We start from the raw sequence: 55,980 nt of genomic DNA, 5'->3' as shown, positions 1-55,980 counted from the left end.
GTCATCCCCACGTCGCAGACGGTGCTCCAGGAAGGTGATCTGGTGCACGTGATGATGCGTACGGACGAGATCGCGAAGGTCGAGGAGGCCTTCGCCGAGGGTCCCGAGGAGGGCGGTCACTGATGCGTGTCGCTATTGCGGGCGCGGGTGCGGTGGGCCGTTCCATCGCGGGCGAGCTCCTGGAGAACGGGCACGAGGTCCTGCTCATCGACAAGGCGCCGACCGCCATCTCGGTGGAGCGGGTGCCGCAGGCGGAGTGGCTGCTCGCCGACGCCTGCGAGATCACCTCGCTCGACGAGGCGGCGCTCCAGCGCTGCAACGTGGTGATCGCGGCGACCGGCGACGACAAGGTGAACCTCGTCGTCTCGCTGCTCGCCAAGACCGAGTACGGCGTGCCGCGGGTCGTCGCCCGGGTGAACAACCCGAAGAACGAGTGGCTGTTCACCGAGGCGTGGGGCGTGGACGTCGCCGTCTCGACCCCGCGTCTGATGTCGGCCCTCGTGGAGGAGGCGGTGAGCGTCGGCGACCTCGTCCGGCTGCTCCGCTTCAGCCACGGCGACGCGAACCTGGTCGAGCTGACGCTTCCGCCGGAGTCGGCGGTCGCCGGTACGACGGTCGGGGACGTGGCCTGGCCGCAGGACACCTCGCTGGTGACGATCATCCGCGGGTCGCGGGTGCTCACGCCGAGCCCCGAGGAGACCCTGGAGGCGGGCGACGAGCTGCTGTTCGTGGCCGCGCAGGCCCGCGAGGAGCAGCTGGAGGACCTCCTCCAGGTGCGCAGGGCCGACTCCGAGGCCTGAGGCCTGACCTCGCCGCTCCCTGCGGACGACGGGCGTACGGCCGTACGGGCGTACGGAAGGGCCCGGACCTGTTCATCAGGTCCGGGCCCTTTCGCGTACGCGGATCGGTCTCTCAGCGGCTCACGCCTCGGGGTGGCTCTGCCGGGCCGCGGCGGCAGCCGCCTCGCGCTCCTTCTCGGCGCGCTCCTCGGCCTCCATCTCGGCGAAGACGTCGATCGGCGGCGGAGCCTTGGCGAGGAACATCCAGGTGAGGTAGACCGCGAGCAGGAACGGCGGGATCTTGAGCGCCACGAGGACCCAGCCGAACTTGGTCGTGTCCGCCCACCAGTACATCGGGAAGAGGATCGCGCACTTGCCGAGCAGGATCAGGCCCCAGGCCCAGCTCGCCTTCGCGTACGCCTTCTTCCGGCCGGGGTTACGGGTGCGCCAGGAGAGGTTCTCCTTGAAGACCGGGCCCAGGATCAGGCCGATCAGCGGGACCCCGGCGATCGTGGTGATGATGTAGGCGAGGGCGAGGCCCAGGGTGTACAGCATGCCGGGCAGGTAGAAGTCCTTGGCGTTGCCGGTCATCATCGCGAAGACCACGCCGAAGGCGACACCGAAGACACCGCTGAACGCGTGCTTGACGGTGTCCTTCCGGATCAGCCGGACGGCGACCAGGACCAGTGAGACCGCGAGCGCGGCGATCGCCGAGATGTGCAGGTCCTTGTTGATCGTGAAGATCGTGACGAACAGCAGGCCGGGCAGGACCGTCTCGACCATGCCCCGCAGGCCGCCGAAGGCCTCGAACAGCGCGGCCTCGGTGACCTCCTTCGAGGCCTGGGCGTCCTGGTCCGTGGTGGTCGGCTTGTCGAGGGACGTCACCGGCTACTCCTGTCCGAGCGGTCGGAGCTCGTATTTGGGATTGAAGAGGACCCGCCGGCCGTGGCTCATGGAGATCCGGCCGGAGGCGATCAGCTTGCGGCCGGGCTCGATGCCCACGATGGAACGCCTTCCGAGCCACACGACGTCGAGCGGTGCCGTGCCGTCGAAGAGTTCGGCCTCCAGCGCGGGCACTCCGGCCCGGGGGCGCAGCGTGACCGTGCGCAAGGTACCAGTCACCTTGACTATCTGGCGGTCGGAGCAGTCGCAGATACGCGTGCACCCCGAGGCCTCGGCGTCCTCCTGGAGCTCCTCCGACTCCAGGTCCTCCGGGGAGGAGGAGAGCCGGTCGAGCATCCGGCGGAACCTACCGGCCGGCTTCTCTGTACGCGGTGCAGCACTCATAGAGAAAGCGTACCGGCCACCGCTCTCACGGGAACCGGGCCCGGGACGCCCCCTCCGTTCAGCGTTCGAAGCGGTACCCCATGCCCGGCTCGGTGACGAAGTGGCGCGGGTGCGAGGGATCGCTCTCCAGCTTGCGCCGCAGCTGCGCCATGTAGACCCGGAGGTAGTTGGTCTCCGTGCCGTACGAGGGTCCCCAGACCTCCTGGAGCAGCTGCTTCTGGCTGACCAGGCGGCCGCTGTTGCGCACCAGGACTTCGAGCAGGTGCCACTCGGTGGGGGTGAGCCGGACGTCCCGGCCGTCGCGGTGGACCTTCTTCGCCGCCAGGTCGACGGTGAAGCCCTCGGTCTCGACGACCACGACCCCGTCCTCGGCGCCGCCGACCGGCTCGGCCCTGCGCACGGCCGCGCGCAGCCGGGCGAGCAGCTCGTCCATGCCGAAGGGCTTGGTGACGTAGTCGTCGGCGCCCGCGTCGAGCGCCTCGACCTTCTCGTCGGAGGTCTGCCGGGCCGAGAGGACCAGGATCGGGACGCGGGTCCAGCCGCGCAGGCCCCTGATGACCTCGACGCCGTCCATGTCGGGCAGGCCGAGGTCGAGGACGACGACGTCGGGGTGGCGTTCGGCGGCGAGCCGGAGGGCGGTGGCACCGTCGGCGGCGGCGTCGACCTCGTACTTCCGCGCCTTGAGGTTGATCACCAGGGCGCGGACGATCTGCGGCTCGTCGTCGACCACGAGAACCCGGGTCATGGAGGGGGCCTTCCTTCTGCTGGGGCTGCTGGGGCTGCTGCTGTACGGGGACGGGGCGGGCGGTGCGGGCGGAGGGGGCCGGCCTACGGGCGCGGGCGGAGGGGCGGGGCCCGACGGGACTGTCGTACGGGGGCGGGCGCGGCGGTCAGGTCACGGTGGTCAGGTCACGGCGTGTGCCGGGAACTCGGCGGCCGGAGCCGGGGGGCCGCCCCGTGCCGCCCGCAGGGTGAGCACCATGGTCAGCCCCCCGCCGGGAGTGTCCTCGGCGGCGAGCCTGCCGCCCATGGCCTCGACGAAGCCGCGGGCCACCGCGAGCCCGAGGCCGACCCCGGAGCCGCGCGGTGCGTCGCCGAACCGCTGGAAGGGCTCGAAGATGCCGTCCTTGGCCTCGTCGGGCACGCCGGGGCCCCGGTCGACGACCCGGAGCTCGACCCGGTCCCCCAGGGCGCTGGCGGCGACCGCCACGGGCGTGCCCTCGGGGCTGTACTTGACGGCGTTCTCCACGATGTTGGCGACGGCCCGCTCCAGGAGGCCCTTGTCGACCTCGACCATCGGCAGCGACTCGGGGATGTCGAGCTCGGCGCTGCCGTCGGGCACTCCGCCGAGCGCCATGGGGACGACCTCGTCGAGGTCGACGACACGGACCAGGGGGGTGACGGTGCCGGTCTGCAGGCGGGACATGTCGAGGAGGTTGCCGACGAGGTGGTCGAGGCGGTCGGCGCCGGCCTCGATGCCCTCGAGGAGCTCGGCGCGGTCCTGCTCCGACCACTCGACGTCGTCGGAGCGCAGGGAGGAGACGGAGGCCTTGATGCTCGCGAGCGGCGTCCGCAGGTCGTGGCTGACGGCGGCGAGCAGCGAGGTGCGGATCTTGTTGCCCTCGGCCAGCTTCCTGGCCTTCTCCGCCTCGCCCACAAGGCGCTGGCGGTCGAGGACGACCGCGGCCTGGGCGGCGAAGGCGCCGAGGACCCGCCGGTCCTCGGCCGGCAGCACCCGGCCGGACAGGGCGAGGGCGAGGTGGTCGCCGACCGGCATGTCCACGTCCGCCTCTTCGGGCCGGGCCGCCGGATGGGTGCCGACGCTCGCCGCCCGCGTCCAGGGCTCGACCTCGTCCGCCCTCTCCAGGAGGGCCACGGACTCCATGGAGAAGGTCTCGCGGACCCGTTCGAGCAGGGCGTCCAGGCTGGTCTCGCCGCGCAGCACGCTGCCGGCGAGGTAGGAGAGCACCTCGGACTCGGCGCGCAGCCTGGCGGCCTGATGGGTACGCCGGGCGGCCAGGTCCACCACGGAGGCGACGGCCATGGCGACGCCGAGGAAGACGGCGATGGCGACGATGTTCTTGGGGTCGGCGATGGTGAGCCGGTGGACGGGCGGGGTGAAGAACCAGTTGAGGAGGAGGGAGCCCGCGGCGGCCGAGGCCAGCGCCGGCAGGAATCCGCCGAGCAGGGCGGCGGCGACGGTCAGGGCGAGGAAGAGCAGCATGTCGTTGGCGAGACCGAGGTCGGCGTCGACATGGGTGAGGAGCAGGGCGAGGGCGGCCGGTCCCGCGACGCCGACCGCCCAGCCGCCGGTGATCCGGGAGCGCCCGAGGCGGGCCCCGCGGGCGACGGGCAGGCCACGCCCCTTGGCGACCTCGTCGTGGGTGACGATGTGGACGTCGAGGTCGGTCCCGGAGTCACGGGCCACGGTCTGGCCGACGCCGGGACCGAGCATGTACTGCCAGGTGCGGCGGCGGCTGGAGCCGAGGACGATCTGGGTGGCGTTGACCCCGCGGGCGAACTCCAGGAGCGCGGAGGGGATGTCGTCGCCGATGACGTGGTGGAACGTTCCGCCGAGGTCCTCGACGAGGGTGCGCTGGACGGCCAGCTCCTTCGGGGAGGCCGCGGTGAGCCCGTCGCTGCGGGCTATGTAGACGGCGAGGACCTCGCCGCCCGCGCCCTTCTCGGCGAGCCGGGTGGCGCGCCGTATGAGGGTGCGGCCCTCGGGGCCGCCGGTCAGACCGACGACGATGCGCTCGCGGGCCTGCCAGGTGGAGCGGATGTTGTGCTCGCCCCGGTAGCGCTGGAGGTACTCGTCGACCCGGTCGGCGGTCCAGAGCAGGGCCAGCTCGCGCAGGGCGGTGAGGTTGCCGGGGCGGAAGTAGTTGGAGAGGGCGGCGTCGACCTTGTCCGAGGTGTAGACGTTGCCGTGGGCCATCCGGCGGCGCAGGGCTTCCGGGGACATGTCGACCAGCTCGATCTGGTCCGCCCGCCGGACGACCTCGTCGGGGACGGTCTCCCGCTGCCGTACGCCCGTGATGGCCTCGACCACGTCTCCCAGCGACTCCAGGTGCTGGATGTTGACGGTCGATATGACGTCGATGCCGGCCGCGAGGAGCTCGGCGACGTCCTGCCACCGCTTGCGGTTGCGGGAGCCGGGGACGTTCGTGTGGGCGAGCTCGTCGACGAGGGCGACGGCGGGGCGGCGGGCGAGGACGGCGTCGATGTCCATCTCGGTGAAGGCCGCGCCCCGGTGCTCCAGGCTCCGGCGCGGCACCTGCTCCAGGCCGTGCAGCATGACCTCCGTACGGGGCCGCCCGTGGTGCTCCACGAACGCCACGACGCAGTCCGTGCCGCGCTCCACCCGGCGGTGCCCCTCGGAGAGCATCGCGTAGGTCTTGCCGACACCCGGCGCAGCGCCGAGGTAGATCCGAAGCTTGCCGCGTCCCATGGGACGACCATACGTCCAGCCAATCGGACATTCCGTACGCGGTGAGAGGGGCCGGGCCGGTCTTGACGTGATTCTGATATCAGCGGGCACCGGGTCCGTCGCCGTCCCGCGGTCCCGCTGCCCGACTGTCCGACTGCCCCGCTGCCCCGCTCAGTGCTCGATGATCTCGCCGTCGCTCAGTTCGAGGACCCGGTCCGCCAGGCCGAGGAGCTGGGGGTCGTGGGTGGCGACCAGGGCCGTACAGCCCTCGCTGCGCACCACCGCGCGCAGCAGCTGCATGACGGCGAGGCCGGTCTCCGCGTCCAGCTGGCCCGTCGGCTCGTCGGCTATGAGCAGCGCCGGCTTGTTGGCGAGGGCCCGGGCGATGGCGACCCGCTGCTGCTGGCCGCCGGAGAGCTCGCCGGGCCGCTGGGCCGCGTGGTCGGCGAGGCCGACCAGACCGAGGAGGAGGGCCACGCGCTCCTCGCGCTCCTTCGGGTCCGCCCTGCGCAGCCGCATGGGTACGCCCACGTTCTCGGCGGCGGAGAGGATCGGGAGCAGCCCGAAGGACTGGAAGATGAAGCCGATCCGGTCGCGGCGCAGCTCCAGGAGCCCTTCCTCGCCGAGCGTGGAGAGATCGACGCCGTCGATGACGATCGAGCCTCCGTCCGCGCTGTCGAGGCCGCCCACGAGGTTGAGCAGCGTCGTCTTGCCGGAGCCCGAGCGGCCCTTGAGTGCGACGAGCTCGCCGCGCGGGATGTCGAAGGAGACGCCGCGCAGGGCGTGGACGGCGGCTTCGCCCGTGCCGTACGAGCGGCGCAGGTTCTGGACGCGGACCATCGGCGGTCCTGCCGGGTCCTCGGCGAGGGCCGTCGCGGACCTCGTGCTGCTCTCACTCACCCTGTGCTCCCCCTCCTCGAACATGTGCGCCGTCAGTATGGTCCGCGGCCCGGCCCGAGGGCCAGGGCCGGGGCGGTGACCTGTGGAAAACGGCCGGTGGGCCGCTTCCCGTACGCGGAGGTACGGGAAGCGGCCCACCGGCCGAAGCGAATGCGGCGAGCGCGCTCAGCGGATCTCGGAGATCTCCGGGCCGCGCTGGAGCTGGCCCATGCCGCCGGAGAAGCGGGAGTTCTCCTGCTCCTCCTGCTGCACGCCGTCCGGCACCATCTGGGCGTCGTTCGGCAGCTTCAGGACGATCGGGTCACGCGGGGCCATCGGGCCGTCGCCACGGACGACCACGGTGTCCCGGACGATCTGCTCCAGGAGGCCGGCCGCCTCGGGCTGGACCGCGCCCTGCCCGGAGATCACTCCGCGCAGGAACCAGCGGGGTCCGTCGACACCGACGAAGCGGACCAGCTGCACGCCGCGGTTGCCGTCCGGCAGCTGGACGGGGACCTGCGCGCGCAGCTCCCAGCCCAGCGGGCCCTCGACCTCGTCGATGACACCGCCCTGCTCGACGATGCCCGTGGCGATCTCGTCGCGGACCTCGCCCCAGATGCCCTCGTTCTTGGGCGCCGCGAACGCCTGCAGCTGCACGGCGCTGTCGCGCAGGACGACGGTGGCCGCGACGATCGCGTCGCCCGCCACCTCCACCCGCAGCTCCATGCCCTCGACTCCGGGCACGAAGACGCCGCCCAGGTCGACACGGCCCTCGTCGGGCTTGGTGACCTCGGAGATGTCCCAGGGTCCGTCGGGCCGGGGCGCCGGCGGAAGGTTCACCCGGCGCGGGGCCGCGGCGTCCGCGTCCTCGCCGTCCACCGCGTCGACCTGCTCGACCTCGCTCGCCGCGTCCTCCGCGGCACCGCTCTTCTTGCGACGTCCGAACACGTCACTGTCCTTCCCGGTCGGATACGACCGAAGCGTATCGATTCCCACCCGATGTGCCGCCCACGGCGGCATGACCGCCGGTGGACCCGAAGCCCCCCTCGGCCCGCGCCGAACCGGGAAGCTCCGCCACCTCGTGGAAGCGCACCTTCTCGACCTGCTGGACGACAAGTTGGGCGATCCGGTCGAATCGTTCGAACCGCACGCTCTCGCGCGGGTCGAGATTGACCACGATCACCTTGATCTCTCCACGGTACCCGGCATCCACCGTCCCCGGGGCATTCACGAGCGCCACTCCGCAGCGGGCCGCGAGTCCGGAGCGCGGGTGCACGAAGGCCGCGTACCCGTCCGGGAGGGCGATGGAGACCCCGGTGGGGAGCACGGCGCGCTCCCCCGGGGCGAGTACGGCGGCCTCGGTGGTCACGAGGTCCGCCCCGGCGTCGCCGGGGTGGCCGTAGGCCGGGAGCGGCACGTCCGGGTCCACTCGCCGGATCAGTACGTCGACAGGGTTGCGCATCAGGGGTTCACCTCGAAGGCGCGGGTGCGCCGGACCTGGTCGGGGTCGGACATGGCGGCCTGGATCTCCTCCGGGCGGCCGTTGTCGATGAAGTGGTCGACCTTGACCTCGACGAAGAGGGCGTCGGCGCGCACGGCGACGGGGCCCTCGGGCCCGCCGAGCCGGCCGACGGCGGTCGAGAAGATCTTGCGGCCGTGCACGGCGGTGACGGCGGCCTCCAGGTGGAGCACGGTGCCCACCGGGACGGGCCGGACGAAGTCGGTCTCGAGTCGTCCGGTCACGGCGATGACCCGCAGCAGCCAGTTCAGGGAGCCGAGGGTCTCGTCGAGCGCGGTGGCGAGCACGCCGCCGTGCGCGAGCCCGGGGGCGCCCTGGTGGTCGGGGGTCACCGTGAACTCGGCGGTGACGGTCACGCCCTCGCCCGCGCGTGCCTCCAGGTGGAGGCCGTGGGGCTGCCCGCCGCCGCACCCGAAGCAGTGCGCGTAGTGCGAACCGAGCGGCTCGCCGGGGGCCGGCGCCTCGGGGTGGCGTACCGGCGGTATGGCGTCGGCCGGCGGGGTGAGGGCGGCAGATGTTGCAGTCACAGCCGCAGACCTTACCCGCGCGGATGGGCGCAGGTCGCGCCGTGCCAAGCTTGGACGCATGCAGCCTTCCGCACCGTCCCCCGGCCCCTCCCCCGCGGCGCCCGCCGCGCCGCGCTTCGACGAGCGGCTGACGGCGCCCCGCTCGTGGTGGTTCATCGCCGGCCTGCTCGGTCTCTCCGGGGGCCTGATCATGTTCCCGCTGGGTACGGTCCCGCTCCTCGGCGGACTGATCGTGGCGGCGGTGCTCGCCGGGGCCGCGGTCTCCTCGTACGGCTCCGCCCGGATCCGGGTGGTGGCCGGTTCGCTGGTGGCGGGCGACGCGCGGATCCCGGTCGCGGCCCTGGGGGCGGCCGAGGTGCTCGACGCGGAGGAGGCGCGCGCCTGGCGCACCCACAAGGCCGACCCGCGCGCCTTCATGCTGATGCGCAGCTATGTGCCGCGGGCGGTGCGGGTCGAGGTGACGGACCCGGCGGACCCGACCCCGTACGTGTACCTGTCCAGCCGTGAGCCGGAGGCCCTGGTGGAGGCGCTCGAAGCCGAGCGCGCGGGCGCCGAGGACTGACGGAAGCGCGGGCCACGGCCCGCTCCGGAAGCCCCGTTCCCGGTCGGCGGCCCGCTCTGGAAGAGTTCCCGGTCGGCGGCCCGCTCTAGAAGCCCAGTTCCTTCGGGTTCTCCGGCTGTTCCAGCGGGGGCAGTTCCGTGAGGCTGTCCCAGGGGACCTGGCGACGGCGCAGGTCCTTGCGGATGTGCTCGGCGAGTTTTCTGGTGTCGCGGCGGTTCATGACCGCGCCGACGGCCGCGCCCACCATGAAGGGCGTGAGCATCGGCAGGTTGCGCACCATGCGTTTCATGATCTGCTGGCGCAGCTCGCGCTTCAGCTGTCCGCCGAGCGCCGCGTTGACCGTGGTGGGCTTGGTGGGGTCGATGCCCCGCTCCTCCGCCCAGGAGGTGAGATAGGCCGCCGAGCGCTGGCCGAGCCGGCCGGGCGGCCGCACCCCGTAGACCTCGTGCAGTTCGGCGATGAGTTTGAGTTCCACGGCGGCGACGCCGGTGATCTCCGCCGCGAGCTCCGCCGGCATGGCCGGGGGTACGGGGAGCATGGCGGCGGCTCCGATGCCCGCGCCCACGGTCGAGCTCGCGTTCGCCGCTCCGGCGACGAGCTTGTCGGCGAGCGCCTCGGGGCCGAGCCCGGGGAACTGCTTGCGGAGGGTCGCCAGATCGCGGACGGGAATCCGCGGGGCGAGGTCGATCAACCGGTCGGCGAGGTGGCCGAGACCGGCTCTGGCGGTGTCTCCGCCGCGCTTGACGCCCTGCACGACGCCGCGCCGGACGGCGTCGATCCGGTCGGAGTCGATCCTGATCCTGTCGAGTCGGGCGCGCGCGGGATTGGCGAGCCGCCTGACGGCGCCGAAGCGTCCGTCCGGCGCCCCGACCGGCGCATCGCCCTCTCCCACCTCCACCGGCAGGTGCGCCGGGTCCGGTGCGGTGACCGCCTCGAGCGAGGCCGGGAGGCCTCGCTCGTCGTCACGTGCGCCGGGGGAGGGCGGGGAGGCCGTGCGACCGGCTTCAGGGGCCTCCTGGGCACCCTCTGCCGGGCGTGAGCCGCCCTGGTGCGTCCGCGGGCTCCCGGGGAGCCTCAGACGCCGCTTCCGGGACGGTGTGTCGCCTGCCACGGCCGAGCGACCTCAGTCGCAGTCGCGGCAGATCGGCTGGCCGTTCTTCTCCCTGGCCAGCTGGCTGCGGTGGTGCACGAGGAAGCAGCTCATGCAGGTGAACTCATCGGCCTGCTTGGGCAGGACCCGGACGGCCAGCTCCTCGTTCGAGAGGTCGGCGCCGGGCAGCTCCAGGCCTTCGGCGGCCTCGAACTCGTCGACGTCGACCGTCGAGGTGGACTTGTCGTTCCGGCGGGCCTTCAGTTCCTCAAGGCTGTCCGAATCGACGTCGTCATCGGTCTTGCGTGGGGTGTCGTAATCCGTTGCCATGTCGCTCTCCCCCTCTGGGTGGTTGCGGTGTCTCCAGCGCACGTAACGCGTGAGAGGTCGGACTTGTGCCCGACCTGAGGCGGAGATTTTGCCTCACATCAAGGTCTGTTACTCAATCGACACCCGTCCCGTCCTCTCACGAGTGATCGGCTTCGGGTGGCGAACCGGACCGTACACGGTCCCGCGGGCGGCTCCGGCAGGCGCCACCCCGTGTACTTCCCGTCATTCCAGGGCCCGGAAACCCGGACTTTTCCTGGTTTTCCGAGGGATTTCCCGGTCACGGAGAGTGGAGGTGCGGACACCTTCTCCTGTGATCGATCACACAGGAGCGTCTCAGAATCGAGGACCCGGAATTCCGCGCAAAGCGAACGGAACCGGTCGGCTCCTGCAGTGTGTCAGATCGGCAGAGTGACGCGCATCACGAGACCGCCACCCTCGCGAGGCTCCGCGATGATACGGCCCCCGTGGGCACGCGCCACGGACCGGGCGATCGACAGGCCGAGGCCGACACCCTTGTCGCTGCCCGTCCGCTCCTGCCGGAGTCGCCGGAACGGCTCGAACAGGTTGTCGATCTCGTACGCGGGGACGACGGGGCCCGTGTTGGAGACGACCAGGATGGCCTGACCGTCCTCGACGCCGGTGGTGACCTCCACCCAGCCGTCCTCCGGCACGTTGTACCGGACGCCGTTCTGGAGCAGGTTCAGCGCGATCCGTTCGAGCAGGACGCCGTTGCCCTGGACGACCGCCGGAGCGCGCTCGCCCCGGATCTCGACGCCCTTGGCCCTCGCCTCCGCCTGGACCTGGTCCACGCCCCGCGAGGCGACCTCGGCGAGGTCGACGGGTTTGCGCTCGATGATCTGGTTGTCGCTCCTGGCGAGCAGCAGCAGGCCCTCGACGAGCTGTTCGCTGCGCTCGTTGGTGGCGAGCAGGGTCTTGCCGAGCTGCTGGAGCTCCACCGGTGCCCCCGGGTCCGAGAGGTGGACCTCCAGGAGGGTGCGGTTGATCGCGAGCGGGGTCCGCAGCTCGTGCGAGGCGTTCGCGACGAAGCGCTGCTGGGCGGTGAAGGCCCGCTCCAGGCGGTCCAGCATCTCGTCGAAGGTGTCGGCGAGCTCCTTGAGCTCGTCGTCCGGGCCGTCCAGCTCGATCCGCCGGGACAGGTCGGAGCCGGCCACCTGGCGGGCGGTCCGGGTGATCCGGCCGAGCGGGGAGAGCACCCGTCCCGCCATGGCGTAGCCGAAGGCGAAGGCGATGATGCTCAGGCCGAGCAGGGCGAAGAGCGAGCGGCGCAGGAGGTCGTCCGTGGCCCGGTCGCTCTGCTGCCGGAGGCAGACGGACACGGCGTCGTTGAACTGTTCGCCGGTGCCCGTCGTGGGCAGGTCGCACCAGGAGGTGGTGGGCTGGACCTCGCCCTTCACGAACTTGAAGGGCAGCTCGGCGGTGCTGTCGCTGAGCGCCTGCGCGGTGAAGAGGTAGATGATCGAGAGCAGCAGGATGCCCGCGATCAGGAACATCCCGCCGTACAGCAGCGTGAGCCGTATCCGGATGGTCGGCCGCAGCAGGGGACGGACCGGGTCCCTGGGGTCCCAGGTCGGTTTCGGGGGCGCCTGGGGGTGGGGCGTGGAGGTGGGGGCCATCGGATCAGATCCGGTACCCGGAGCCGGGGACGGTGACGATGACGGGCGGCTCGCCGAGTTTGCGGCGCAGGGTCATCACGGTGACGCGCACGACGTTGGTGAACGGGTCGGTGTTCTCGTCCCAGGCCTTCTCCAGGAGCTGCTCGGCGGAGACGACGGCGCCCTCGCTGCGCATGAGGACCTCGAGGACGGCGAACTCCTTCGGCGCGAGCTGGACCTCCTTGCCCTCGCGGAAGACCTCACGGCGGTTGGGGTCGAGCTTGATGCCGGCGCGCTCGAGGACCGGCGGGAGCGGCACGCTCGTGCGGCGGCCGAGGGCCCGCACGCGCGCGGTGAGCTCGGTGAAGGCGAAGGGCTTCGGGAGGTAGTCGTCCGCGCCGAGCTCCAGGCCCTCGACGCGGTCGCTGACGTCGCCGGACGCGGTGAGCATCAGGACGCGGGTGGGCATGCCCAGCTCCACGATCTTGCGGCAGACGTCGTCACCGTGGACGAGGGGCAGGTCACGGTCGAGGACGACGACGTCGTAGTCGTTGACCCCCACGCGCTCCAGGGCGGCGGCGCCGTCGTACACGACGTCGACGGCCATGGCCTCCCGGCGCAGTCCGGTGGCCACCGCATCGGCGAGCAGCTGCTCGTCCTCGACGACGAGTACGCGCACGGGGTACATCCTTCCCGTTGGGCATCGGTCCCCGGAGGGGGGACCGGCTGGATCTGAGCACTGACTGTGCGCGTCCATCCTGCCCCGTACGCGCGTAAACCGGCTGTAAGACGGCGGTGCGGGGCCCTGGGCGGGCGGGGGCGCGGGGCGGGGGCGCGCGGCCGGGAGCCGAGAATTCACCGGATTCACGGCTCAGTTGAGGTTTCTGTGAGGAAAGGGCTGGGGAGGACGTCTGCACACCCCGTGATCACGCCCTGTATGTGGCGCGCCACCTACCGCTCTCCGCTCCCGGAGGACCGCAGTGTGTGATCCGACCACCCTCGGCACACCCCCGTGCCACCGGACCCATGACGAGGGGGCGCATGATGGACGCTTTCACCGCAGGCCTGCTGCACCGCATCAGGACCACGCAGACGGACCTCACGCGGGCTCGTGAGACGGGCGACGACTACCTGGCGGAGGTCGAGCAGGCGGAGCTGGAGGACCTGCACCGGCTGGCCGCCGAGCACGGCGTGCAGGTCGCCGTGCCGGGCGTCTGACGAGCCCTTCCGACCCGCCACGACTCGCTCGACAAGCCTGACCCGTACGACCTGACCGATGTACGACCCACCCCCGACCCGCCCGACCGTTCGACCCGCGCACCAGCAGGGCCCCGGCGCCTACCCGGCACCGGGGCCCTCGTGCGTCCGTGGACGGGCCGCTCAGTCGTGCCAGGCGCCCAGGTCCTCCAGGAGGTCCTGGAGCGGCTGGAAGAGGCCGGGAGAGGCCGCCAGGGTCAGCTCGCCGGACTCCGGCTCCCCCGGACGTCCTCCGGTCAGCGCGCCCGCCTCGCGGGCGATCAGGGCGCCCGCCGCGAGGTCCCAGGGGTTGAGGCCCCGCTCGTAGTAGGCGTCGAGGCGGCCGGCGGCGACGTCGCAGAGGTCGATGGCGGCCGAGCCGCCGCGGCGGATGTCGCGCACGAGCGGGATCACCTCCTGTGCGACCGCCGCCTGACGGGCGCGCCGGGACTGGACGTAACCGAACCCCGTACCGAGGAGCGCCTGGTCGAGGGGCGGCGAGGGGCGGACGGCGAGGGGCCGGTCCCCCACGAACGCGCCGCCGCCGAGGACCGCTCGGTACGTCTCGCCGCGCATCGGGGCGTCGACGACGCCGACGACGGTCTCGCCGTCCCGTTCGGCGGCGATCGAGACCGCCCAGGTCGGCAGGCCGTACAGGTAGTTCACGGTGCCGTCGAGCGGGTCGATGACCCAGCGGACCCCGCTGGTGCCGGGGCTCGAGGCGCCTTCCTCACCGAGGAAGCCGTCCTGCGGGCGGTGCTCGGCGAGGAAACCGGTGATCAGCTTCTCGGCGGCGATGTCCATCTCGGTGACCACGTCGATGGAGCTCGACTTGGTCATCGCCACGCCCAGGTCGTCCGGCCTGCCGTCGCGCAGCAGCGCTCCGGCCCTGTGCGCGGCCCGCAGGGCGAGGTCGAGGAGTTCGGTGAGCAGGGGGTCGGTCACGTCGGCCCTCTCGGTCGTGTCGGTCACAGGGGGGTCTCCTCAGGCGTACGGGCTGTCGGCGCCGGCCGCGGCCGGGCGCTCCGCTCTGCCGGGGCAGCAGCCGATCGGGCACAGGTCGTGGGAGGGGCCGAGCGCGCCCAGGGCGCAGCGCTCGGGTCGGATGCCGCGCTCGTGCGCGGCCCGCTCCAGGAGGAGCTCGCGGACGGCGGCGGCGAAGCGCGGGTCGGCTCCGACGGTCGCCGAGCGCCGGACGGGCAGGCCGAGTTCGGCCGCCTTGGCCGTGGCCTCGGTGTCGAGGTCGTAGAGGACCTCCATGTGGTCCGAGACGAAGCCGATCGGGACCATGACGGCCGCGGGCGCCCCGGCGCCGTGCAGGGCCTCCAGGTGGTCGCAGATGTCCGGCTCCAGCCACGGGATGTGCGGGGCGCCGCTGCGGGACTGGTAGACGAGCTCCCAGGGGTGCTCGATCCCGGTCGCCTCGCGGACCGCGTCGACGATCAGCCGTGCCACGTCGAGGTGCTGCCGGACGTAGGCCCCGCCGTCGCCGTGCTCCGGGACCGGTCCCGAGGTGTCGGCGGCGGACTCGGGGATGGAGTGGGTGGTGAAGGCGAGGTGGGCGCCGTCCCGCACGGCCGGGTCGAGCGAGGCGAGGGACGCGAGGACGCCTTCGACCATGGGCTCGACGAAGCCGGGGTGGTTGAAGTAGTGCCGGAGCTTGTCGACCCGGGGCAGCGGGAGCCCCTCCGCCTCCAGGGTGGCGAGCGCGTCGGCGAGGTTCTCGCGGTACTGGCGGCAGCCGGAGTAGGAGGCGTACGCGCTGGTGGTGAGGACGGCGATGTGGCGCCGGCCGTCGGTGATCATCTCGCGGAGGGTGTCGGTGAGATACGGAGCCCAGTTCCGGTTCCCCCAGTGGACCGGGAGGTCGAGGCCGGCCTCCGCGAAGTCCGTCCGCAGCGCTTCGAGGAGCGCGCGGTTCTGGTCGTTGATCGGGGAGACGCCGCCGAAGAGGAAGTAGTGCTGCCCCACTTCCCTGAGCCGTTCCTTCGGGATGCCACGGCCGCGGGTCACGTTCTCCAGGAACGGGACCACGTCGTCCGGGCCCTCGGGGCCGCCGAACGAGAGCAGCAGCAGGGCGTCGTACGGGGCGGGATCGTGCTGATCGGACATGGCACCGATCCTCCCACCCGCCCCTGAGGGCGGACGGCGCGGCCCGTCCGTGGGCGTTCGTCCGAAAAAGGGGGATGACCGATCGAGTTCAACGCCGTAGGCTTTAGCAGTTAATTACACGTGTTGACCAAGGACGCCTCTTGCCCAGTCCCTACCGCGCGATATTCACGGCGCCCGGCACCACCGCCTTCTCCGTCGCCGGGTTCTTCGGCCGGATGCCCCTGTCCATGATGGGCATCGGCATCGTGACCATGATTTCGCAGGTCACCGGCCGGTACGGGCTCGCGGGCGCGCTGTCGGCGACGCTCGCCATGTCCGCCGCGGTCCTCGGCCCCCTCGTCTCGCGGCTCGTCGACCGGCACGGGCAGCGCAGGGTGCTCCGCCCCGTGACCCTGGTCTCGCTCGCGGCGGCGGCCGGGCTCCTCCTCTGCGTGCAGCAGCAGGCCCCGGACTGGACGCTCTTCGTCTTCACGGCCGTGATCGGCTGCGTACCGAGCGTCGGCGCCATGACCCGGGCCCGCTGGGCGGAGATCTACCGGGGCGAGGAGCGGCGCCTGCACACGGCGTACTCCTGGGAGTCGATCATCGACGAGGTGTGCTTCATCTTCGGTCCGATCATCTCGATCGGTCTGTCGACGGCCTGGTTCCCCGAGGCCGGCCCGCTGTTCGCCGCGGTGTTCCTGGCCGTCGGTGTCTTCTGGCTGACCTCGCAGCGCGCCACCGAGCCGGCCCCCCACCCGCACAAGCGGGGCGAGAAGGGCGTCTCCGCGCTCCGCTCCCCCGGACTCCAGGTGCTCGCCCTCGCCTTCGTCGCCACCGGCGCCATCTTCGGCTCCGTGGACGTGGTGACCGTGGCCTTCGCCGAGGAGCAGGGGCACAAGGCCGCCGCGAGTCTCGTGCTGGCCGTCTACGCGCTTGGTTCGTGCCTGGCCGGCGCGGTCTTCGGCCTGCTCCATCTCAAGGGAGAGCCGTCCCGCCGCTGGCTCCTGGGCATCTGCGCGATGGCCGTGAGTATGATCCCCCTCCTACTGGCCGGGAACCTGCCGTTGCTGGCCGTGGCGCTCTTTGTCGCGGGCCTGTCCATCGCACCGACGATGGTGACCACCATGGCCCTCGTCGAAGCGCACGTACCGCGCACCAAGCTGACCGAGGGCATGACCTGGACGGGTACCGGGCTCGCGGTCGGCGTGGCGCTCGGCTCCTCGGCCGCCGGCTGGGTGGTCGACGCGTCGGGAGCGGAGGCGGGGTACGTGGTGCCCGTCGTCTCGGGCGCCGTCGCGGTCGCGGTGGGTCTCCTCGGACACCGCCGGCTCCGCAGGCCGGCGCCGAACCGGGAGGGGCAGCGTGAGCGGGACGACAGCAGCGGGATCGGGGAGCGCCAGGACGGCGGGCAGCCCGTGGCGTAACTGGGCGGGGAACGTCACCTGCCGACCCGTGCGGGAGGTGAGCCCGGCCTCCGCCGAGGAGCTCGCGGAGGCGGTGCGCCGGGCGGCCGAGGACGGGCTGCGGGTGAAGACGGTCGGCACCGGCCACTCCTTCACCTCGATCGCGGCCACCGACGGCGTCCTCGTGCGGCCGGGCCTGCTGACCGGGATCCGGCGGATCGACCGCGAGGCGATGACCGTCACGGTCGAGTCGGGCACCCCGCTCGAGCGGCTCAACGTGGCGCTGGCCCGGGAGGGCCTGTCGCTCACCAACATGGGCGACATCATGGTGCAGACCGTCGCCGGGGCCACCTCCACCGGCACGCACGGCACGGGCCGCGATTCGGCTTCGATCGCCGCGCAGATCCGTGAGCTGGAGCTCGTCACGGCCTCGGGCGACCTCCTCACCTGCTCGGAGAAGGGGACCGACGAGGAGCGCGCGGTCTTCGCGGCGGCCCGGATCGGGCTCGGCGCCCTCGGCATCGTCACGGCGCTCACCCTCGCGGTGGAGCCGCTCTTCCTGCTCACCGCGCGCGAGGAGCCGATGACCTTCGACCGGGTCACCGCGGAGTTCGACGCGCTGCACGCGGAGAACGAGCACTTCGAGTTCTACTGGTTCCCCCACACGGACAACTGCAACACCAAGCGCAACAACCGCAGCGCGGGCCCCGCCGCTCCCCCCGGCCGGGTCAGCGGCTGGATCGAGGACGAGCTCCTCTCCAACGGGCTCTTCCAGGTGGCCTGCTCGCTGGGGCGCGCGGTGCCGCCGGTCATCCCCTCGATCGCCAAGGTCTCCAGCCGGGCCCTGTCGGCCCGTACGTACACCGACATCCCGTACAAGGTCTTCACCTCGCCGCGCCGGGTGCGCTTCCTGGAGATGGAGTACGCGCTTCCGCGTGAGGCGGCGGTCGCGGCGCTGCGCGAGCTCAAGGCGATGGTCGAGCGCTCGCCGCTCAAGGTGAGCTTCCCCGTGGAGGTGCGGACGGCTCCGGCGGACGACATCGCGCTGTCCACGGCCTCGGGGCGGGAGACCGCGTACATCGCCGTCCACCTCTACAGGGGGACGCCCCACCGCGCGTACTTCACCGCGGTGGAGCGCATCATGACGGCGCACGGCGGCCGCCCCCACTGGGGCAAGATCCACACGCGCGACGCCGCGTACCTCTCCGAGGTCTACCCGCGCTTCGGCGAGTTCACGGCGCTGCGTGACCGTCTCGACCCGGACCGGCTGTTCGGCAACGACTATCTGCGCCGGGTGCTCGGCGACTGACGGTCACTCGGCTCCCTCGGTGCTCTCCCCTGCTCCGGTCCCCGGTGCGGCCGGTGTGGGGGTGGCCGGGACCTCGGGAAGGCCGGTCCCGGAAGTCGGCTCCTGGGTGGGTTCGGTCGGGTCCGTGGTCGGGCCCGACGTCGGGTCCGACGGGGCGGGGGTCGGTTCGGCGCCGGTGGAATCGGTGGGCGTCGGCTCCGGCGGAGGGGTCGCGGTGCCGGTCCCGGTGCCCGGCCCGTCCGGTGTCGGGGTGCCGCCCGCCGAGGGGCTGTCGGCGCCGTCCCCGGGGCTCACGGTGTTCCCGGTGGATCCGGACGGCGTGGGCGCGGGGTCGTTCCTCTCGGCCGGCGCCCGCCGCTCGCCGCTCCCCTGGACGACGGAGCCGAAGGTCGTGGTCCCCCGCGTACCGCTGAAGTCCTGCCCGGAGACGAGCTCGTAGGCGGTGATGCCGCCCATCGTGACGCCGAAGACCAGGGCGGCGGCGACGGCCGGGCGCCTCCAGCCCCGGACGCGGGTGCCGTGGGTGGTCGCCTCGCCGAACTCCCCGTCGAGCTCCTTGTCGTACGGGAGGGGGGCCGGGACCGTCCCGAGCATCAGGGTGCGGCCGTCCTCGGGCCGGGCGCCCACGGGCATCTGACGGGCCCTCGGCTTGGCCGCGGCGGTCGCGTCGCGCACCTGCTCGCCGGTGCGCCGGAAGAGGTGCTGGAAGAGGGGGCCGCCGCAGGTCGCGATGACGCTGATCACACCGGCGCCGAGGATCGTGCCGTACACACCGAGGGTGGAGGCGAGTTTGGCGGCGATGACCGCGGCGAGCGCACTGCCCGAGACCTGAGCCACGCTCAGGTCGATCCTTCTCCTGCCGCTCTCCTCCTCCGGTTCCTCCGTGGCGGTTTCCGGCCTCTGACGCATCTCCAACCCCTGACGGCTCTTCCGATCACCTTGCACCCAGAAGGGACATATGGGCGAAGCGAATAGTTCCGTTTCCGCTGGTTCTGTGAAGAGTGACACGTACGGGGGAAGATCGCGGAGACTCAACTCCCGTACCGCCCGAGAAGTTGGGCGGCGCGCCGGTCCACCCCGGTGGCCCGAATGGAGTACATTGACGAACCCTGGGTCCGGACGCCTTCACGGGTGCCCGGGATCAAGGGGAGGGGGCCGGACACGGCGCTCGAACCGGCGGCGCCGCGGCAGCGCACGGGAACCGACTGCACAGAGTGACCGCCTGTCACTCCGGGTAGCCAACAGGTCACCGTGTCATAACGGCGTTCCAGGGTCCACGCCCGACACGCCGGGCAACTCGGCAAGGTAGTGGCAGGCTGCACCCGGGCAGGCCACACTCGACTAGCGGAAGCAGCGACGCACGTGACGTCGGCAGGCACCACCCGGGAGGTCCCCATGCCCGAACTGCGTGTCGTGGCCGTCTCCAACGACGGCACACGACTGGTGCTGAAGGCTGCTGACAGCACGGAGTACACACTTCCGATCGACGAGCGGCTGCGCGCCGCCGTGCGCAACGACCGCGCGCGCCTCGGCCAGATCGAGATCGAGGTGGAGAGCCACCTCCGCCCCCGCGACATCCAGGCACGGATACGAGCCGGTGCCTCCGCGGAGGAGGTCGCCCAGATGGCCGGGATCCCCGTCGACCGCGTGCGCCGCTTCGAGGGCCCCGTGCTCGCCGAGCGCGCCTTCATGGCGGAGCGGGCCCGCAAGACCCCGGTCCGCAGGCCCGGCGAGAACAGCGGCCCGCAGCTCGGCGAGGCGGTGCAGGAGCGGCTGCTGCTGCGCGGCGCCGAGAAGGACACCACGCAGTGGGACTCCTGGCGGCGTGACGACGGCACCTGGGAGGTGCTGCTCGTCTACCGGGTCGCCGGCGAGGTCCACACGGCCAGCTGGACGTACGACCCGCCCCGGCGGCTCGTCCAGGCCGTCGACGACGAGGCGCGTGCCCTGATCGGCGAGACGGACGACACCATCGCCGCCGCGCCGGAGCCGAGCTTCCCCTTCGTGCCGCGCATCGCACGGCTGCCGCGGGACAGGCCGCTCGACCGCGCCCTGGACCGCCAGATCGACCGGCCGGACCGTCCCGACCGCCAGCTGGAGCGGGCCTCCGCGTCCGTCGAGCCGGAGGAGGAGCGCGACTCGCTGACCAGCCTCCTGGAGGCGGTGCCGAGCTTCCGCGGCGACATGGTCGTGCCCGAGCAGCCGGACTCGGAGCCCTCGGAAGAGGCCGAGGCGGAGGAGCCGCCGGCCCCGGCGGCCTCGGCGGGCGCGGGTTCCGCGTACGCCGACGTCCTGATGCCGCGCGCCGTCTCGGGTCACCGCGACCGGCTCACCGGGACCACGGACCGCCAGGCCGAGGCGGACGGCGTCCGTCCGGGCCGCCGGGCGGCCGTGCCCAGCTGGGACGAGATCGTCTTCGGTACGCGGAGGAAGAAGCAGGACTGACGCGGAAGCCTTGCCGTCACAGTCGTACGGGTAGGGGCCCGCACCGGATCGGTGCGGGCCCCTTCCCTTCGCTCTACTGCGGCTCGGGGCCCGTGGCCACCGGGCGGGACGGGTCGGAGGACCACTCCGACCAGGAGCCCGCGTACAGGGCTGCGGGGACGCCGGCGATCTCCAGGGCCAGGACCTCATGGGCACCGGAGACGCCCGAGCCGCAGTAGACGCCGACCGGCGTTCCCCCGGCCGCGCCCAGGGCGGCGAACCGGTCCCTCAGCGCGCCGGCCGCCAGGAAACGTCCCTCCGCGTCGACGTTCTCCGTCGTCGGGGCCGAGACCGCTCCCGGGATGTGGCCGCCCACCCGGTCGATCGGCTCCACGTCCCCGCGGTACCGCTCGGCCGCACGCGCGTCCAGGAGCAGCCCCGCGCGCGCGAGGGCGGCCGCGCCCTCGGCGTCGAGCAGACCGAGTGCGCCCGGCTCCGGCCGGAAGTCGCCGGGCTCCGGCGTGGGGATCTTCTCCGTGAGCTCCCCCTCCCAGGCCGCGAGGCCCCCGTCCAGGACCCGTACGTCCGGGTGACCCGCCCAGCGGAGCAGCCACCAGGCGCGGGCCGCGGCCCAGCCGAGGCCTCCGTCGTAGACGACGACCGGCGTGTCCGCCGAGACACCCGCCCGGCGCATGGCGGCCCCGAAGACCTCCGGGTCGGGCAGCGGGTGCCGTCCGCCGGCTCCGGCCGGGCCCGCCAGTTCCGTGTCCAGGTCGACGTAGACCGCGCCGGGGAGGTGCCCGGCCTCGTACGCCGGCCGGCCGGGCGGGCCGCCCAGCGTCCAGCGGACGTCCAGGAGGACCGGCGGCCGGGACCCGGCCGACTCGCTCAGCAGTTCGCTTGCGGAGATGATGGGCTTCATGGGTGCCATCCTCGCGCAGCCGCACGGCCGCTGAGGGCGAACCCGGCGTCCTTCACGCGTCAGCACCGCGGGATCACGCCACTCGTTGGTGGGACCGGTGCGCGCCGGGGCCCCGTCGGTGTCACCATCGGACAGGCACGGGCACGACGACGGTCCGAGGAGAGAGTCACGATGACCGAGGCGACTCGGCGCACACCCGGCACACCTTGTTGGGTGAGCCTGATGGTGCACGGGCTAGACGCCACGCTGGAGTTCTACAACGCGCTCTTCGGCTGGGACTTCGTGCCCGGGCCGCAGCAGCTCGGCCCGTACGTGCGGGCACTCCTTGAGGGCAAGGAGGTCGCGGGCATCGGCCGGCTGCCGCCCGACCGGCATCTGCGGATCGCCTGGACGCCCTATCTGGCCACCTCCGACGCGGACGAGACCGCCGAGAGCATCCGCGGCTGCGGCGGCACGGTGGCGGTGGGACCGCTCGACGCCGGCGAGGCGGGCCGACTCGCGATCTGCTCCGACCCGACGGGCGCGGTCTTCGGCGTCTGGCAGGCGGAGGCGCACCACGGCACGGCGACGGCCGGCCCGCCCGGGACCCCGGTGTGGAACGAGCTCCTCACCTACGAGACCTCGGTCGGCAAGTTCTACCGGACGGTCTTCGGCTACGAGGTCGAGCCGGTCGTCTCCACCGACCAGGACTACGCCACGCTCCATGTCGATGGGCTCCCGGTGGCCTCCCTGCACGGCGTCGGCAACGCGCTTCCCCGGGACCGGGGGCCGCACTGGATGACGTACTTCGAGGTCGCCGACACGGACGCGGCCGCGCGGCTCGTCGTGGAGCTCGGTGGTCATGTGCTGCGCCCGCCGCGCGAGGGCACGGCGGGGCGGCTCGCCCAGGTGGCGGACCCGGAGGGCGCGGTCTTCACCCTGGTCAGGTCCGCCCCTACGGGTGACACGGGGCCTGCGTGGTGAGGTAGGGGTGACGTGGGGGGCGCTTGGGGGCGTACGGGTCGTGTACGGGCCCGCTGGGCCTCCGGCTACGTACGGCCACACGCGGGGGGCGTAGGCGGCTCCGGCCGCCCTCCCGCCCCCTCAGCCCCGCCGCGACCGTACGAGGCCCCGGCCGAGGCGGAAGGACGGGGTGCCCTGTGCCTCGGGCTCCGTGCCGCCCGGGAGGGCCAGCTGGGTCAGCCGTTCGGTGGTGAAGTGGTGGGCGATGCCGGGGTCGGCGTGGTGCGCGGCCAGGAAGTCGGCCGCCTCCTCCCGCATCCCCGGGTGGCTCTTGTGCCGCATGCAGTAGCCGACGGCGCGGACCAGCGGGGTGAGCGAGTCCGGCGCGGCCCCGGGGACCGCGGGCTCCTCGCCCGCCTCCAGGTCCGCGAGCAGGTGGTCGACGATCGTGAGCGGGATCCGGTTGCTGTTCTCGAAAGGGGTGAGCCGTTCGAGGACCTCGACCGTGCCCACGCGCGCGACGGGCACGCCGTAGTGGACGGCGGCGGTGAACATCGCCGTGGAGAAGCAGCCGACGACGAGCCGGAGCGCGCACCGCTCGTAGAACGTCTCGGCGAGCAGCGGTCCGTCGAGGACGGTGAGGCGTACGCCGGAGCGTTCCGCCTCCTCGTGGAGGGCCTGGGAGTAGCTCGCAGGAGCGCTGGGGTGCGGCTTGAAGACGAGCGAGCGGTGTCCGGCCGCGGCCGCCCCGCGCAGCATCCGCACGTGGAGCTCCTCTTCCTCCTCCGCGGTGAGCAGGTTGAGGGCGGCGAGGTACTGGCCGAGGAGCAGTGCCGTGGGTTCGGCCGCCGCCGCCCGCGCGATGTCCGGGTCTGCGGCGGCCTCCTCGGCGATCTCGGCGAGGACCGCGCGGAAGGCGTCGTCGGGGACGAGCTCGGGCTCCACGCCGTACTCGCTCAGGAGGAGGGGCCGCAGGCCCGGCACCAGGTCGAGGTGGAGGACCCGCCGGATGCGGCAGGCGATCGACTGGGCGAGGTCGGTGCGGGTCGGGCCGTAGCTCATGAGGCCGTCGGCGTAGACGTGGAGGGCGCTCTCGGGGAAGGTGCCGGCTAGCGCCTTGGCGGGGTTGACCTGGATGGATTCGACGATGAGCTCCACCGGGGCGGTGCCCAGGTCCCACGCCGTGCGGAGCACGCGCTGCCAGAGCGGTGCCTCCTCGGGGCGCGGGGCCCAGGCGGCGGGGTGGTACGGGTGGATGGTCTCGTTCCAGTCGAGGGTGCCGTCGAAGCGGGCGGCGATCCGCTCGTACCCCGTCATGGTCTCCAGGCGGAGCGCCGTCTCCGGGATCTCGGCGTTGCGCGAGATCAGCAGGAGCCGGCGGGTGTCCTCGCGGGGGCCGAACTGTCCGGCGTCGAGGGAGGCGGCGAGGGTGGCCGCGCCGTAGAGGGTGGACACCTGGAAGATCTGGACCGGCCGGGGGTCGGTGGCCGTATCGAGAGGGGTCGGCGTGGGGGCCTCTTCGGGAGCCATGGGTCAGGCGGTCCTTCCGGTGTCGCGCAGGCTCCGGAGGAGGGTGCTGCGGGGGGTGTCCATGGTGGCCAGGGTCTCGTCGAGGACGTGCTGCGGCATCCGGTGCAGCGCGTCGGCGACGTCGGCGCGGAGCCGCTGGGCGACGGCGGGCTCGTACTTCCCGACCTTGCCCATGTGGAAGGCGATCATCGCGCAATAGGTGCGGACCGCTTTCGGAAGGAACCGTTCGGCCTCGGCGTCCCGGGAGACGTCGTCGAGCAGGGTGTCGTACGAGGGAATGAAGTCCAGCTGCCGGTTGTCGGTGATCTGGGTGAGCGAGGTGGTGACGCCCCGGCGGTAGAAGACCCCGTGCAGGGAAAGCGCGGCGAAGGTACGGGCCTTGAGGTGGAGCCGCCAGACCCATAGGCGGTCCTCGGCCGTTCGCAGGGAGGTCTCGAAACGCGAGGAGCCGTTCTCGAAGAGGCGGGCGCTGTAGATGCCGAAGGGGACGAACGGATAGTCCACCATCGTCACCATGCTGGCGGGCGAGATTCCGTCCCTGGGGTCCATCACCGTGTCGCGGAGCTTGGCGGGGGCGTATTTGATCTGCCTTTTCCGGCCTTCCGAGAGGACGTGGTCGGTACGGGCGAAATCGCAGCCGAGGCGGTCCATTCCGGCGACGGCGGCGGCGAGATGGCCCGGCGCGTACCAGTCGTCGCCGTCGAGGAAGGTGAGGTACTCGCCGCGTGCCGCGTCGATTCCCGTGTTGCGTGCCTGGGCGACGCCGAGATTCGTCTCGTGCCGGATGACGGTGGCGTTCGGCAGCCGGTCGCGCCAGCGGTCGAGGATTTCCGGGGTGTCGTCCGTCGAGCAGTCGTCGACCAGCAGGAACTCGAATTCCGGATCCGCGTTGTTCGCGAGACTGCGCAGGGTGTCGGGCGCGTATGGCCCGACATTGTGGAACGGTACGACGACGGACAGTTTCGGCACTCGGAATCCCCATACTGAATCGAACAGTTAAACGCCGCTACGGCGGGCACAGTAACGCTCCACCTCTCCGGGCGAACGATCCGCGCGTGCACTCCGGGTGAACTCTTGTCGTCTCCCGTGGAAAGTCCGCGGCGGACGCCGCTTCACCGGCGGGCCCGCCGGTGCAGGAATCCCGTCACCGCCAGGGCGAGGAGCGCGGCCGCGCCCGCCGCGCCGCCGACGCGGAGTCCCGGAGGCCGGAAGGCGCAGGTGACCGTGGTCGCCCGGCCGTCCAGCGGGACGGCGACGAGCCCCTCGTACGCGCGCGCGGGGCGGGGTTCCGCGTCCCCCGCGGCGCAGCGCCAGCCGGAGACGCGCGGGGCGGCGAGCACGGCGGTACCCCGGCTGCCCGGGGGCAGTTCGGCGGTGACGGTGTGGCCGGTGGTGCGGACGCGGACGGCTCCGCCGGCGGTCAACCGCCGTACGGCGGAGTCGAGCCGGGCCGGGAGCAGGCAGCCGACCGCCTGTCGGGGCAACCGGATCCCGGCCTCGGGACTCAGCTCGATCCGGACGTCGCCGGACGCGGGCACGGTGCCGAGGGCCTGCATGGGGGCGCGGACGGCCGGCGGCCTGCCGTCGAAGTCCACCGACCACTCCCCCAGGAGCGCCGCCGTGCCCTTGTACTCGGGTGCCCAGAACCAGACCTGGGAGCCCGCCGGACAGCGGGCGGTGAGGGTGCGTCCGGTACGGGCGGCGGCCGGCAGCGCGTACACCTCGGCGCCGAGCAGCCGCTCCTGCCGGGCGAAGGCGGAGTCCCCCGCGTGGCCGTCCGGCCGCCCCGGCGGACGGACGGTGACGAGCGGCGGTACGGGGGTGGTGGTGACGGTGACCGTGGCGCGCGGCGGCGCGTCCTGCCGTACGGGCTCCGTGGGGTGCGAACGGACGCGGGTGCCGATGGAGAACAGGGCGTCGGTCACCGGGTTGTCGAGGGTGACCGGGTGCCGGCCCTTCGCGTAGTGGCCGAAGCCGAGGTCCGTCAGGGTGCGGGAGGTCACCTCCGCGGTGAGGCTGCTGTAGTAGTCGGGGCCCTGGCCGCCGACGATCAACACGTCGTTGCCGCCGGGGACTTCTCCGGGGTCCGTACGGTGCCGGGGCCAGGCGTCGGCGCGGGCCACCTCCTCCGCCACGGCGGTGTGCCAGGGGCCGAGCCGGGGGGACCAGGAGACCGTGTCGCGCTGCCGCTCCTCGATCCGCTTGCCGGTGACGGCGGTCTCGCCCGCCTGGGCGAGGACGAGCAGGGCCACGGCGAGGGCGGGCAGTACGCGCGCGGTCTTCGGGCGCTCCTTCAGGAGGCGGCCGTTCAGCAGGCGGCCGTTCAGGAGGCGGCCGTTCAGGAGGCGGCCGTTCAGGAGGGTGACGAGAACTGCGGCGAGCCCCAGGACCGCGGCCGCGCCGAAGGCGGGATACGTCCAGCGGTCGATGTCCGCGCTGCCCCGGGCCGCCCAGGCGAGGAGCCCGAGCAGGGCGCCGCCCGCGAGGAGCGCTGCCGGCCGGGGCATCCCCTGGCCCGTCGAGAACCAGGCGGCGATCAGCAGCAGCCCGCACAGGACGAAGGTCTGACGGTACGGAATGCCGTTCGGTGAGGCTCCGGCGTGCCAGAGGAGATGGGTCGGCTCCCCTTGGAGGGAGAGCGTCACCAGGACGATCGCGGCCGTCCAGACGGCGCGGACGCGCGGGGCGACGGCCCGGTTGAACGGCAGGGTGAGGGCGAGGGCGAGCGCGGGCGTGCCGATGAACAGGGCGGGGCTGTCGACGCTCGCGGTGGCGGGCAGAAAGCGGGCGAGGACGTCCGTCCAGGCGGCCGGCGCGAAGGTGGTCACCGGGGTGGGATCGGCGCCCCTGGTGGCGAGGAAGACGACCGCGACGAGCGGGGCGGCGAGCCCGATGCCGATGAGGACGGCGCGCGCGGCGCGCAGCGCCCCGGCGAGGAGCTGCCGGGCGGGGGCGGTCTCCTCGGCGGTGAGGAGCCGTACGGCGAGGACGACGGCGGCGCCGAGGGTCGCCATGTAGGCGGTGTAGAAGTTGGCGGTCCAGGCCAGCGCGACGACGAGGGGGCCGAGGACGGGGCGCCGCGCGGTGCGGGCCCACTCCCCGACCAGGCAGAGCAGCGGGAAGGCGACGAGCCCGTCGAGCCACATCGGGACGGAGGCGCCGACGTTGAAGGTCCAGCCGGAGAGGGCGTACGCGGTGCCGAGCACGGCGGCGACCGGCCAGGGGCCCGGGCGCAGTCGCGGGAGCAGCAGCGCCATCGCCGCGCCGGCCGTGGTGATCTTGGCGGCGGTGACGACGTACAGGGCGAGTTCGACGCGGTCCGCCGGGAAGAACACGACGAGCAGGTCGAAGGGGCTGCTCAGGTAGGTGCCGATGTCGCCGAGGAAGTTGGAGCCGAAGCCGGAGTTCCAGTTGAGGAACGCGTCGCCGTGGGTCTCCCCGAGGAGCAGGGCCCGCCAGTACGCGTGGAACGGCAGGTACTGCTGGCCGAGGTCGACGATGTTCCTCGTCACAGGCCCGAAGGGGTGGCTGCGGGAGAGCCGGGTCGCGAGGCAGAACAGTACGGCGGTGAGCAGCGCGGCGGAGAGCGGACCGGCGACGGCCTTCGAGCGGAGGCCGCGCGCCGGTACGCCGGGGCGGGGCGGGGCGCCGCCCGCGCCCTCCTCGCCGTCGACCTCGTCGAGCACGGTCTCGGCGGCGGGGGGCACACGTCCTCCAGGGGCACACGGTACGGGGAGCGCCCGGAGTGACGCGTCACGGGCCGACCTCCATTACCGCCGAGGCGGGCGACCCGCAACCCATCACCAGGCGGTGTTCCGGTACACCTCGGGTGAACTCCCGGTGCCGACGGTCACGTCGGCGCCGGTGGGTCGGGTGGCCGTCAGCCGGCCGGTGTCGGGGTGACGAGTTCGCCGACCGTGCGGGCCACCGTGCCGAACAGGTCCGCGACCGTCGTCAGGCTCGCGGCCGCCAGCGCGTCCGACGGGAGCACGGTGCCGTCGGGCGCCGTCAGGGAGCGGGTGGCGGTGGCCTCGGCGACCACGGTCGGGCGGTAGCCGCGGTTGAAGGCGCCCTGTGCGGTGAAGAGGACGCACATGTGCGTCATGAAGCCGGCGATGACCAGGTCTCCGCCGGCCCCGAGGTCCTTCAGGGTCTCGTCGAGGTCCGTGGCGTGGAAGGCGTCGGGGAACTGCTTGACGACGACCTTCTCCCCCTCGATCGGGGCGACTTCGTCGCTGATCGCGCCGATCTCCGCGCGGATGTCGTAGGGCGTGCCCTCGCCGCCGTCGTTGACCACGTGGACGACGGGGGTGCCCGCGGCACGGGCCGCGGCGAGCAGGCGCGCGCCGGCGGCGACGGCCGGCTCGGCCCCGTCGAGCAGCATGACGCCGGTGCGGTAGGTGTTCTGGAAGTCGATCATGACGAGGGTCGAGTCGCTCAGGTGCGGCAGCTCCTGGGGCAGGCCGATCACCTCGCGCAGGGTGGTGGACGCGGTCATGGCGGGTTCCTTTCGCGGGGAGTGAGGGGGTACGGGGAGGGGAGCGGCGCTCACGAGAGGTTCTTCGCGGCGCCGTCGGGTGCGAGGTCGACGAGCTTCGCCTCGATGCCCTGGTCCCGGAACGCCTTCCGGAGGGACCGCAGGTCCTCGGAGTAGATGTTCCAGCTGTCGGTGTGCACCGGGACGACCTTGCGGGGAGCGAGGTACGTCGCCACCTGGGCCGCGCGCTCGGAGGTCAGGGTCAGCGGGGCGTTGTCGAGGATCGCGGGGGTGCGGGCGGCTCCGGCGAAGAGGACGGCCGTGTCGATGGGGCCGATCTCCTTCCTGACGCGGTCGCCGACCTGCCGGGCGACCTCGACCGAGGCGTTGTCACCGGAGATGTAGGTGGTGGGGACGGACCGGCCGCTGAGGACGAAGCCGGTGACCTCGCCGTCCGCGCCGCGGTCCACGCCGTCGGGTCCGTGGAGGGCGGGCACGGCGGTGACCGTGACGGTGCCGCCGGCCGCCTTCAGTTCGTGGGATTCCCAGCTCTTCATGCCGGTGACGTGGTCGCCGAGACGCTTCCGCGCGCCGGGTGTGGAGAGAACGACGGGTACGTCCCTGAGCAGGGCGCGGCCCGTGTCGTCGAGGTTGTCGTCGTGCTGGTCGTGCGAGAGCAGTACGGCGTCGATCTCTCCGATCCGGTCGGTGCCGAAGGCCGGTGCCTTGGTCTTCTCCAGGCCGCTCCTGTACTTCTTCGGCGCGTCGAAGGTGGGGTCGAGCAGGAGGCGCAGGCCGCCGACCTCCAGGATCGTGGTCGGCCCGCCGATGTGTATGGCGGTGAACGCCGGGGTGGCGGCCTTCGGGGCGGGTGCGGACGACGGGGAGTCGGCGGCGCCCTCCTCCGTGCCCCCGCAGGCGGCGAGGAGGGTCAGGCTCGCGGTGGCCGCGACGGCGCCCGTGGCGGCGCGACGGAACGTCGAACGGTTCATGGAGGAACACCAGCTCTCTCGTGGCGAACGGTCGGACGCCCCGGAGGCGGCCGCCCCCCGAGGCGTATGCAACGCTAACACAGCTCGTAAGCGATGATTACAAGGAGAGCGGGCGAGGCCCTGCGCCCCTGCCCCGTACGGCGATACACCCAGGTCCGCCGTGTTAGCGCTGTTATCGTGGGAGCCATGTCGACGGCCCGAGAGCGCATCCTGGAAGCCACCGGGGAACTGCTCGCCACCAAGGACGCCCTGGCGATCTCGACCCGCGCCATCTGCGACCGGGCGAAGGTCGGCATGCCCGAGATCTACCGCCAGTTCGGCGACAAGCAGGGGCTGCTCACGGCGGTGGCCGACATCGGTTTCGAGCGCTTCCTCGCCGCCAAGCGGCGGAACCCGCTCACCGACGACCCGGTGGCGGACCTGCGCACGGCCTGGGACAGCCATGTCGCGTTCGCGCTGCGCAAGCCGCACCTCTACCGGCTGATGTTCACGCCGACGGGCGACGCCAAGCCGCGGGCGATCACCGAGGCCCAGGCGATCCTGCTGACGGCGGTGGAGCGCTGCCGGGACGCCGGGCGGCTGCGTACGGCCCCCGAGCTCGCCGGTCAGTCGATCCTCGCCGCCAACGTGGGCGTCTGCATGATGGCGCTCTCCTTCCCCGACCTCTTCGGGGACGCGGCCGTCTCGTACGCGGTGCGCGACGCCGTGATCGGGAAGGCGACCGGCGACGAGGGGGAGGACACGCGGATCGGCACCGCCACCGTCCTCGCGCAGGCCCTCGTCGGCACCCTCACGGGGACGGCGGCCGTGAGCGGGCCGGCCATCGAAGAACTGGCCGGCGCACTCAGGCCGCCGTCGAACGCGCGCTGACCGCCCGCGACTTCGGGCCCGGTCTCAGGCGTCCGTGACCGTGTCCGTGGCCGCGTCCGTCGCCGCGAGTCCCTCGGGCAGCACGTCGAGCAGAGCGGCGATGAACGCGCTGATCGCGGGCTTGGCCGACCCGCCGATCCGGAACGCGACCGAGCTGCGCCGCAGCAGCGGGAGCGGTGTCACCATCGCGCCCTCCGGCAGCGTCTGGGCGCTCAGTTCGGGCACGATGGCCACGCCCGCGCCCGCCGCGACCAGACGCAGGGTGGTGGTGTAGTCGTCCACCCGGTGCCACGAGGAGACGTGGAAGCCGTTGGTCTCGCAGAGGCGTTCCACCACGGTGTGGCACAGGGTCCCCGGTGCCGGGAGGATCCACGGCACCTCCCTCCACCTGCGTACCGGATCGTCCGTCTCGTCGATCTTCCAGCCGAGCTCCGAGGGGTCGGACGGGGTGGCGAGGAGCATCCGCTCGGTGAAGATCGGCCTGCTGTGGATGCCCGGCTCCACCGGAGGCAGCAGCCCCTCGTAGGAGTGCAGCAGCGCCAGGTCCAGCTGGCCGCCGCGCAGGGCGTTGGAGGCGTCGGAGGGGTCGATCTCCTGGATCCACGGCTCGAGCCGTGGATGCGAGCGGCGCAGGGCCGTGAAGATGCCGGCCGCCAGGGAACCGGCCGCCGACGGATAGATGCCCACACGCAGCGGCCCCGCGACCCCCTTGCCTTCCATGAGTTCGGCCTCGGCCGTCTCCAGGTGCTCCAGGATCACCTCGGCGTGCCGCACCAGGTTCACGCCGGCCGGGGTGAGGACGACACGACGGCCGGTGCGTTCGAGGAGGCTCACCCCCGTCTTCCGTTCCAGTGCCGACAGCTGCTGGGAGACAGCGGAGGGGGTGTAGGCGAGTACGTCGGCGACTGCGGCGATCGTCCCTCTGTGGGCGAGCTCGCGCAGGAGGCGCAATTGGTGCAGGTTGAGCATCAGCCCAGCTTACGAGCGTCATCAGGAATCCCCAATGGACGCCGGGGTGAAGACGGGTCCAAGATCGAATACATGGGAAGAAGCAAGCTTTCGAGCGGAGTTCACATCCCGCTCATCACACCGTTCACCCCTGCCGGTGACGTCGCTCTCGAGTCACTGGAGAGCCTGGCCCACGAACTCCTCACCGACGGAGCCGCCGGCCTCGTGGCCCTCGGCACGACCGCCGAGGTGGCGACCCTGAGCGCAGCCGAGAAGGCGAGCGTCGTCGAGGTGGTCGCCCGGGTCTGCCGCGAGCGCGGCGCGCCCCTGATGATCGGAGCGGGGAGCAATGACACCGCCGCCAGCCTGGAGGCGCTCACCGCCCTCAAGGCGGTACCGGAGGCGGGCTCGGCGCTGGCGCTCGTGCCGTACTTCACGCGCCCCTCCGAGGCGGGGGTGGTCGCCCACTTCACGGAGCTGGCGTCGGCCTCCCCCGTACCGATCGTGATCTACCACATCCCGTACCGCACCGGTCAGGACCTCAGCGCGCAGGCGCTGCGCCGGCTCGGCGCGCTGCCGGGGATCGCGGGCGTCAAGTACGCGGCGGGCGGGATCACGAGCGCCACCGTCGAGCTGATGGCCGATCTGCCGGAGGGCTTCGCCGTGATGGCCGGCGACGACGCCTTCTTCTCGCCCCTCCTCGCGATGGGCGCCCACGGCGGCATCCTGGCCTCGGCGCACCTGGCCACCGGTGCCTTCGCCGATCTGGTCAGGACCTGGCACGCCGGTGACGCGGCCACGGCCGCGGCACTCGGCCACCGGCTCGCGAAGCTGTCCGCCGCGCTGTTCACCGAACCGAACCCCACGGTGATCAAGGGCGTGCTCCACGCCCAGGGCCGTATCCCCTCCGCCGCCGTCCGGCTGCCGCTGCTGCCGGCCGGTCCCGACGCGGTGGCGGACGCGCTGAGCGCGCACGACGCGCTCGGCCTCTGAAACGCCCGCCCGTAGAGGGCGGTTGCCACGGGTGAGCGGTGCGGCCGCCGCCCGCTCACCCCACCTCCCCCACGTTCCATCCCGGACCGTTCGCCGTGCGAATCGCCTCACAAGGGCGTCGCCCTGTCCCGGCGTCATCGGCCCGGTGCACCAACCTGTCCGTTTCCGGTCCGGCGGGAAGACCCCCGCCGGCCGGTGTCGAGAAGAGCATGATGAAGAAGAACAAGATCGACTGCGATTTCCACTACGAGGGCGAGCGGGTCGCGCCCGCCACGGGGAGGCACGTCATCGGACGTGTCGTCTTCGGCGAGGCCACGGCCGCCCCCCTCGTGCGGGACGGGGTCCCGGAGCTCGGCCTGCACATGGCCTCCCCGGGATTCGACAGCTTCACCGAGGTCTGGAGCACGGACGCCCCGGCGGAGACCGGCGAGCACCGCGGCCTCGTCTACGCCCACGACGGCGAGTACCTGTTCTGCGCGGGCGTCATCCCCGAGGGCCCGACGTACCGGGAGCCGACCCGGGAGGCGTACGAGGCCGCCTTCGAGGTGATGGACCGACTCGACTACCGCCATGTCTTCCGGATGTGGAACTTCATCGGCGGGATCAACTCGGACAACTCCGAAGGACTGGAGATCTACCGGGACTTCTGCGTCGGACGTGCGGAGGCGTTCGAGGCGAAGCCCGAGCGGGTCACGTGCATGCCGGCGGCGACCGGGATCGGTTCCCGCGGCCGCGGCATCGCCTTCTTCTTCCTGGCCACCCGTACGGGGACGACCCAGAACATCGAGAACCGGCGCCAGGTGCCCGCGTTCGAGTACCCGCGGCAGTACGGCCCCAAGTCGCCGAGCTTCGCACGGGCGACCCGGCTGGTTCCGGCCGGTGAGAACGAGACGCGCGGCGCGGTCTACGTCTCCGGTACGGCGAGCATCACCGGCCACGAGACCCTGCACGCGGGCGACATCGACGCGCAGTGCGAGCTGACCCTGGACAACATCGCCCACCTCGTCGGCTCGGGCAATCTGCGGCTCGGCGGCCTTGACGGCGGTCACGACCTGAAGGAGCTGCGCTGGGTCAAGGCGTACGTGCGGCACGAGGAGCACCTGCCGGCGGTCCGCGCGGCGTGCGCCGACGTGTTCCCGCCGCAGACGCACGTGGTGTTCCTCAACGTGGACGTCTGCCGCGACGACCTGCTGGTGGAGATCGAGGGCATCGTCCCGGCGCCGGAGTTCTGACGACGGAGTCCTGACGTCCGGCCGGCCACACGGCCCGGCCACCTCCCCTCTCCGCCCCCACCGCAGAAGGAACGTCCGACCCGTGATCTCCACGAACCCCGCCGTGCCCGCTCTGGGCACGCATCCCTTCCCCCGGATCGCCGCCCTCCTCGACGGGATCGACCCCGTCCCGGGCCGCACCCCGCTCGACCTCACCATCGGTGAACCCCGCTTCGCGCCGCCGTCCTGGCTGGGCGAAGCCCTCGGCGCCCGGCAGGACCTGCTGGGCACGTACCCGCCGAACCAGGGCCCCGAGTGGTTCCGCCGCGCCGCGGCCGACTGGCTCGAGAACCGTTTCGGCCTGACACCCGGCACCGTCGGCACGGACGCGGTCTTCCCGACCTCCGGCGCCCGTGAGGCGCTCTTCCAGCTGGGGCTCCTCGCCGACGCCACCGACGGCGACCGGCGCCTGCTCGCCATGCCCACCCCGCACTACGCGCCCTACCGCGCGGCCGCCGCGCTGTGCGGACTGCGGGCCTTCAACATGCCGGCCGGGCCGGCGAACGGCTACCTCCCGGACCTCGACCTGATCGACGAGGACCGCGGGCCGCGCACCGCCATGCTGATCCTCTGCACGCCGAGCAATCCCGAGGGCGCCGTCGCCCCGGCCGCCTATCTGCGCCGGGCGATCACCCTGGCCAGGACGTACGGCTTCATCCTGGCCGTCGACGAGTGCTACTCCGAGATCTACCTGGGCGACGAGCCCACCGGTGCCCTGCGGGTCTGCCAGGACATGCACGAGGGCGAAGGCGACCCGTTCCGGAACGTCCTCGTCGTCAACTCCCTCTCCAAGCGGTCCAGTGCGGCAGGCCTGCGCACCGGGATCGTGGCGGGCGACCGCGCGCTGATCGCCGACTTCATCGCGCTGCGCTCCTACATCGGAGGCACCACCCCCCTGCCGAACCTCGCCGCGGCGGCCCGGCTGCTGTCCGACGAGACGCACGTCAAGGCCGTACGCGAGAGCTACCGGGACACCTTCGCCGCCGTCGACGAGGTCCTGGCGGGCGTCCCCGGCTACCGGTTGCCCGAGGCCGGGATGTTCCTGTGGCTGCGGGTCCGCGACGACGAGGAGGCCGCGGTGCGGGCGTGGCGCGAGGCCGCGGTCCGCGGCGTGCCCGGCGGCTATCTGGGGCCCGCCGGCTGGGACGGCTCCCACCCCGGCAAGGGGCACCTGCGGCTCGCCATGGTGCACGGCGCGCAGGAGACGGCCGCCGCGCTGACCCGGCTCGTGCCGGTGCTCCACGAGATCGGGGTGGCGTCCTCATGACTCCCGTGATCGTCGCGGGCGGCGGCATCGGAGGCCTCGCCGCCGCCCTCGGTCTGGCCCGCGCGGGCCGGTCCGTCGTGGTCCTCGAACGCAGCGGGGAGTTCCGCGAGCTCGGGGCCGGGATCCAGCTGGGCCCCAACGCCTTCCGGGCCCTCACCCGACTCGGCGTGGGCGAACTGCCCTACAGCTGCGCGGTGTTCATCGAGGAGCTCCGCCTCATGGACGCGGTCGGGGGCGGCCCGCTGGCCCGCCTCTCGCTCGGTGAGACCTTCCGGCGGCGGTTCGGCGCCCCGTACGCCGTGGTCCACCGCGGCGAGCTGCACCGCGCGCTCCTCGACGCGTGCCGGGACGCCGGTGTCGTCCTGCGGCCCGGCTGCGCCGTGGAGCGGTACGAGCAGGACGACGCGGGCGTCCGGGTGTTCCTCGCCGACGGCGAGCACCTGGACGGGGCCGCGCTCGTCGGTGCGGACGGTCTGCACTCCGCGGTACGGCGGCAGCTCGCCGGTGACGGCCCGCCCGTGGTCTCCGGGCACGTCACGTACCGCTCGCTCATCCCCGCCGACCGCATGCCCGAGGCGCTGAGACTGCCGGCCGCGGTGCTCTGGGCGGGACCCCGCTGCCACCTGGTGCACTATCCGCTGGTCGGCGGCGCGTACTACAACGCGGTCATCACCCGCGACAGCGGGGCGACCGAGGCCGTGGCCGGTGAGCCGGTCGACGACGCCGAGGTGGCACGGGAGTTCGCCGCCGTGTGCGGTGACGCCCGCTCGCTCGTCGAGGCCGGCGGCGACTGGCGGCGCTGGGTGCTCTGCGACCGGCCGCCCCTGCGGGACTGGCAGGACGGGCGCGTGGTGCTGCTCGGTGACGCGGCCCACCCGATGCTGCAGTACGCGGCCCAGGGCGCCTGCATGGCCCTTGAGGACGCCGCCTGCCTCAGCGGCCACGTCGGCGGCGCGTCCGCCGACCCCACCGAGGCGTTCGCCCGCTACGTGGCCGACCGCCGGGAACGCACGGCACGGGTGCAGACCGTCTCCCGCCGGCTCGGCAAGGAGCTCTACCACCCGCAGGGGCAGGACGCCGAGGCCCGCGACGCCATGATCGCCGCGCTCGACGAGTCCGCCCTGCACCACGAGATGTCCTGGCTGTACGAGCACTGAGCTCCGGCAGGACCCCTTCGTCCACTCCCCCACAGGAGACACCTGATGAGTCTCGACGCGTACTACGACCGCATCGGCGAACACCACCTCGCCGCACTGTGGACCCGTCTCTCCCACCTGATCACCCCCCAGCCGCGCAGCGACTGCCGCGCCCACCGCTGGCGCTACTCGGACGTACGGCCGGCACTGCTCGCGGCCGGTGAGGTCATCACCGCCGAGGAGGCCGAGCGGCGCGTCCTGATACTGGAGAACCCGGGCCTGCCCGGCAGTTCGAAGGTCACCACCTCCCTCTACGCCGGGATGCAGCTGGTCCTGCCGGGCGAGATCGCCCCCAGCCACCGGCACAGCCAGTCGGCGCTGCGCGTCATCGTCGAAGGCAGCGGGGCGTACTCCGTGGTCGGCGGCGAGCGGGTGGCCATGGAGCGCGGGGATCTGGTGCTGACCCGCCCGATGACCTGGCACGACCACGGCAGCGAGGGGGAGGGACCGACCATCTGGCTGGACGCCCTCGACATCCCCCTCGTCGGCTTCTTCGACGCCTCCTTCCTCGAGCGCTCCCCCGAGGCGGCGCGCGCGGTGACCCGCCCGGACGGGGACTCCCTGACCCGGTACGGCGCCGCCCTGCTGCCGGTGGGCAGCAGGCCCGGCGGCAACGCGTCGCCGATCACCTCCTACCCGTACGCCCGGACCCGCGAGGTCCTCACCCGGCTCGCGAAGACCGACGCCCCGGACCCCTGGCACGGCGTCAAGGTGGCCTTCACCAACCCGCTCACCGGCGGCGACGTCCTCCCGACGATGTCCGCCTGGGCCCAACTCCTCCCCTCCGGCTGGCAGTCCGCCGCATACCGCTCCACCGACGCGACCGTCCTGCTCGTGATCGAGGGGAGCGGCCGCACCCGCGTCGGCGACCAGGTCCTCGACTGGCGGGCCGGTGACGTCGTCGTCGTCCCGAGCTGGTCCTGGGTGCGCCACGAGGCCGACGAGGAGTCGGTGCTCATGAGCTACTCCGACCAGGCCGCGCAGCGGGCCCTCGGCCTGTGGCGCGAGGAGCGGCGGAGCGACCGGCCGGAATGACCGGGAAGCCGAAGGAACCGCACGACCACGAACCCCCACACCCCCGGCCCCGGCCGGGTGAAAGGCCCTCAGCAATGAACGTCCTTCTCGTTCACGTCAAGAAGAACCTCCTGCCCGACCGCGTCCGCACCGCCCCGGAGATCGGCCACCTGACGGTGATCACCGAGCCCGGTCACGCGCAGCGGTACGGCCCCGAGGTCGACGTCCGCCTCATCGACGACGTACAGGATCCCGAGGCGCTGCGGCTCGCGGTCCTGCGGGTGCTGCGGGACCGGCGGATCGACCGGATCTTCGCCCCGTTCGAGCTCGGCCAGGCGCAGACGGGGTACGTCCGCACCTACTTCGGCATCCCGGGCACCGGCGCCGAGGTCGCCCACGCCTTCTCCAGCAAGTACGCGATGAAGGAGCTGATGCGCGGGGCCGGCCTTCCGGTGGCGGACTTCCGGCTCGCCGCGGGCCTCGACCAGGTGGCCGAGGCCGCCGCCGAGCTCGGCTGGCCGGTCGTCGCCAAGCCCATGATCGGCGGCGGGTCCATCGACGTGTGCGTACTGCGCGGCCCCGAGGAGTTCGAGGCGTTCGCCGCCTCGCCGGAGGCCGGCCCGATCCGGGCCCTCCGAGTGCCGCTGGTCGTCGAGAAGTTCGTGGAGATGACCGCCGAGTACCACTGCGACGGAGTGGTGAAGGACGGCCAGGTCGTCTTCGCCGCCTCCTCCCGCTATCTGGTGCCGGTCCTCGACCACGGCGCGATGTTCGGCTCGGCGACGCTGCCGGCCGGTGATCCGGTACGCGCGCGCATGGAGGAGCTGCACACCGAGGCGGTCGCCGCCCTGGGACTCGTCGACGGCGTCACGCACATGGAGTTCTTCGGGACCGCCGACGGCCTGGTCGCCGGGGAGATCGCCTGCCGGCCGGCCGGCGGCGGCATCCCGGACGCCCTCGCCCTGCACACCGGCGTCGACGTGTGGCAGTCCTGCCTGCTGCTCGCCCTGGGCCTGGAACCGAAGGTGGACCAGGTCCCCGAGCACGGCGTGACGGCCCACTGCTACCTGCCGCTGACGCCCGGCCGGATCGTCGCCATGACGGGGGCCGAGGAGCTTCTCGCGCTGCCGTCGGTCGTCGACGTGAAGATGCTCCGCGAGGTCGGCGAGACCGTGCCCGAGCGGCTCAACTCCGCCGCCGCGAGCGGTCTCGTCTTCCTGCGGGCGGACTCCGCCGAGGAGGCCGAGGCGGCCGTGGCCCGCGTGTACGAGACGTTCCGCATCGAGATCGAGGCGGCGCAGCGGTGAACTACCTCATCCTGAACCGCAGCGCGCTCGCCATCCGCCCGTACCGCGAGTGGATCGGCGAGGGGCACCGGCTCCTGCTCCTCACGGACGCCCGCGCGCTGAGCGCCGACGACACCGTCCGGGCGGAGCAGCTCGCCTCCTTCGACGCGGCGGTACCGCTGTCCGACTACCACGACGGCGTCGCGGTGGAGCGCGAAGCGCTGCGCCTGCACGTCGAGTTCGGCTTCGACGAGATCATCGCCCTGTCCGAGTTCGACCTGCTGCGGGCCGCCCGGCTGCGGGAGCTCCTGGAGCTGCCCGGCCAGACGGAGCGGAGCGCCGCCGCCTTCCGGGACAAGCTCCTGATGAAGGACCTGCTGGCGGCGGCGGGCGTCCCCCTGGCACCGTACGCGGCGGTGCCGGACGCCACCTCCCTGCTCCGCTTCACCCGGGAACACGGCTTCCCCGTCGTGGTCAAGCCACGCCGTGGGGGCGGCTCCATGGGCGTCGAAGTCCTGCGTGACGAGGACGAGCTGTGGGAGTACGCGGCCCGCTTCCACGGCCTCGGCGGTGACGACGAGTCCCCGCTCCTCGTCGAGAGGTACGTCGAACACGAGCTCTTCCACATCGACGGCCTCATGGTCGACGGTGAGATCCGCCTCATGTGGCCGTCCTCCCAGGGCACCACCACCTGCCTCGGCATGCTGGAGGGGCAGATGCTCCACAGCGCCATGCTCGACACCGACGACCCCCGCCTCGACGACCTCCGCAAGCTCACCACCACCGCCCTGCAGACACTCCCCACCCCCGAGACCACGATCTTCCACGCCGAGATCTTCGGCACCACCGACGGCCTCGTCTTCAACGAGATCGCCTGCCGCATGGCCGGCGGCCGCATCGAAGAACAGATCCGCCTCGGCTTCGGCGCCCATCTCCCCAAGCTGTACGTCCGCGCCCTCACCGGCGGCCCCCTCCCCCGCATCCCCTCCGAACCGGCCAGAATCGGCGGACTCGCCCTCTTCCCACCCCGCCCCGGCCTCCTGCGCGCCGTCCCCGGCGAATGCCGCATCCCCGGCATCAGCAGCTTCACGGTGGCGGTGGCGGCGGGGACCCGCCTCGGACCCGCGCACGCCAGCGTGGACAACTTCGCCTCGGCGCTCGCCGTGGGCGCGACCCGGGCCGAGGTCGAGCAGGCCATCGACCGGCTCAGGACGTGGGTCGAGGCGGAGACCGTCATCGAACCCGAACCGCGGTCCGAACCCGGCGCCGAAGCGAGGGGGAGCAAGTAGTGCGCGAGACCTTCGCCCTCGTCCGGAAGACCCCCGGCTGCCTGCTGCTGCTGTTCGGGAACTTCGCGATCACCTTCGGCAGCAATCTGGTGCTGCCCTACCTGGCCGTCTACCTCACCCTCGAGCAGGGGGTCTCCCCCTGGGCCGTCGGTGCGGCCTTCACCGCCAAGCTCTGGGCCCAGCAGGGTCTGATGGTCTTCGGCGGTTCGATCGCCGACCGGATCGGCACCGTACCCACGATGTGCCTGGGCCTGCTGATGCGCGCCCTGTCGTACGTGCTCGTCGTCACCGCGGCCACCGACATCGGCGCCGTCGTCGCCTGCGGCCTCCTGGGCCTCGGCAGCGCCCTGTACATCCCGGCCGGCAAGGCGGCGCTCTCCCACCTGGTGGAGGGGCAGGCGGCGACCACGTCGATCTTCGCCCTGCGCAGCACCGCGAACAACGCGGGCACCGCCCTCGGTCCGCTGGCCGGCGGACTGCTCCTGCTGCTCGCCTCGCCGAGCCTCGGCTTCCTGGCCGCCTCCGCCCTGTTCCTCGTCCTGATCGTGCCGTTCTGGCAGCTGCGCCACCGGATCCCGCACACCCCGGCGCCGCCGGCCGCGCCGGGCACGGCGGTCGCCAAGCCCGGCATGTTCCAGGTCCTTCGCACCTGCCCGCGCATGATCTGGATCGTCGCGACCGCGGTCGTCTTCGGCTTCTGCTACGTGCAGATCGAGTACGCGATGCCGATCACCGCCGCCGAACAGGGCAAGGCGTTCGTCGGCGTCCTCTACACGGTGAACGCCGTGGCCGTCGTGCTCCTGCAGCTCGTCCTCGCCGCCCGGCTCGGCCGCCTCGCGAACTCGGCGGCGGTCATCGCCCTCGGTCTCGGCGCGATGGCGGTCGGCTTCGGCCTGTTCAGCCAGGGCTCCGTCGCCTTCCTGCTGCTCGGCGTGGTGCTCTTCACCGTCGGCGAGGTGATCGTCGACCCGAGGCTCGACGGCGAGGTCGCCCAGGCGGTCCCCGCCGCGCAACGGGCCACCGCGTTCGGCATGGTCGGCCTCGGCATGGCCGTGGGCGGCACGCTCGCCAACGCCGCCGCGGCCTCCGCGTTCGGCCCCGCCCGGAACGGCTCCGGCTACTGGCTGCTGCTGCTCGCCGTCGCCGCGCTGCTCGCCCTGATCACCTGGGCCACGGCGCCCCGCCGCGCGGCCGCCGCCGCGACCCCGGCGGGCCAGGAGGCGGGGGTGGCGGGCTGACCGCCGCCGCTCCCCCGCTCCCCGCCGTCGCGCCCCGAACCCTTCACGGAAAGACCACCGTCATGACACCCCCTACGCTCGCCCCGCCGCGACCCGCCGCCCAGCAGCCCGACTGGCCGGACCACACGGCCCTGCGGGCCGCCGCCACCGCGCTGTCCCACCGCCCGCCGCTCGTCCGGCCCGAGGAGTGCGACCGGCTCCGCGGCCGGCTCGCCGAGGCCGCGGCGGGCCGCGGGTTCCTCCTCCAGGGCGGCGACTGCGCCGAGACCTTCGCGGACACGGCGCCGGGACCCGTACGCGCCAAGACGGCGCTGCTCGCCGCGACCGCCGCCCTGATCGAGCCGTCCCTGCGCCTCCCGGTGACCGTCATCGGCCGCATGGCGGGCCAGTTCGCCAAGCCCCGCTCCCGGCCGACCGAACTGGTGGACGGCGTGTCCCTGCCCGTCTACCGGGGCGACATGGTCAACGGGGCCGAGCCGACGCCCGGTTCCCGGCGGCCCGACCCGGCGCGGCTGCTCCGCGCGTACGACCACGCCCGCGAGGCCGTCCTGACGGCGCGCGAGGGGTCCGGCCGGGAGGTCTTCACCAGCCACGAGGCACTGATCCTGGAGTACGAGGACGCCCTCGCCCGCCGGGACGCGGCGAGCGGAGCCACGTACGGTCTCTCGGGCCACTACCTGTGGCTCGGCGAGCGGACCCGGCAGTACGAGGGCGCCCACGTGGAGTTCGCGGCGGGCGTCGCCAACCCGGTCGGCGTCAAGCTGGGGCCGACCGCCGACCCGGACGACGTGCTCGCGCTCGCCGCCAGGATCGACCCCGACCGCGTCCCCGGCCGCCTCAGCTTCATCACCCGCATGGGCAGCGACAAGGTCCGTGACCTGATGCCGGTCCTGGTGGAGAAGGCGCGGGCCGAGGGCGTCGAGGCCCTGTGGGTCTGCGACCCGATGCACGGGAACACGTACACCGCCGCCAACGGCCTCAAGACGCGCCGCTACGAGGACGTGCTCGACGAGGTACGGGGCTTCTTCGAGGTCCACCGGGAGCTCGGCACCTGGCCGGGCGGGCTTCACCTCGAGTTCAGCCCGGACGCGGTGACCGAGTGCGTGGGCGGCCCGGGACCCGCCACCGAGGCGGATCTGACCGCGCGCTACACGAGCACGTGCGACCCCCGGCTCAACCGGGCCCAGACGCTGGCCCTCGCGGGGGCGGTGGCGGAACTGTTCGCCGGGTTCCCCGTACGGAACCCCTTGGTCTGAGTGACCCGGCGGTCCGTGTGACCCGGCGGCCTTCGTGCCGGACCGTGTGTTCCCCGTACGGAACACCTGTCCGGTACGGAGGCCGCTTCGCGCGTGGGGCGGGCCCGTCCGACGCGGGGCGGGGGCGCCGGGAGGGCGGCGCCCCCGCGCGGCGGGCCGTCAGCGGGCCAGGGGGACGCCCGCCTTGACGACGTGGCGGCGCGGGGCGTGCTCGACGACCGCGTGGGCCGCCGAGGCGCCCTCGACGACGGTGAAGTCGGCCGGAGCGCCCTCGCGGAGCCCGTACTCCTCCAGGCCGAGCGCCGCCGCCGCGCCCCCGGTCGCCGTCCACAGGGCGAGCTCGATCTCCTCCTCGCTCTTGAATCCGCTGCGGACGGCGAGCTGGCCGACGCGTACGAGCATGTCGGCGGAGCCGTACGGGCTCCACAGGTCCCTGATGCCGTCGGTGCCGAGGCCCATGGGCACACCGGCGGCCTGCATGACGGCGGGCGAGGGAATCGGGTCGCTGAAGCCCGCGCAGGTGAAGAGCGCCATCCCCGCGCCCGCCAGGAGGTCCGCGATGCGTTCCTGCTGCGGCCGGGCTTCCTCGCCGATGGCGAAGGCGTGGCTGATCGCGACCCTGCCCTGGAGGGACAGCGCCTTGGTCCGCTCCGCGATGAGACCCACCTGCCACAGGCCGAGGGTGCCGCCGTCGTGGAGGTGGATGTCGACCTTCGCCCCGTGCTTCTCCGCGAGCCCGAACACCACGTCGAGGTGGGCCACCGGGTCGCCGTCGACCCCGGCCGGGTCGAGGCCGCCGATCGTCGGCACGCCCATCCGCAGGGCGGCTTCCATGAGTTCGACGGTGTCGCCCTCCACGAGGAGACCGCTCTGCGGGAACGCCACCTGTTCGACGGTGAGGGAGCCGGAGACCCGCTCCGCCGCCGCCATGACGGCCTCGACACCGGACAGGCCGATGTCCGGGTCGACATCGGTGTGCGTACGCACGTGCGTGGTGCCCGCCGCCGCCATGTCGGCGAGGAGGCCGGCCATCCGGCCCTCATGCGGAATGCCCAGCTCCGCGCGCCGCCGGCGGCCGTTGCCGATCATGCCGTGCAGTTCGGTGCCCGCCGTGTTGGGGACCCAGGGGCCGCCCCAGATCGTCTTGTCGATGTGGCAGTGGGCGTTGATCAGGCCCGGCAGGACGACCCGCTCCCCGGCGTCGATCTCCCGGACTCCGCCCGCCCCGGAGCCACTTGCCCCGGCGACGCCGCTCGCCCCGGCCCCGGGCGGCACCGTCGCGGAGTCCGCCCCCGGCCGCCGGTCCCCCGGCGCGAGGATGCCCGCGATCCGGCCGTCGCGGACGACGACGTCCTCGGTCCCCGTCCGTCCCCACAGGCGACCGGACCGGAGTACAAGGTCGTTCACACGCTTCTCCTCTTCGCTCGTTCCCGTACCTCGGCTGCTCAGACTTCGGGCAGCAGCGTCAAGCCGTGCTCCGCGGCGTGCAGCAGCACGGCGTCACCGGTGGACCGGTACGCGCGCAGACAGGCCTCCGTGAGCTTGATGGCGTGCTCGTCGCCGTTGGCGACGGCCCGGTCGATCAGGTCCTCCTCCGCCGGCGGGGCGCCCTGGGGCAGCGGCTCCGTCACGGCGTCCGGAGCGTGTACGGCGTAGAGCCCGGCGGCCAGCCGCCACAGCGCGTCGTACGTGGCCCGCCGCGCGGCGGGCGGAAGCAGCGGCAGCACCGATCCGGCCGCGACGGGCGCGGTCACCGCGTGGACGAAGGCGGTCGGCCAGCGGCGGCCCCGGGTCAGGAACACCCCGGCGAAGGTGGTGGCGAGCTCCGCCATCGCCGCGCCGGCGTCCCCGGGCGCCCGCAGGGCCGACACGGCCGCGGGGAAGCCGTCGATGCCGGCCACCGTGTCGAGGCGGTCGCGGATCAGGCCCGGGTGCACGCCGCCCGGGTGGAGGGGCAGGCCCTCGATCGCCCGCGCGAGGGGCAGCCGCCCGGCGCCGGTCGGACCGCCGGGGAGCGGGGCGTAGCGCGCCGCCCAGTAGGCGAGGGCGGTGGCGAACTCGGCGCGGCGCTCCTCGGTGTCGCCCGCCGCCAGGCCGCGGACGGCGTGGGAGGTGCGGATCACTCCGTGGGTGGCGCCCGCGGCCACGCCCGGCAGAAGCCGGGGCCACCAGCGGTGCAGGGCCGGGCGCCAGCCGTCCCGGGCGATCTCGCCGGCGAAGAACGCCTGCCAGTCGGTGACCCGGCGCAGGTCGCCCAGGGCCGTGTGCCACCGGGTCGCGGGAATCGGCTCCAGCGGTCGGGGGGCCCCGTCGAGCTGCGGGAGGTAGCCGGTGATCCAGTCCTCGACGAGCGCGGGCCGCCGCAGGGCGATCAGCGCCTCCGCCACCATGGGGGCGTGGTTGGTGAGGGTTCCCCCGTACTCGGGGCCCGCGGCCCGCAGCCGGCCGAGGTTCTCGTCGAGCACGTCGGCGTCGCACCGGCCGAGGTTCCCGGCCGATATGTCGACCCGTACGTCGTCGTCGCTCCGCCCGGGGTTCTCGGCCCGTACGTCGGCGTCCGCCGCGAGCATGCTGTGCACAGTCATCGCCGTCTCCGTCCCCGGCCGTACTAGGAGACGGCGAGGTTGTGGCCGCCGAGCGAGGCCTTGGCCCACAGGTAGCGCTCGTTGTCGGGGTTGGAGTGCACGCGCGTGGGCACCACGTCGACGACCTCGATGCCGTACTCCCGCAGCTGGCGGACCTTCTCCGGGTTGTTGGTGAGCAGCCGGATCCGCTCCAGGCCGAGCGCCTTCAGCATCTGGGCGGCCACGGCGTACTGGCGCTCGTCGTCCCCGCGCCCCAGCATCCGGTTGGCGGAGAAGGTGTCGACGTTCGTGTCCTGGAGGATGTACGCGTCGAGCTTGTTGTAGAGGCCGATGCCCCGGCCCTCCTGGCGCAGGTAGAGGATGGCGCCGCCGTTCTCGGCGACGGCGTCCAGGCCCTCGTCGAGCTGCGGGCCGCAGTCACAGCGCTTCGAGCCGAACACGTCGCCCGTCAGGCACTCGCTGTGGATGCGGACCAGCGGGATCCGGCCGGTCTCCGTCGGGACCTCGACGGCGACGTGCTCACCGCTGTCCGCGAGTCCTCCGAAGCTGATCAGGTCGGCCCGGACGGGACGGCCCCGGTCCATGCCGATCGGGACGCGGGCGCGGATGGCGGCGGGCGCGAGGGCGGTGGTGGTGGCGTAGCCGTCGAGGACGCTCATGGGGAACTCTCTCTTCCGAATGTCGGTGTGGGTGAGGGGTGGAGAAAAGTGAAGGGGGCAGGGGACCTGGCGGGACGTCAGATGAATTCCGTACCCGTCCGGTTGTGCAGCAGCGAGCGGAAGGCGATGCCGGTCACGGCCTCCCGGGCCCGTTCCGCCGCCTCCTCGGGCGTGGCCCCGTGGGCGCGCGCCATCGCGAGGCGGCTGTCCGAGGACGGGTCGGGATCGAGCGGGTCGCCCGCGCCGAAGAAGAGCCGGACGTCGTCGACCTGGGGAAGACCGCGGGCCTCCGCCGCTCCGGAGACCGACTCCACGACACCGTGGGCGACCGCCGTGGCGTACCAGATCGCCGCGTACCGCGGGGTCCGCTCCCCGGCCCCGGCCAGTTCCGCCCGCAGCTCGTCGAGGAGCCCGGGGGCGCCCAGCGCCTGACGGGCCGTGTACCGGAACAGGTCGACGCCGAGGGCCTCGCGTACCAGCTGGGGGATGTCGTCCCCGGCCAGCCTCAGATGGGTCTCGATGAGCCGGGGCCCCCGAGGGGTGAGGACGATCTCGGTGTGCGTGGGGCCGAACCCGATCTCCAGGGCCGTCAGCACGTCGAGCACATGGGCCGTGATCGCCTCGCGGTCGGCGTCGGAGAGCGGGGCGGGTGCGACATGGCCCAGCTCCACGAAGGTCGCCGGGTCGGAGAACTTCCGGGTCACGCAGACGATCTCGTGCCGGCCGTCCTCGGAGAAGGCCTCGACGCTGAACTGCGGCCCCCGGTGGAAGGACTCGACCAGGACGCCGCCCTCGGAGAACGGCCCGGGGGCGGACACCTCGGCGTGGGCCGCGGCGACCTCGTCGGGTCCTTCGACCTTGCGCACCCGCGCGCTGCCGGCGCCCGAGACGGGCTTGACGACGCACGGGTAGCCGTGGACTCCGGCGAACGCGGCGATGTCGGCGGCGCCGGACACCAGCCGGGACGGCGTGGTGTCCACACCCCGGCGGGCCAGCTCCTCGCGCATCGCCCGCTTGTCGTGGACGTGTTCCACCGTCCACTCCGAGTGCATCGGCAGTCCCAGGGCAGCCGCGACCGCGGCGGCCCTGTCCTGCTCCCACTCGCCGAACGCGACGACCCGGGTGACGGGGTCGCGGCGGTGCACCGCCCGCGCGTGCTCGATCCACTCCTCGACCGGGGCGTCCGGGCCGAGGGCGATCACCCGCCGGTGCCGGTCCAGGGACCTCAGGCGGCCCACCAGGCCGATGCCGCACAGGGCGGTCAGCCGGACGTCGGCGGAGAGCTCCCTGAGGACGTCGGGGAACTCCCGGCTGCCTCCGACGCACAGCAGATGCGTATGCCCGGTCATGCGTTCGCGCCTTTCGCTTCGGACGGTGCGGTACGGGACGCCCGGGCGCCCCGGGCGAGACGGCGGAACCCCAGGGCGGCCCCGCCGAAGAGGCCGGCGAGCAGCAGCCACCCCGCGGGCCCCAGAGGAAGGACCACGCGGTAGGCCAGGGTCGGCCCGATGACGCTCTGGACGCCGGAGCCGGTGTTGAACGCCCCCATGTACTCGCCGCGCCGCTCCTGCGGGCTGAGGTCGAAGACGGTCTGCCAGGCGGCGACCATCTGCAGGTTCTCGCCCACGGTCAGCAGGACGACCGCGAGGACGCAGAGCAGCACCTGGAGTGCCGCGCCGGTGAGCCCGTCGGCGACGGCGCAGACGAGACACGCCGCGGCGAGCAGGGCGCCGGCCGCCGGGAGGGCCCGGGCCGTGGTGGCCGGGGACCATCGCATGCGGCCGATGGCCAGCTGGATCACCACGGTCAGGCCCGTGTACAGGGCGGTCAGCAGGCCCGGAAGCGCCGGGGAGAGACCCAGGTCCGTGACGAGCCACAGGGGCATCAGGACCAGCAGGACCGTCTCGTACAGCGACAGCAGGCCGTTGGCGAGGCAGAGGCCGAGGAACCGGGTGTCCCTGAGGACGGACTTTCCGGGTGCCGGGCGGCGCTCCACCGGGGCGGTCGCGAGGGGGCTCCCGTATCCCGGGGCCGGCGCCTTCCTGCCGATGAGCAGGACGGTCCAGGCGAGGACGAGGAACGACAGCCCGTTGACCATCAGGAGGACGACCACGAGGGAACGCGAGCCGCTCGCCAGGGCGAGGCCGGCGATCACCGCGCCGACGCCGAACGCAGCGCTGCGCACCGCCCGGACCCGGGTCATCAGCCGGACGCGCGCGTCCTCCGCGAAGACCTGGCCGAGCAGCGACTGCTGGAGCGGGAACGTCGTCGTCTCCAGCGCCATCAGCCACAGGGTGAAGGCGAAGAAGGCCGGGTACGAGGTCGCGCCCGCGTACAGCAGCACGCCCACGCCCCGCAGTACCAGAGCGGCGACGTACACCCGTACGAGGCCGTACCGGTCGGCGAGCCTGCCCACCGGGACGGGGGTGAGGATGCCGAGGACAGCTCCCGCCGACATGGCGAGCGTGACGGCTCCGGGGGCGAGGCCGACCATCGTGACGAAGTACAGCATGGCCGCGCCGGCGCTCAGGCCGCTGCCGAGGGAGTCGATGCCCGTGCCGAGGAGCAGCTGCCCCGCCCGGGTCCGGTCCGCCCGCTCGGCGGGCCCCCGGTCGCGGACCGGGGCCGCCGCGACGCCGGGCGTCACTGGACCGCTCCCTCGCGGCCGGCGGCCGTGACGGACGGCCGCCGTACGGGCGGCACGTCCTCGACGACCACGCGGTGGGCCGCGATGTGGGCGTCGTCCGCGACCCGGATCGGCCCGAGCACGGAGGCGCCGACTCCGATCAGCACCCGGTCGCCGATGTGGGGATGGCGCCGCTGGCCGGCCCTGCCGTCCCGCCACCAGCCGCGCGAGCCGAGCGTCACCTGGTGGTAGATCGTCACGTCGTCGCCGACCACCGCGGTCTCGCCGATGACGACGGCGAACCCGTGGTCGATGAAGACCCGGCGGCCCAGGCGGGCGCCGGCGTGGATCTCCATGCCCGAGGACTTGCGGCACGCGTGGGTGAGGAGCCCCGCCAGGAGGCGGTGCCCGCGGGCGTGCAGCCGGTGGGCCACGCGGTGGAGCGCGAGCCCGCGCCACGGGGCGTGCAGCAGGGCTTCCGCGATGCTCAGCCGGGACGGGTCCCGGTCGAGGACGGTACGGAGGTCTTCGAGGATCAGCCGGACGAGGGAGGGGCGCGGGGCGGGGGGCGCCGTGGGCGTGGTGGCTGCCGTGGTCGCGGGTTTCGTGGGTGCGGGGGGCGTGGGCTTCCCCGTCGTGTGCCTCACCGGGGGTCCACCACGATCGTGATGTCCCGCTCGGCGGACTCGACGAGCCGGGCGACCTTGTCCGCGGAGTCGTCGGCGAACACGTGCGTCGACAGACCGGTGCCCGCGAAGCCGGAGAGGGCGAACGTGTCGCCGACCCGTGCGGTGATCCGCCGCGCGAGCGCCGCGCCGCCGACGGCGGAGTCGTCGTACGCGCGCAGGACCCCGGAGGGGGCGTAGTGCACGGTCCACCCGGCGTGCCCGGCGACCGGGTCGCCGGCGAGTCGGCGCACGTCCTCCCCCGCGTCGATGAGGAGCTTCGCGTGGTCCAGGTCGATGCCCCGGGTGGCGCGGAAGGCCTCCAGGACCCCGCCGCCGCCGGGGCGTGCCGCCACCTCGCAGAAGGTGAGGGCCGAGCCGTCCCAGAACGCCTCCAGGTGGAGGACCGCCGCTTCGACGCCCCAGCCGCGCACGACCGCGTCGAGGAGTTCACGGGCCGCCGCGCGCAGCGCCCCGTCCTCCACGGTCACCGAGGACAGCGGGGCGCCACGGGTGTGCGAGAGCGTGTCCTGCCGGTACGCGGAGACGTCCCAGCGGAGGAAGTCGCCCTGGACGACCGCGTCGATGTGGCACATCGCCCCGTCGACGTACTCCTCCACGAGGTGGACCCCTGGCACGAACTCCGTACGCAGCCAGGCCTCGACCTCGGGCGCCGTGCGCAGCACGGACACCCCGCGCGAACCGGCGCTGGAGCGCGGCTTGACCACGACGGTCCCGTACCGTTCGAACGCGGTCCGCAGCGCGTCGGCGTCGTGCGTCACACGGCCCCGGGCGTGCCGGATGCCGGCCGCGGCGGCGCGCTGCTTCATCAGCGCCTTGTCCCGGAAGGAACGGACGTACGCGGTCGGGTCGCCCGGCGTCCCGAAGCGGTGGCGCAGCCGGGCCACGGGCTCCAGGAGCCGCTCGGAGAGGCACACCACCCGGTCGACCGGCGCGACGGCGTGGGCCGTGTCGGCGAGCCGGGTCAGCAGGGCGTCGTCGAAGACGTCGGCGCTCATGGCCAGTTCGGCCGGGGCGACGCTCGGGGCGGGGCCGCCGATGAGGGTGAGCCGGTAGCGGTCGGCCGGGAAGAGCGGCTCGCCGTCGTCCCCGAGGAGCGACGCGGGCAGCGTCCGGTCGACGAGCAGGACGTGGGTGCGGCCGGCGGGTTCGGGGGCGAGGCCGAGGGCGGCCGTGCCGCGGTCGGCGGTCGCCGCGCTGGTCTCCGTGTCGGTCGCGGTCACCGTGAGAAGCAGCCGGCCGGAGGCCGGGTCCATCGCGGCGGAGCACACCTCGGGGAAGTCGTACGCCGTCTCCAGGGCGGCCGGCGCGTTCGTCCACGCGCGGCCGGCCGGGGCGGTGAGCTCCCGCAGCCGGGTGTGCCCGGGGCGGCGCGCCGGGAGCACCGGCTCCCCGCCGACGGCCGCGCGGACAAGGACGGTGAGGGCGTCCCGGTCGTGCGCGGCGCCGAACAGCGCCCGCAGTTCCTCGGTGAGGCCCCAGCGCAGGACCGGCTCGGCGGCGGTGCCGTCGCCGTTGCCGTCGGCGGGGAACCAGGACTGCACCAGGCCGTCGGCGCAACCGGCGGCGTACGCGCCGGCGGCCGTCAGGAGCCGCTGCCGCTGCGCCTCGGGGAGGGCCGAGGGGAAGGTCCAGTCGGTCGTCCCCGCGGTGGTCGGCTCGGTGAGGTCGGCGATGCCGAAGTGCCGGACGTCGTCACCGGTGACGAGGGAGAGCACCACGTGCCCGGCGGTGTACGGGGGGCGGCCCGCCGGGACGGCCGCGAGGGAGTCGGCGCCCGTGCCCGTGCCGGTGAACTCGGCGCGCAGGGCCTCCGCGTGCCGGGCGAGGCCGGGGGTCAGGGCCAGGACGGCGGTCACCGGCTCGGCGCCGTGGATCTCCCGGGCGAGGGCGGGGGTCTCGTCGACGTGCGCGGCCTGCCGCCATCGGCCGAGGTACTGGCGTTCCCAGCGCGCGCGGTGGGGGGCGGCGTCCCCGGCGGGCCCGACCCAGACGACGCTGACGCGGCCGGTGGCCACACCGGCGGCGCCCAGGGCGCGGGCGGAGAGGAGTTCGTTGCCGTCGCCGCCGAGGAGCAGGAGGAGATGACCGCCGGGGTGGACGGCGGGGTCGGTGCCGGGCGAGGCGGACGGGGGTACGACTCCGGGCGCGACGCCAGACGCGGGCGTGACGCCAGAGCCGGACGCGGGCGCGACGCCAGAGCCAGACGCGGGCGTGACCACGGAGGCGGGCGCGACGCCAGAGCCGGACGCGACCGCCGACGCAGGCGCGGCCGCCGACGCAGGCGCGGCCGCCGACGCAGGCGCGGCCACCGACGCAGGCGCGGCCACCGACGCAGGCGCAACCTCGGACCCAGGCGCCTCCGCCGGAGCCAGCGTGATGCCCTCCAGGATGGCCGCCGCCGCCGTCTCCGCGGTCTCGCACGCCTCCGTCGCGTTCTCGCCCGACGCCACCAGGTAGCCGATCCGGTCCCAGTTGTTGCGCAGGAGCGACACCTGGGAGCCGGGCGTGGCGGACAGCTCGTACCACTCCGTGCCCGGGGGCAGTTCGGCCGGCGGCTCGACGGAGGTCACGGTGCCGGCGGTCTCGCTCCAGAGGTGGCGCAGGGCGACGGTGCGCAGCGGCGCGAGCACCTCCTTCAGGCGCTCGCCCGTGGCCAGGGCCACCAGGTCGAAGAAGACGGACCGGTCGAGGGCGCGGCTGATCAGGTGCGTGACCACGTGCCCGGCCATCCGGCCGTTGATCTCGATGAGTTCGGGGCCGGTCGGGGTGATGACCAGCTCCATGTGGACGGCGCTGTTGCGGATGCCCACGGCCCGTACCGCGTCCAGGGCGAACTCCCGCGCCCTGCCCCGGCCTTCGAAGACGGCGGGGAAGTGGCGGCCCATCTCCGCGGTGACGCCGGGCGGCTGGGCGCGCTGTTCGGTGAAGCCGAGCAGCATCGGCTCGCCCTCCTGCACCATGATCTCGGCGCTCACGTGCCGGCCGAACGCGTACTCCTCGACGACGGCCTTGGGACAGGGCGTCTCCGGCGCGTCGAAGAGCAGCGCGAGACCGGCCCGTGCCTGGTCCTCGGTCCAGGCGATGGACACGCCGACCGAGTAGCCGCCGAACGCGGGCTTGATCACCACGGGCAGGCCGATGTCGCGGACCGCGGCCAGGCCCTCGTCGCCGTCGCGCACACCGCGCCACCGCAGGGAGCCGATGCCGTGTTCGGCCAGCCGGGCGCGGACCGCGTCCTTGTCGGCGAGGAGCCGGGTGGCGTCGAGGCTGTCGTGGGGCAGTCCCCAGGTGCGGGCCAGTTCGCTGGCCACCGGCAGGTAGTCCTCGACGCGGCAGATCACGCCGTCCGGGGGGACGGGCCCGATCGCCCCCTCGAGCCGCTCGGCGAGGTCCCAGGCCTCCGCGAGGCCGGGCACCTCGACGACACGGGTCGCGTAGGCGACGTTCTCGTACCCCAGGTCGCCCCGGAAGAAGTCCATGGTGTCGGCGACGAAGGTGACTTCGACTCCGGATTCCGCCAGCGACTTGACGATGTCGAAGCCGCGTACGGACGTGGTCTCGATCAGGATGATGTGCATGAGGGGTTCTCTCTTCGGTCACGCGCGACGGGAGCGGGCGAGGTCCCAGTCCTCGGGGGAGCCGGCGTCGGGGAAGACGGTGAGCACGACGGCCTCGGAGGGGAGTTCCGCCGCGACGGAGCGGGCGGCCAGCCAGTTGGCGGCGCCGGAGCTGCCGGCCCGCAGCCCGGTCAGGTCGTGCAGGGCGACCATGGCGTCGAGCGCTTCGCCGCGGGCCACCCGGCGGTGTTCGACCGCCGTGTCGTGGCGGCGTACGAACGGCTGGTGCAGGCCGTTGCCCAGGCCGGTGGCCCCGGTGTACTTGGGCAGTCCGTTGGGCGGGAGCGGGCTGCCGTACGGGAGTTCCGCCGGGGTGACGCCCACGGTCCGCAGCCCGGGGGCCACCTCGATCAGGCGGGACCGTACGCCCATCAGCGTGCCGCCCGAGCCGATCGAGGCCACCCATGCCGCCGGGCGCGCGCCGCCGAGCTGGTCGACGATCTCGGCGCCCGTGGTGGCCGCGTGGAACGCCGGGTTGACCTCGTTGCGGTGCTGGTAGAGCAGGGTCCACCCGGGGTCGGCCGCGGCCAGGGCCAGGGCCTCCTCGATCACGCCGAGGAAGCCGAGTTCCCCGTCGACCAGGGCGTACTCGAAGCCGTGTCCGGTCAGCCGGTCGAGGAGGCTCGGCGGGGTGACCGAGGGGACCACGAACTTCATGTGGATCCCGAGCAGCGAGCCGAGGTGGGCCAGGGCGCGGGCGAGGTTGCCTCCCGAGTACTCCAGGAGGCGCAGCTCGGAGAGGTCCCGCTCGCCGTGCCGCTCGAGGGCGGAGCAGAGCAGGGCGTAGGCGACCCGGTCCTTGATCGAGCCGACGGGGTTCTCCCCCTCGCACTTCGCCAGGATCCGGGCGCCGCCGGGCGGTCCCGGCACCTCGCGCAGCGACGTGCCGCCGAGCTGTCGCGCGAACCGCGCGAGCGCCGGGTGGGCGCGGTGCAGCGCGGCGAAGTCGGGCAGGCGTACGGGGCCGGCGGAGAGCTCCGCCTCCAGGGGCTCGATCATGCGTAGTGCGCCGCCTCGTGCGAGGCCACGGCCTGGGCCTCGCGCCACAGGTCGGGGAAGTGCAGGCGTACGGCGAACTTGTCCAGGAGGTCCACGGGGCGGCCCGACATCCCGGTGGGGCGGTCGGCGTCCTCGTGACGTTCGCGGAAGGCGGGGTGTCCGCCGACGCGCGACCACACGAGCCGCTGGTGCACCTGCTGCCAGTCGAGCAGCGCGTCGTCGAGCTGCATGAGCGCCCCGGCGACGGCGGCGAGCCCGGAGACCTCGCCGTCCCGGGGGGCGGCCTCGGACGGCCCGGTGCCGAACAGGTCGGGGAGCGCGGCGCCCTGGCGGTGCACGGCGTCGGAGAAGCGCAGCCACACATGGCGGCAGACGCGGTGCAGGTTGCGCGCGCCCGGGGAGTCGGTGCCGCTGTCGTTGCCGGGCAGCCTGCCCCGGATCTGGAGGAAGTCGGCCTGCGTGATCAGGTCCCGCAGGTGGTCGATGTGGTCGGAGGCCAGCCGCTGGAGCCGTACCGCACGCTCCAGGAGCCGGGTCGCCTCGCCGTACCTGCCGCCGTCGAGCTCCCGCGCGGCCCGGTTGATCTCGAAGTGCATGTTGTACCAGCACAGTTCGGTCATCACGTGCAGCGACTGGAAGAGCAGGAAGTCGGGGTGCGGCAGCTCGTCCAGGGGACGCATGGCCGGCAGCACCTTGGTGAAGCCGACCACCTCGTCGTAACCGGTGGGTCCGCCGACCACGTAGGCCGGTCCGGGGACGGCCGTCACGGGCCGCTCCTGCACGTCGGTCATACGAGGGCCCGCCCGTTCTCCCCGAAGCGCCGTCCGGCCGCGCGGCGGAGGTCCGCGATCACGTTGATACGGCGCAGCCAGCGGTCCGTACCGTCGTAGCGGGCGGAGAAGGGCCGGCGTCCGTGGACCGCGCGCTTGTTGTCGACGATGAGGAGCTCGCCGGGGGCGAGGGCGACGTCGCGGAGGTTGGCGTCGATCTCCTTGGTCACCGAGTCGAGCGCGGTCACGGCCTCGCCCTGGAGCTCACCCGGCATGAAGGCGGGGTCGATGCGGATGAAGGGGGACTCGGGGTCGCCCGAGAGCACGGCCGTCCGGCGCGGCTGCTCGTTCATCTCGGTGATCCTGCGGAAGGCCTCCTCCTGCCTGCCGTCGCCGCCGACGCCCGTGGTGGCGCTGTTGAAGGCCGCGGTGTGCGACTCGTCGGGGAGGATGACGAAGTCCTCGTCGAAGAGCCGGGCACGGACGTGCTCGTCGAGGACGACGTCGTCCACCGCGGCGAAGGTCGTGGGGACCCTGTCGTGGTTGCGCAGGCCGAGCAGCATGATCCAGTCGGCGCGCAGCGGGTGGAAGGCGTCCTCGTTGTGCCATTCGAGGTTGACCGTGGAGCTGGAGCCGAGCTGCTGCTCCTCGTGCCCCTTGATCGGGAAGAGGTCGAGGACCATGCGGCCGCGCTGCTGGCTCAGGTACGAGACGGGGTCGCCGAGCAGGGATCCGAGGACGAGCAGCAGGGTGGCGGCGCGGATGGCCTCCGGGCTCGTCACCTCGTCGGTGTAGGAGGTCGGCGTCGGGCCGGCCAGCGCTTCGTCGACGGGCAGGTTCGAGAGGACGAGGCCACCGCCGCCGCCGGTCAGACGGAAGTTCACCAGGGTGGCCCGTACGCGCTCGGGGACGTCGTGGGCGACGACGGCGAGCCGGTCGAGGCGCTGCTCGAGCGGGACGTCGGGCGCGGCCGCGAGGACGTCGTCCGCCAGGGTCCGCAGGGCCTGGCTCTCCTCCTCGGTCAGTTCGAGGAAAGGAACTCCGTCCGCCGGGCGCAGCGGCAGTTCTTCGCCCATTCGGGGGGCAATGGCTTGCATCACTTCATTCCATTCATTGCAATCCGTCACGGCTCTCGGCGAAACACCGATGAACCCGTTTCAGGGTGTTCTCCGGGCCGCCTGCATTGCTTTCGCGGAGGCTTTGGATTCACTCGGTCCGTGCGGTGCGGCACGACGCGGACCGCGCCTCACCCATATTCCGGCACATGACCGCCGGGTCGAGCGGAAAACCGTGTGCAGGTGTCTGCGTTGCAGGATCACGAACCAAGAGCGAAGCAAGACAAAAGCGGACACACGCACCGAAAGAAAAGCGCTGGGACAGAAAAGCGCTGCGGCCCACCTCGTCCGAGGTGGGCCGCAGCGCGTGAGCCGGGTCAGAGGTCGACGCGGTGCCCCCGTGCGCGCAGGACGTCGGCGGCGTCCCGCACCCGGTCGCGGGGCACCAGGATCAGGTCGGCGTTGTACGTGGAGGCCACGAAGACCGGGACGCCGCCCTCGGCCAGCGGCGACAGGAGCAGGGCGAGCATGCCGGGCACGTCGAGGCCGTGCGCGGTGTCGCCGCTGTAGAGGGCGACCCACACGTCACCGTCCTCCGCGGTGTCTCCGGCGCGCCACTCCCGGACGACGGTCAGACCCTCGGGAGCGCGGACGAGGGAAATCCAGGGACCGGCGAGAGAATTCGCCTCGTCCTCGGTGTGTTCGACGACAAAAGAACCATTGAGTACCCGCAGATGCTGGGGGGTCGCAGTAATCATGAGTGCATCGTAGGGACATTCGGCTGTACATTGACAACCCCCATCGAACAATCGGAGTCGAAGCCGGTGCGCCGAAGTGCCCGGCTGACATGAACGGACCCATTCATGGGCAGTCGCCCCCATGTGCTTCTCAGCGTCGCCGTATCCCTCGACGGATACATAGACGACGCCTCACCCGAACGCCTGCTGCTCTCCAACGCCGCCGACTTCGCGCGGGTGGACCGGCTGCGCGCCGAAGCGGACGCCGTC

At 73.1% G+C, this 55,980-nt stretch carries 52 protein-coding genes (2 of these 52 only partly in view); 19 read left to right on the top strand and 33 right to left on the bottom strand.

Going from position 1 to position 55,980, the window contains the following annotated elements; all coding sequences use genetic code 11:
- Together ACZ4VK_RS28185 and ACZ4VK_RS28180 are read left to right on the top strand one after the other, a co-directional pair.
- Positions 1-123, top strand: the 3' end of a protein-coding gene (locus ACZ4VK_RS28185; protein ID WP_030548378.1) for a potassium channel family protein. 546 nt of this gene lie to the left of the window's left edge; only the last 123 of its 669 coding nucleotides appear in the window; its start codon lies off the left edge, out of view; its stop codon occupies positions 121-123.
- Positions 123-800 (top strand): potassium channel family protein, encoded by a 678-nt coding sequence (locus ACZ4VK_RS28180; protein WP_468357763.1) that lies wholly within the window; start codon positions 123-125, stop codon positions 798-800. Before ACZ4VK_RS28185 ends, ACZ4VK_RS28180 begins: the two co-directional genes overlap by 1 nt.
- A gap of 120 nt (positions 801-920) precedes the next feature.
- On the opposite strand, the gene ACZ4VK_RS28175 is transcribed toward ACZ4VK_RS28180, so the two are convergent.
- From ACZ4VK_RS28175 to ACZ4VK_RS28140, 8 genes are all read right to left on the bottom strand, one after another.
- Positions 921-1,664, bottom strand: coding sequence for a DUF3159 domain-containing protein (locus ACZ4VK_RS28175; protein ID WP_468357760.1), 744 nt, complete (start codon positions 1,662-1,664; stop codon positions 921-923).
- 3 nt (positions 1,665-1,667) lie between these two features.
- Entirely contained in the window at positions 1,668-2,066 is a 399-nt protein-coding gene (locus ACZ4VK_RS28170) for an OB-fold nucleic acid binding domain-containing protein (RefSeq protein WP_073906407.1), read from the bottom strand.
- 58 nt (positions 2,067-2,124) lie between these two features.
- Positions 2,125-2,811 carry a response regulator gene (locus tag ACZ4VK_RS28165; RefSeq protein ID WP_468357757.1) on the bottom strand — a complete coding sequence of 229 codons (687 nt, stop codon included), beginning with the start codon at positions 2,809-2,811 and terminating at the stop codon, positions 2,125-2,127.
- Between the two features lie 159 nt (positions 2,812-2,970).
- A complete protein-coding gene (locus tag ACZ4VK_RS28160) occupies positions 2,971-5,517 on the bottom strand; it encodes a DUF4118 domain-containing protein (RefSeq protein WP_468357754.1) in 2,547 nt (848 codons plus the stop codon).
- A 150-nt stretch (positions 5,518-5,667) separates the two neighbouring features.
- On the bottom strand, positions 5,668-6,336 hold the full coding sequence (locus tag ACZ4VK_RS28155) for an ABC transporter ATP-binding protein (RefSeq protein ID WP_468358029.1): 669 nt from the start codon (positions 6,334-6,336) through the stop codon (positions 5,668-5,670).
- Positions 6,337-6,561: 225 nt separating this feature from the next.
- The gene (locus tag ACZ4VK_RS28150; protein ID WP_468357751.1) at positions 6,562-7,323 is read right to left on the bottom strand and encodes a DUF3710 domain-containing protein; all 762 of its coding nucleotides are present in this window, start codon (positions 7,321-7,323) and stop codon (positions 6,562-6,564) included.
- A 1-nt stretch (position 7,324) separates the two neighbouring features.
- Positions 7,325-7,837, bottom strand: a complete 513-nt coding sequence (gene dut / locus ACZ4VK_RS28145; protein ID WP_389681377.1) for a dUTP diphosphatase — start codon at positions 7,835-7,837, stop codon at positions 7,325-7,327.
- The gene (locus tag ACZ4VK_RS28140; RefSeq protein ID WP_468357748.1) at positions 7,837-8,421 is read right to left on the bottom strand and encodes a PaaI family thioesterase; all 585 of its coding nucleotides are present in this window, start codon (positions 8,419-8,421) and stop codon (positions 7,837-7,839) included. The genes dut and ACZ4VK_RS28140 overlap by 1 nt, the downstream gene beginning before the upstream one ends.
- Before the next feature lie 58 nt (positions 8,422-8,479).
- Here ACZ4VK_RS28140 and ACZ4VK_RS28135 point away from each other — a divergent pair, with 58 nt between their 5' ends.
- On the top strand, positions 8,480-8,983 hold the full coding sequence (locus ACZ4VK_RS28135) for a DUF3093 domain-containing protein (RefSeq protein WP_468357745.1): 504 nt from the start codon (positions 8,480-8,482) through the stop codon (positions 8,981-8,983).
- Between the two features lie 85 nt (positions 8,984-9,068).
- Here ACZ4VK_RS28135 and ACZ4VK_RS28130 read toward each other — a convergent pair whose 3' ends face one another.
- The 4 genes from ACZ4VK_RS28130 to ACZ4VK_RS28115 form a co-directional block, all read right to left on the bottom strand.
- A complete protein-coding gene (locus tag ACZ4VK_RS28130; RefSeq protein WP_468357742.1) occupies positions 9,069-10,094 on the bottom strand; it encodes a hypothetical protein in 1,026 nt (341 codons plus the stop codon).
- Between the two features lie 12 nt (positions 10,095-10,106).
- Positions 10,107-10,403: a DUF4193 domain-containing protein gene (locus ACZ4VK_RS28125; protein WP_003955561.1), complete on the bottom strand. Its 297-nt coding sequence runs from the start codon at positions 10,401-10,403 to the stop codon at positions 10,107-10,109.
- Between the two features lie 395 nt (positions 10,404-10,798).
- The gene (locus ACZ4VK_RS28120; protein WP_468357739.1) at positions 10,799-12,037 is read right to left on the bottom strand and encodes a sensor histidine kinase; all 1,239 of its coding nucleotides are present in this window, start codon (positions 12,035-12,037) and stop codon (positions 10,799-10,801) included.
- A 4-nt stretch (positions 12,038-12,041) separates the two neighbouring features.
- Positions 12,042-12,695, bottom strand: coding sequence for a response regulator transcription factor (locus ACZ4VK_RS28115; protein WP_030146958.1), 654 nt, complete (start codon positions 12,693-12,695; stop codon positions 12,042-12,044).
- Positions 12,696-13,057: 362 nt separating this feature from the next.
- On the opposite strand from ACZ4VK_RS28115, the gene ACZ4VK_RS28110 reads away from it, so the two are divergent.
- A complete protein-coding gene (locus tag ACZ4VK_RS28110) occupies positions 13,058-13,234 on the top strand; it encodes a hypothetical protein (RefSeq protein ID WP_384117957.1) in 177 nt (58 codons plus the stop codon).
- 162 nt (positions 13,235-13,396) lie between these two features.
- Here ACZ4VK_RS28110 and ACZ4VK_RS28105 read toward each other — a convergent pair whose 3' ends face one another.
- Both ACZ4VK_RS28105 and ACZ4VK_RS28100 read right to left on the bottom strand, forming a co-directional pair.
- Positions 13,397-14,197: an inositol monophosphatase family protein gene (locus ACZ4VK_RS28105; RefSeq protein ID WP_468358026.1), complete on the bottom strand. Its 801-nt coding sequence runs from the start codon at positions 14,195-14,197 to the stop codon at positions 13,397-13,399.
- Positions 14,198-14,236: 39 nt separating this feature from the next.
- Positions 14,237-15,364, bottom strand: a complete 1,128-nt coding sequence (locus tag ACZ4VK_RS28100; RefSeq protein WP_468357735.1) for a ferrochelatase — start codon at positions 15,362-15,364, stop codon at positions 14,237-14,239.
- A 140-nt stretch (positions 15,365-15,504) separates the two neighbouring features.
- Here ACZ4VK_RS28100 and ACZ4VK_RS28095 point away from each other — a divergent pair, with 140 nt between their 5' ends.
- Entirely contained in the window at positions 15,505-16,770 is a 1,266-nt protein-coding gene (locus ACZ4VK_RS28095; RefSeq protein ID WP_468357732.1) for an MFS transporter, read from the top strand.
- Positions 16,709-18,058, top strand: a complete 1,350-nt coding sequence (locus ACZ4VK_RS28090) for a D-arabinono-1,4-lactone oxidase (protein WP_468357729.1) — start codon at positions 16,709-16,711, stop codon at positions 18,056-18,058. The genes ACZ4VK_RS28095 and ACZ4VK_RS28090 overlap by 62 nt, the downstream gene beginning before the upstream one ends.
- A 3-nt stretch (positions 18,059-18,061) precedes the next feature.
- On the opposite strand, the gene ACZ4VK_RS28085 is transcribed toward ACZ4VK_RS28090, so the two are convergent.
- Positions 18,062-18,967, bottom strand: coding sequence for a hypothetical protein (locus ACZ4VK_RS28085; RefSeq protein ID WP_468357726.1), 906 nt, complete (start codon positions 18,965-18,967; stop codon positions 18,062-18,064).
- A 486-nt stretch (positions 18,968-19,453) separates the two neighbouring features.
- Here ACZ4VK_RS28085 and sepH point away from each other — a divergent pair, with 486 nt between their 5' ends.
- Positions 19,454-20,503 carry a septation protein SepH gene (sepH, locus tag ACZ4VK_RS28080; protein ID WP_468357723.1) on the top strand — a complete coding sequence of 350 codons (1,050 nt, stop codon included), beginning with the start codon at positions 19,454-19,456 and terminating at the stop codon, positions 20,501-20,503.
- A 73-nt stretch (positions 20,504-20,576) separates the two neighbouring features.
- Here sepH and ACZ4VK_RS28075 read toward each other — a convergent pair whose 3' ends face one another.
- On the bottom strand, positions 20,577-21,404 hold the full coding sequence (locus ACZ4VK_RS28075) for a sulfurtransferase (RefSeq protein ID WP_468357720.1): 828 nt from the start codon (positions 21,402-21,404) through the stop codon (positions 20,577-20,579).
- A gap of 171 nt (positions 21,405-21,575) precedes the next feature.
- On the opposite strand from ACZ4VK_RS28075, the gene ACZ4VK_RS28070 reads away from it, so the two are divergent.
- Positions 21,576-22,367, top strand: coding sequence for a VOC family protein (locus ACZ4VK_RS28070; protein ID WP_468357718.1), 792 nt, complete (start codon positions 21,576-21,578; stop codon positions 22,365-22,367).
- A 120-nt stretch (positions 22,368-22,487) separates the two neighbouring features.
- Here the strand turns inward: ACZ4VK_RS28070 and ACZ4VK_RS28065 are convergent, their stop codons facing one another.
- The 5 genes from ACZ4VK_RS28065 to ACZ4VK_RS28045 all read right to left on the bottom strand — a co-directional run bounded on the left by ACZ4VK_RS28065 (position 22,488) and on the right by ACZ4VK_RS28045 (position 29,345).
- The gene (locus tag ACZ4VK_RS28065; protein ID WP_468357715.1) at positions 22,488-23,876 is read right to left on the bottom strand and encodes a polysialyltransferase family glycosyltransferase; all 1,389 of its coding nucleotides are present in this window, start codon (positions 23,874-23,876) and stop codon (positions 22,488-22,490) included.
- 3 nt (positions 23,877-23,879) lie between these two features.
- Positions 23,880-24,845 (bottom strand): glycosyltransferase family 2 protein, encoded by a 966-nt coding sequence (locus tag ACZ4VK_RS28060; RefSeq protein WP_468357713.1) that lies wholly within the window; start codon positions 24,843-24,845, stop codon positions 23,880-23,882.
- Positions 24,846-24,988: 143 nt separating this feature from the next.
- Positions 24,989-27,583, bottom strand: a complete 2,595-nt coding sequence (locus tag ACZ4VK_RS28055; RefSeq protein WP_468357710.1) for a YfhO family protein — start codon at positions 27,581-27,583, stop codon at positions 24,989-24,991.
- Between the two features lie 173 nt (positions 27,584-27,756).
- Entirely contained in the window at positions 27,757-28,374 is a 618-nt protein-coding gene (locus ACZ4VK_RS28050; RefSeq protein ID WP_468357707.1) for an isochorismatase family protein, read from the bottom strand.
- 50 nt (positions 28,375-28,424) lie between these two features.
- On the bottom strand, positions 28,425-29,345 hold the full coding sequence (locus tag ACZ4VK_RS28045; RefSeq protein ID WP_468357704.1) for an MBL fold metallo-hydrolase: 921 nt from the start codon (positions 29,343-29,345) through the stop codon (positions 28,425-28,427).
- A gap of 186 nt (positions 29,346-29,531) precedes the next feature.
- On the opposite strand from ACZ4VK_RS28045, the gene ACZ4VK_RS28040 reads away from it, so the two are divergent.
- Complete coding sequence (locus ACZ4VK_RS28040) at positions 29,532-30,215, top strand: TetR/AcrR family transcriptional regulator (protein WP_468357701.1); 684 nt, start codon at positions 29,532-29,534, stop codon at positions 30,213-30,215.
- A 24-nt stretch (positions 30,216-30,239) separates the two neighbouring features.
- Here ACZ4VK_RS28040 and ACZ4VK_RS28035 read toward each other — a convergent pair whose 3' ends face one another.
- Positions 30,240-31,184, bottom strand: coding sequence for a LysR family transcriptional regulator (locus ACZ4VK_RS28035; protein WP_468357698.1), 945 nt, complete (start codon positions 31,182-31,184; stop codon positions 30,240-30,242).
- Between the two features lie 72 nt (positions 31,185-31,256).
- On the opposite strand from ACZ4VK_RS28035, the gene dapA reads away from it, so the two are divergent.
- The 9 genes from dapA to ACZ4VK_RS27990 all read left to right on the top strand — a co-directional run bounded on the left by dapA (position 31,257) and on the right by ACZ4VK_RS27990 (position 41,973).
- Positions 31,257-32,156 (top strand): 4-hydroxy-tetrahydrodipicolinate synthase, encoded by a 900-nt coding sequence (dapA, locus tag ACZ4VK_RS28030; protein ID WP_468357695.1) that lies wholly within the window; start codon positions 31,257-31,259, stop codon positions 32,154-32,156.
- 212 nt (positions 32,157-32,368) lie between these two features.
- Positions 32,369-33,388, top strand: a complete 1,020-nt coding sequence (locus ACZ4VK_RS28025) for an FkbO/Hyg5 family chorismatase (protein ID WP_468357692.1) — start codon at positions 32,369-32,371, stop codon at positions 33,386-33,388.
- A gap of 82 nt (positions 33,389-33,470) precedes the next feature.
- A complete protein-coding gene (locus ACZ4VK_RS28020) occupies positions 33,471-34,694 on the top strand; it encodes an aminotransferase class I/II-fold pyridoxal phosphate-dependent enzyme (protein WP_468357689.1) in 1,224 nt (407 codons plus the stop codon).
- Complete coding sequence (locus ACZ4VK_RS28015; RefSeq protein WP_468357686.1) at positions 34,691-35,851, top strand: 3-hydroxybenzoate 6-monooxygenase; 1,161 nt, start codon at positions 34,691-34,693, stop codon at positions 35,849-35,851. Before ACZ4VK_RS28020 ends, ACZ4VK_RS28015 begins: the two co-directional genes overlap by 4 nt.
- 45 nt (positions 35,852-35,896) lie before the next feature.
- The gene (gtdA, locus tag ACZ4VK_RS28010) at positions 35,897-36,925 is read left to right on the top strand and encodes a gentisate 1,2-dioxygenase (protein ID WP_468357683.1); all 1,029 of its coding nucleotides are present in this window, start codon (positions 35,897-35,899) and stop codon (positions 36,923-36,925) included.
- Between the two features lie 74 nt (positions 36,926-36,999).
- Entirely contained in the window at positions 37,000-38,211 is a 1,212-nt protein-coding gene (locus ACZ4VK_RS28005) for an ATP-grasp domain-containing protein (protein ID WP_468357680.1), read from the top strand.
- Complete coding sequence (locus tag ACZ4VK_RS28000) at positions 38,208-39,479, top strand: ATP-grasp domain-containing protein (RefSeq protein WP_468357677.1); 1,272 nt, start codon at positions 38,208-38,210, stop codon at positions 39,477-39,479. Before ACZ4VK_RS28005 ends, ACZ4VK_RS28000 begins: the two co-directional genes overlap by 4 nt.
- Complete coding sequence (locus ACZ4VK_RS27995; protein ID WP_468357674.1) at positions 39,479-40,717, top strand: MFS transporter; 1,239 nt, start codon at positions 39,479-39,481, stop codon at positions 40,715-40,717. The genes ACZ4VK_RS28000 and ACZ4VK_RS27995 overlap by 1 nt, the downstream gene beginning before the upstream one ends.
- Positions 40,718-40,779: 62 nt before the next feature.
- A complete protein-coding gene (locus ACZ4VK_RS27990) occupies positions 40,780-41,973 on the top strand; it encodes a 3-deoxy-7-phosphoheptulonate synthase (RefSeq protein WP_468357671.1) in 1,194 nt (397 codons plus the stop codon).
- 159 nt (positions 41,974-42,132) lie between these two features.
- On the opposite strand, the gene ACZ4VK_RS27985 is transcribed toward ACZ4VK_RS27990, so the two are convergent.
- From ACZ4VK_RS27985 to ACZ4VK_RS27935, 11 genes are all read right to left on the bottom strand, one after another.
- Complete coding sequence (locus tag ACZ4VK_RS27985; protein WP_468357668.1) at positions 42,133-43,380, bottom strand: amidohydrolase; 1,248 nt, start codon at positions 43,378-43,380, stop codon at positions 42,133-42,135.
- Positions 43,381-43,418: 38 nt separating this feature from the next.
- Complete coding sequence (locus tag ACZ4VK_RS27980) at positions 43,419-44,558, bottom strand: questin oxidase family protein (protein ID WP_468357665.1); 1,140 nt, start codon at positions 44,556-44,558, stop codon at positions 43,419-43,421.
- 23 nt (positions 44,559-44,581) lie between these two features.
- The gene (locus ACZ4VK_RS27975; protein WP_389681407.1) at positions 44,582-45,217 is read right to left on the bottom strand and encodes a GTP cyclohydrolase II; all 636 of its coding nucleotides are present in this window, start codon (positions 45,215-45,217) and stop codon (positions 44,582-44,584) included.
- Between the two features lie 77 nt (positions 45,218-45,294).
- Positions 45,295-46,566, bottom strand: coding sequence for an ATP-grasp domain-containing protein (locus ACZ4VK_RS27970; RefSeq protein ID WP_468357662.1), 1,272 nt, complete (start codon positions 46,564-46,566; stop codon positions 45,295-45,297).
- Positions 46,563-47,864, bottom strand: coding sequence for an MFS transporter (locus ACZ4VK_RS27965; protein ID WP_468357659.1), 1,302 nt, complete (start codon positions 47,862-47,864; stop codon positions 46,563-46,565). The genes ACZ4VK_RS27970 and ACZ4VK_RS27965 overlap by 4 nt, the downstream gene beginning before the upstream one ends.
- Positions 47,861-48,490 carry a serine O-acetyltransferase gene (locus tag ACZ4VK_RS27960; RefSeq protein WP_468357656.1) on the bottom strand — a complete coding sequence of 210 codons (630 nt, stop codon included), beginning with the start codon at positions 48,488-48,490 and terminating at the stop codon, positions 47,861-47,863. The genes ACZ4VK_RS27965 and ACZ4VK_RS27960 overlap by 4 nt, the downstream gene beginning before the upstream one ends.
- Positions 48,487-52,110, bottom strand: a complete 3,624-nt coding sequence (locus ACZ4VK_RS27955) for an ATP-grasp domain-containing protein (protein ID WP_468357653.1) — start codon at positions 52,108-52,110, stop codon at positions 48,487-48,489. Before ACZ4VK_RS27955 ends, ACZ4VK_RS27960 begins: the two co-directional genes overlap by 4 nt.
- Positions 52,111-52,128: 18 nt before the next feature.
- Positions 52,129-53,148: a pyridoxal-phosphate dependent enzyme gene (locus tag ACZ4VK_RS27950; protein WP_468357650.1), complete on the bottom strand. Its 1,020-nt coding sequence runs from the start codon at positions 53,146-53,148 to the stop codon at positions 52,129-52,131.
- Positions 53,145-53,939 (bottom strand): tryptophan 2,3-dioxygenase, encoded by a 795-nt coding sequence (locus ACZ4VK_RS27945; RefSeq protein WP_468357647.1) that lies wholly within the window; start codon positions 53,937-53,939, stop codon positions 53,145-53,147. Before ACZ4VK_RS27945 ends, ACZ4VK_RS27950 begins: the two co-directional genes overlap by 4 nt.
- Positions 53,936-55,015, bottom strand: coding sequence for a guanitoxin biosynthesis L-enduracididine beta-hydroxylase GntD (gntD, locus tag ACZ4VK_RS27940; protein ID WP_468357644.1), 1,080 nt, complete (start codon positions 55,013-55,015; stop codon positions 53,936-53,938). The genes ACZ4VK_RS27945 and gntD overlap by 4 nt, the downstream gene beginning before the upstream one ends.
- Before the next feature lie 335 nt (positions 55,016-55,350).
- Positions 55,351-55,731 (bottom strand): ACT domain-containing protein, encoded by a 381-nt coding sequence (locus tag ACZ4VK_RS27935; protein ID WP_468357641.1) that lies wholly within the window; start codon positions 55,729-55,731, stop codon positions 55,351-55,353.
- A gap of 105 nt (positions 55,732-55,836) precedes the next feature.
- Between ACZ4VK_RS27935 and ACZ4VK_RS27930 the strand changes: the two genes are divergently transcribed.
- A protein-coding gene (locus tag ACZ4VK_RS27930; RefSeq protein ID WP_468357638.1) for a RibD family protein crosses the window boundary here: on the top strand, positions 55,837-55,980 show its beginning. 540 nt of this gene lie beyond the right edge of the window; only the first 144 of its 684 coding nucleotides appear in the window; the start codon lies at positions 55,837-55,839; its stop codon lies beyond the right edge, outside the window.

Source organism: Streptomyces sp. NPDC028711, assembly GCF_055565415.1.
The sequence above is the reverse complement of the archived record's forward strand: the minus strand, read 5'-3'. Positions and strand labels throughout refer to the sequence as shown.

What these genes read in the sequence shown, in the direction of transcription:
- ACZ4VK_RS28180 (WP_468357763.1), top strand. Translation starts at nt 123, where the DNA reads ATGCGTGTCGCTATTGCGGGCGCGGGTGCGGTGGGCCGTTCCATCGCG.
- ACZ4VK_RS28170 (WP_073906407.1), bottom strand. Translation starts at nt 2,066, where the DNA reads ATGAGTGCTGCACCGCGTACAGAGAAGCCGGCCGGTAGGTTCCGCCGG.
- ACZ4VK_RS28165 (WP_468357757.1), bottom strand. Translation starts at nt 2,811, where the DNA reads ATGACCCGGGTTCTCGTGGTCGACGACGAGCCGCAGATCGTCCGCGCC.
- ACZ4VK_RS28160 (WP_468357754.1), bottom strand. Translation starts at nt 5,517, where the DNA reads ATGGGACGCGGCAAGCTTCGGATCTACCTCGGCGCTGCGCCGGGTGTC.
- ACZ4VK_RS28155 (WP_468358029.1), bottom strand. Translation starts at nt 6,336, where the DNA reads ATGGTCCGCGTCCAGAACCTGCGCCGCTCGTACGGCACGGGCGAAGCC.
- dut (WP_389681377.1), bottom strand. Translation starts at nt 7,837, where the DNA reads ATGCGCAACCCTGTCGACGTACTGATCCGGCGAGTGGACCCGGACGTG.
- ACZ4VK_RS28135 (WP_468357745.1), top strand. Translation starts at nt 8,480, where the DNA reads ATGCAGCCTTCCGCACCGTCCCCCGGCCCCTCCCCCGCGGCGCCCGCC.
- ACZ4VK_RS28125 (WP_003955561.1), bottom strand. Translation starts at nt 10,403, where the DNA reads ATGGCAACGGATTACGACACCCCACGCAAGACCGATGACGACGTCGAT.
- ACZ4VK_RS28120 (WP_468357739.1), bottom strand. Translation starts at nt 12,037, where the DNA reads ATGGCCCCCACCTCCACGCCCCACCCCCAGGCGCCCCCGAAACCGACC.
- ACZ4VK_RS28110 (WP_384117957.1), top strand. Translation starts at nt 13,058, where the DNA reads ATGATGGACGCTTTCACCGCAGGCCTGCTGCACCGCATCAGGACCACG.
- ACZ4VK_RS28100 (WP_468357735.1), bottom strand. Translation starts at nt 15,364, where the DNA reads ATGTCCGATCAGCACGATCCCGCCCCGTACGACGCCCTGCTGCTGCTC.
- ACZ4VK_RS28085 (WP_468357726.1), bottom strand. Translation starts at nt 18,967, where the DNA reads ATGCGTCAGAGGCCGGAAACCGCCACGGAGGAACCGGAGGAGGAGAGC.
- sepH (WP_468357723.1), top strand. Translation starts at nt 19,454, where the DNA reads ATGCCCGAACTGCGTGTCGTGGCCGTCTCCAACGACGGCACACGACTG.
- ACZ4VK_RS28075 (WP_468357720.1), bottom strand. Translation starts at nt 21,404, where the DNA reads ATGAAGCCCATCATCTCCGCAAGCGAACTGCTGAGCGAGTCGGCCGGG.
- ACZ4VK_RS28070 (WP_468357718.1), top strand. Translation starts at nt 21,576, where the DNA reads ATGACCGAGGCGACTCGGCGCACACCCGGCACACCTTGTTGGGTGAGC.
- ACZ4VK_RS28065 (WP_468357715.1), bottom strand. Translation starts at nt 23,876, where the DNA reads ATGGCTCCCGAAGAGGCCCCCACGCCGACCCCTCTCGATACGGCCACC.
- ACZ4VK_RS28050 (WP_468357707.1), bottom strand. Translation starts at nt 28,374, where the DNA reads ATGACCGCGTCCACCACCCTGCGCGAGGTGATCGGCCTGCCCCAGGAG.
- ACZ4VK_RS28045 (WP_468357704.1), bottom strand. Translation starts at nt 29,345, where the DNA reads ATGAACCGTTCGACGTTCCGTCGCGCCGCCACGGGCGCCGTCGCGGCC.
- ACZ4VK_RS28040 (WP_468357701.1), top strand. Translation starts at nt 29,532, where the DNA reads ATGTCGACGGCCCGAGAGCGCATCCTGGAAGCCACCGGGGAACTGCTC.
- ACZ4VK_RS28035 (WP_468357698.1), bottom strand. Translation starts at nt 31,184, where the DNA reads ATGCTCAACCTGCACCAATTGCGCCTCCTGCGCGAGCTCGCCCACAGA.
- dapA (WP_468357695.1), top strand. Translation starts at nt 31,257, where the DNA reads ATGGGAAGAAGCAAGCTTTCGAGCGGAGTTCACATCCCGCTCATCACA.
- ACZ4VK_RS28025 (WP_468357692.1), top strand. Translation starts at nt 32,369, where the DNA reads ATGAAGAAGAACAAGATCGACTGCGATTTCCACTACGAGGGCGAGCGG.
- ACZ4VK_RS28015 (WP_468357686.1), top strand. Translation starts at nt 34,691, where the DNA reads ATGACTCCCGTGATCGTCGCGGGCGGCGGCATCGGAGGCCTCGCCGCC.
- gtdA (WP_468357683.1), top strand. Translation starts at nt 35,897, where the DNA reads ATGAGTCTCGACGCGTACTACGACCGCATCGGCGAACACCACCTCGCC.
- ACZ4VK_RS28005 (WP_468357680.1), top strand. Translation starts at nt 37,000, where the DNA reads ATGAACGTCCTTCTCGTTCACGTCAAGAAGAACCTCCTGCCCGACCGC.
- ACZ4VK_RS27990 (WP_468357671.1), top strand. Translation starts at nt 40,780, where the DNA reads ATGACACCCCCTACGCTCGCCCCGCCGCGACCCGCCGCCCAGCAGCCC.
- ACZ4VK_RS27980 (WP_468357665.1), bottom strand. Translation starts at nt 44,558, where the DNA reads ATGACTGTGCACAGCATGCTCGCGGCGGACGCCGACGTACGGGCCGAG.
- ACZ4VK_RS27975 (WP_389681407.1), bottom strand. Translation starts at nt 45,217, where the DNA reads ATGAGCGTCCTCGACGGCTACGCCACCACCACCGCCCTCGCGCCCGCC.
- ACZ4VK_RS27970 (WP_468357662.1), bottom strand. Translation starts at nt 46,566, where the DNA reads ATGACCGGGCATACGCATCTGCTGTGCGTCGGAGGCAGCCGGGAGTTC.
- ACZ4VK_RS27955 (WP_468357653.1), bottom strand. Translation starts at nt 52,110, where the DNA reads ATGCACATCATCCTGATCGAGACCACGTCCGTACGCGGCTTCGACATC.
- ACZ4VK_RS27950 (WP_468357650.1), bottom strand. Translation starts at nt 53,148, where the DNA reads ATGATCGAGCCCCTGGAGGCGGAGCTCTCCGCCGGCCCCGTACGCCTG.
- ACZ4VK_RS27945 (WP_468357647.1), bottom strand. Translation starts at nt 53,939, where the DNA reads ATGACCGACGTGCAGGAGCGGCCCGTGACGGCCGTCCCCGGACCGGCC.
- gntD (WP_468357644.1), bottom strand. Translation starts at nt 55,015, where the DNA reads ATGCAAGCCATTGCCCCCCGAATGGGCGAAGAACTGCCGCTGCGCCCG.
- ACZ4VK_RS27935 (WP_468357641.1), bottom strand. Translation starts at nt 55,731, where the DNA reads ATGATTACTGCGACCCCCCAGCATCTGCGGGTACTCAATGGTTCTTTT.